Annotated in this window: 56 protein-coding genes and 2 rRNA genes (1 of these 58 running past the window's edge); 16 read left to right on the top strand and 42 right to left on the bottom strand. The window is 55.5% G+C overall.

Annotated elements, in window-relative coordinates; genetic code table 11:
• A protein-coding gene (locus L350_RS21765; RefSeq protein ID WP_023306706.1) for a MurR/RpiR family transcriptional regulator crosses the window boundary here: on the top strand, window positions 1-69 show its 3' end. 702 nt of this gene lie to the left of the window's left edge; 69 of the gene's 771 nt are visible here — the last part of the coding sequence; the start codon falls outside the window, past its left edge; its stop codon occupies window positions 67-69.
• A 17-nt stretch (window positions 70-86) separates the two neighbouring features.
• On the opposite strand, the gene sseB is transcribed toward L350_RS21765, so the two are convergent.
• The 11 genes from sseB to trmJ all read right to left on the bottom strand — a co-directional run bounded on the left by sseB (window position 87) and on the right by trmJ (window position 8,931).
• On the bottom strand, window positions 87-863 hold the full coding sequence (sseB, locus tag L350_RS21770; protein WP_032623766.1) for an enhanced serine sensitivity protein SseB: 777 nt from the start codon (window positions 861-863) through the stop codon (window positions 87-89).
• A 96-nt stretch (window positions 864-959) separates the two neighbouring features.
• Entirely contained in the window at window positions 960-2,246 is a 1,287-nt protein-coding gene (pepB, locus tag L350_RS21775) for an aminopeptidase PepB (RefSeq protein WP_022649015.1), read from the bottom strand.
• Between the two features lie 53 nt (window positions 2,247-2,299).
• On the bottom strand, window positions 2,300-2,500 hold the full coding sequence (iscX, locus tag L350_RS21780; RefSeq protein WP_003860650.1) for a Fe-S cluster assembly protein IscX: 201 nt from the start codon (window positions 2,498-2,500) through the stop codon (window positions 2,300-2,302).
• Between the two features lies 1 nt (window position 2,501).
• Entirely contained in the window at window positions 2,502-2,837 is a 336-nt protein-coding gene (gene fdx / locus L350_RS21785) for an ISC system 2Fe-2S type ferredoxin (protein ID WP_003860652.1), read from the bottom strand.
• A gap of 1 nt (window position 2,838) precedes the next feature.
• A complete protein-coding gene (hscA, locus tag L350_RS21790) occupies window positions 2,839-4,689 on the bottom strand; it encodes a Fe-S protein assembly chaperone HscA (protein WP_032623764.1) in 1,851 nt (616 codons plus the stop codon).
• Window positions 4,690-4,703: 14 nt separating this feature from the next.
• Window positions 4,704-5,219, bottom strand: coding sequence for a co-chaperone HscB (gene hscB, locus L350_RS21795; RefSeq protein WP_022649017.1), 516 nt, complete (start codon window positions 5,217-5,219; stop codon window positions 4,704-4,706).
• A 198-nt stretch (window positions 5,220-5,417) separates the two neighbouring features.
• Window positions 5,418-5,741, bottom strand: coding sequence for an iron-sulfur cluster assembly protein IscA (gene iscA / locus L350_RS21800; RefSeq protein ID WP_003860659.1), 324 nt, complete (start codon window positions 5,739-5,741; stop codon window positions 5,418-5,420).
• A gap of 13 nt (window positions 5,742-5,754) precedes the next feature.
• Window positions 5,755-6,141, bottom strand: a complete 387-nt coding sequence (gene iscU, locus L350_RS21805) for a Fe-S cluster assembly scaffold IscU (protein WP_003860661.1) — start codon at window positions 6,139-6,141, stop codon at window positions 5,755-5,757.
• 24 nt (window positions 6,142-6,165) lie between these two features.
• Window positions 6,166-7,380, bottom strand: coding sequence for a cysteine desulfurase (gene iscS / locus L350_RS21810; protein ID WP_032623763.1), 1,215 nt, complete (start codon window positions 7,378-7,380; stop codon window positions 6,166-6,168).
• Between the two features lie 117 nt (window positions 7,381-7,497).
• On the bottom strand, window positions 7,498-7,989 hold the full coding sequence (iscR, locus tag L350_RS21815; protein ID WP_003860665.1) for a Fe-S cluster assembly transcriptional regulator IscR: 492 nt from the start codon (window positions 7,987-7,989) through the stop codon (window positions 7,498-7,500).
• Between the two features lie 216 nt (window positions 7,990-8,205).
• The gene (gene trmJ / locus L350_RS21820) at window positions 8,206-8,931 is read right to left on the bottom strand and encodes a tRNA (cytosine(32)/uridine(32)-2'-O)-methyltransferase TrmJ (protein WP_032623761.1); all 726 of its coding nucleotides are present in this window, start codon (window positions 8,929-8,931) and stop codon (window positions 8,206-8,208) included.
• A gap of 132 nt (window positions 8,932-9,063) precedes the next feature.
• Here trmJ and suhB point away from each other — a divergent pair, with 132 nt between their 5' ends.
• On the top strand, window positions 9,064-9,867 hold the full coding sequence (suhB, locus tag L350_RS21825; protein ID WP_022649020.1) for an inositol-1-monophosphatase: 804 nt from the start codon (window positions 9,064-9,066) through the stop codon (window positions 9,865-9,867).
• A 60-nt stretch (window positions 9,868-9,927) separates the two neighbouring features.
• Here the strand turns inward: suhB and L350_RS21830 are convergent, their stop codons facing one another.
• On the bottom strand, window positions 9,928-10,908 hold the full coding sequence (locus L350_RS21830) for a nickel/cobalt transporter (RefSeq protein WP_032623760.1): 981 nt from the start codon (window positions 10,906-10,908) through the stop codon (window positions 9,928-9,930).
• Complete coding sequence (locus L350_RS21835) at window positions 10,899-11,537, bottom strand: DUF1007 family protein (RefSeq protein WP_032623758.1); 639 nt, start codon at window positions 11,535-11,537, stop codon at window positions 10,899-10,901. The genes L350_RS21830 and L350_RS21835 overlap by 10 nt, the downstream gene beginning before the upstream one ends.
• Before the next feature lie 125 nt (window positions 11,538-11,662).
• On the opposite strand from L350_RS21835, the gene csiE reads away from it, so the two are divergent.
• On the top strand, window positions 11,663-12,940 hold the full coding sequence (csiE, locus tag L350_RS21840; protein WP_032623757.1) for a stationary phase inducible protein CsiE: 1,278 nt from the start codon (window positions 11,663-11,665) through the stop codon (window positions 12,938-12,940).
• Here the strand turns inward: csiE and L350_RS21845 are convergent, their stop codons facing one another.
• A complete protein-coding gene (locus L350_RS21845; protein WP_022649024.1) occupies window positions 12,941-14,080 on the bottom strand; it encodes a 3-phenylpropionate MFS transporter in 1,140 nt (379 codons plus the stop codon). It abuts the gene before it with no gap.
• 172 nt (window positions 14,081-14,252) lie between these two features.
• On the opposite strand from L350_RS21845, the gene L350_RS21850 reads away from it, so the two are divergent.
• A complete protein-coding gene (locus L350_RS21850) occupies window positions 14,253-14,675 on the top strand; it encodes a DoxX family protein (protein ID WP_022649025.1) in 423 nt (140 codons plus the stop codon).
• A gap of 53 nt (window positions 14,676-14,728) precedes the next feature.
• On the opposite strand, the gene glyA is transcribed toward L350_RS21850, so the two are convergent.
• The gene (glyA, locus tag L350_RS21855) at window positions 14,729-15,982 is read right to left on the bottom strand and encodes a serine hydroxymethyltransferase (RefSeq protein ID WP_003860678.1); all 1,254 of its coding nucleotides are present in this window, start codon (window positions 15,980-15,982) and stop codon (window positions 14,729-14,731) included.
• A 304-nt stretch (window positions 15,983-16,286) separates the two neighbouring features.
• Between glyA and hmpA the strand changes: the two genes are divergently transcribed.
• On the top strand, window positions 16,287-17,477 hold the full coding sequence (gene hmpA, locus L350_RS21860) for an NO-inducible flavohemoprotein (protein WP_032623756.1): 1,191 nt from the start codon (window positions 16,287-16,289) through the stop codon (window positions 17,475-17,477).
• Window positions 17,478-17,557: 80 nt separating this feature from the next.
• Here the strand turns inward: hmpA and glnB are convergent, their stop codons facing one another.
• The 5 genes from glnB to purL form a co-directional block, all read right to left on the bottom strand.
• Window positions 17,558-17,896 carry a nitrogen regulatory protein P-II gene (gene glnB / locus L350_RS21865; protein WP_003860685.1) on the bottom strand — a complete coding sequence of 113 codons (339 nt, stop codon included), beginning with the start codon at window positions 17,894-17,896 and terminating at the stop codon, window positions 17,558-17,560.
• 80 nt (window positions 17,897-17,976) lie between these two features.
• A complete protein-coding gene (gene glrR, locus L350_RS21870) occupies window positions 17,977-19,314 on the bottom strand; it encodes a two-component system response regulator GlrR (protein ID WP_015572150.1) in 1,338 nt (445 codons plus the stop codon).
• On the bottom strand, window positions 19,311-20,063 hold the full coding sequence (qseG, locus tag L350_RS21875) for a two-component system QseEF-associated lipoprotein QseG (protein WP_032623754.1): 753 nt from the start codon (window positions 20,061-20,063) through the stop codon (window positions 19,311-19,313). The genes glrR and qseG overlap by 4 nt, the downstream gene beginning before the upstream one ends.
• The gene (gene qseE / locus L350_RS21880) at window positions 20,060-21,493 is read right to left on the bottom strand and encodes a two component system sensor histidine kinase QseE/GlrK (RefSeq protein WP_032622390.1); all 1,434 of its coding nucleotides are present in this window, start codon (window positions 21,491-21,493) and stop codon (window positions 20,060-20,062) included. The genes qseG and qseE overlap by 4 nt, the downstream gene beginning before the upstream one ends.
• Before the next feature lie 531 nt (window positions 21,494-22,024).
• The gene (gene purL / locus L350_RS21885) at window positions 22,025-25,912 is read right to left on the bottom strand and encodes a phosphoribosylformylglycinamidine synthase (RefSeq protein ID WP_032623753.1); all 3,888 of its coding nucleotides are present in this window, start codon (window positions 25,910-25,912) and stop codon (window positions 22,025-22,027) included.
• A gap of 267 nt (window positions 25,913-26,179) precedes the next feature.
• On the opposite strand from purL, the gene mltF reads away from it, so the two are divergent.
• Complete coding sequence (mltF, locus tag L350_RS21890) at window positions 26,180-27,730, top strand: membrane-bound lytic murein transglycosylase MltF (RefSeq protein WP_032623752.1); 1,551 nt, start codon at window positions 26,180-26,182, stop codon at window positions 27,728-27,730.
• On the opposite strand, the gene tadA is transcribed toward mltF, so the two are convergent.
• From tadA to murQ, 4 genes are read right to left on the bottom strand one after another with little or no spacing between them, the layout of a single operon-like run.
• Window positions 27,618-28,157: a tRNA adenosine(34) deaminase TadA gene (tadA, locus tag L350_RS21895; RefSeq protein ID WP_023300729.1), complete on the bottom strand. Its 540-nt coding sequence runs from the start codon at window positions 28,155-28,157 to the stop codon at window positions 27,618-27,620. The genes mltF and tadA overlap by 113 nt on opposite strands.
• Window positions 28,158-28,181: 24 nt before the next feature.
• Window positions 28,182-28,817 (bottom strand): phosphatidylglycerophosphatase C, encoded by a 636-nt coding sequence (gene yfhb, locus L350_RS21900; protein ID WP_022649033.1) that lies wholly within the window; start codon window positions 28,815-28,817, stop codon window positions 28,182-28,184.
• Between the two features lie 3 nt (window positions 28,818-28,820).
• Window positions 28,821-30,185 (bottom strand): PTS transporter subunit EIIC, encoded by a 1,365-nt coding sequence (locus tag L350_RS21905; protein WP_023306720.1) that lies wholly within the window; start codon window positions 30,183-30,185, stop codon window positions 28,821-28,823.
• A 9-nt stretch (window positions 30,186-30,194) separates the two neighbouring features.
• A complete protein-coding gene (gene murQ, locus L350_RS21910) occupies window positions 30,195-31,091 on the bottom strand; it encodes an N-acetylmuramic acid 6-phosphate etherase (protein ID WP_032623750.1) in 897 nt (298 codons plus the stop codon).
• A gap of 118 nt (window positions 31,092-31,209) precedes the next feature.
• Here murQ and L350_RS21915 point away from each other — a divergent pair, with 118 nt between their 5' ends.
• Both L350_RS21915 and L350_RS21920 read left to right on the top strand, forming a co-directional pair.
• On the top strand, window positions 31,210-32,058 hold the full coding sequence (locus tag L350_RS21915) for a MurR/RpiR family transcriptional regulator (RefSeq protein ID WP_023300733.1): 849 nt from the start codon (window positions 31,210-31,212) through the stop codon (window positions 32,056-32,058).
• A gap of 56 nt (window positions 32,059-32,114) precedes the next feature.
• Window positions 32,115-32,375, top strand: a complete 261-nt coding sequence (locus L350_RS21920; RefSeq protein WP_023300734.1) for a YfhL family 4Fe-4S dicluster ferredoxin — start codon at window positions 32,115-32,117, stop codon at window positions 32,373-32,375.
• On the opposite strand, the gene acpS is transcribed toward L350_RS21920, so the two are convergent.
• From acpS to rpoE, 11 genes are all read right to left on the bottom strand, one after another.
• A complete protein-coding gene (acpS, locus tag L350_RS21925) occupies window positions 32,372-32,752 on the bottom strand; it encodes a holo-ACP synthase (protein WP_015572144.1) in 381 nt (126 codons plus the stop codon). The genes L350_RS21920 and acpS overlap by 4 nt on opposite strands.
• Entirely contained in the window at window positions 32,752-33,483 is a 732-nt protein-coding gene (gene pdxJ / locus L350_RS21930; RefSeq protein ID WP_015572143.1) for a pyridoxine 5'-phosphate synthase, read from the bottom strand. Before pdxJ ends, acpS begins: the two co-directional genes overlap by 1 nt.
• A gap of 75 nt (window positions 33,484-33,558) precedes the next feature.
• Window positions 33,559-34,266, bottom strand: a complete 708-nt coding sequence (gene recO / locus L350_RS21935; protein WP_015572142.1) for a DNA repair protein RecO — start codon at window positions 34,264-34,266, stop codon at window positions 33,559-33,561.
• A 17-nt stretch (window positions 34,267-34,283) separates the two neighbouring features.
• A complete protein-coding gene (gene era / locus L350_RS21940; protein WP_022649038.1) occupies window positions 34,284-35,189 on the bottom strand; it encodes a GTPase Era in 906 nt (301 codons plus the stop codon).
• A complete protein-coding gene (rnc, locus tag L350_RS21945; protein ID WP_023300736.1) occupies window positions 35,186-35,866 on the bottom strand; it encodes a ribonuclease III in 681 nt (226 codons plus the stop codon). Before rnc ends, era begins: the two co-directional genes overlap by 4 nt.
• A gap of 223 nt (window positions 35,867-36,089) precedes the next feature.
• Window positions 36,090-37,064: a signal peptidase I gene (gene lepB, locus L350_RS21950; RefSeq protein WP_022649040.1), complete on the bottom strand. Its 975-nt coding sequence runs from the start codon at window positions 37,062-37,064 to the stop codon at window positions 36,090-36,092.
• A gap of 15 nt (window positions 37,065-37,079) precedes the next feature.
• The gene (lepA, locus tag L350_RS21955) at window positions 37,080-38,885 is read right to left on the bottom strand and encodes a translation elongation factor 4 (protein ID WP_022649041.1); all 1,806 of its coding nucleotides are present in this window, start codon (window positions 38,883-38,885) and stop codon (window positions 37,080-37,082) included.
• Window positions 38,886-39,070: 185 nt separating this feature from the next.
• Window positions 39,071-39,547 (bottom strand): SoxR-reducing system protein RseC, encoded by a 477-nt coding sequence (gene rseC, locus L350_RS21960; protein ID WP_022649042.1) that lies wholly within the window; start codon window positions 39,545-39,547, stop codon window positions 39,071-39,073.
• Window positions 39,544-40,497 carry a sigma-E factor regulatory protein RseB gene (gene rseB / locus L350_RS21965; protein ID WP_022649043.1) on the bottom strand — a complete coding sequence of 318 codons (954 nt, stop codon included), beginning with the start codon at window positions 40,495-40,497 and terminating at the stop codon, window positions 39,544-39,546. Before rseB ends, rseC begins: the two co-directional genes overlap by 4 nt.
• A complete protein-coding gene (gene rseA / locus L350_RS21970; RefSeq protein ID WP_022649044.1) occupies window positions 40,497-41,147 on the bottom strand; it encodes an anti-sigma-E factor RseA in 651 nt (216 codons plus the stop codon). Before rseA ends, rseB begins: the two co-directional genes overlap by 1 nt.
• Window positions 41,148-41,178: 31 nt before the next feature.
• Window positions 41,179-41,754, bottom strand: coding sequence for an RNA polymerase sigma factor RpoE (rpoE, locus tag L350_RS21975; protein WP_006176728.1), 576 nt, complete (start codon window positions 41,752-41,754; stop codon window positions 41,179-41,181).
• A 425-nt stretch (window positions 41,755-42,179) separates the two neighbouring features.
• On the opposite strand from rpoE, the gene nadB reads away from it, so the two are divergent.
• Window positions 42,180-43,799: an L-aspartate oxidase gene (nadB, locus tag L350_RS21980; RefSeq protein WP_032623749.1), complete on the top strand. Its 1,620-nt coding sequence runs from the start codon at window positions 42,180-42,182 to the stop codon at window positions 43,797-43,799.
• Here nadB and trmN read toward each other — a convergent pair.
• A complete protein-coding gene (gene trmN / locus L350_RS21985) occupies window positions 43,784-44,521 on the bottom strand; it encodes a tRNA(1)(Val) (adenine(37)-N(6))-methyltransferase TrmN (protein ID WP_023306727.1) in 738 nt (245 codons plus the stop codon). The genes nadB and trmN overlap by 16 nt on opposite strands.
• A gap of 132 nt (window positions 44,522-44,653) precedes the next feature.
• Between trmN and srmB the strand changes: the two genes are divergently transcribed.
• The gene (gene srmB, locus L350_RS21990) at window positions 44,654-45,982 is read left to right on the top strand and encodes an ATP-dependent RNA helicase SrmB (RefSeq protein WP_022649047.1); all 1,329 of its coding nucleotides are present in this window, start codon (window positions 44,654-44,656) and stop codon (window positions 45,980-45,982) included.
• 52 nt (window positions 45,983-46,034) lie between these two features.
• Here the strand turns inward: srmB and grcA are convergent, their stop codons facing one another.
• A complete protein-coding gene (gene grcA / locus L350_RS21995; RefSeq protein WP_032623745.1) occupies window positions 46,035-46,418 on the bottom strand; it encodes an autonomous glycyl radical cofactor GrcA in 384 nt (127 codons plus the stop codon).
• A gap of 314 nt (window positions 46,419-46,732) precedes the next feature.
• Between grcA and ung the strand changes: the two genes are divergently transcribed.
• Complete coding sequence (ung, locus tag L350_RS22000; protein ID WP_003860729.1) at window positions 46,733-47,422, top strand: uracil-DNA glycosylase; 690 nt, start codon at window positions 46,733-46,735, stop codon at window positions 47,420-47,422.
• 40 nt (window positions 47,423-47,462) lie between these two features.
• Here the strand turns inward: ung and L350_RS22005 are convergent, their stop codons facing one another.
• A complete protein-coding gene (locus tag L350_RS22005) occupies window positions 47,463-48,548 on the bottom strand; it encodes a tRNA/rRNA methyltransferase (protein WP_023300740.1) in 1,086 nt (361 codons plus the stop codon).
• A gap of 204 nt (window positions 48,549-48,752) precedes the next feature.
• Between L350_RS22005 and trxC the strand changes: the two genes are divergently transcribed.
• The 5 genes from trxC (at window position 48,753) to L350_RS22030 (ending at window position 54,475) form a co-directional block, all read left to right on the top strand.
• Complete coding sequence (trxC, locus tag L350_RS22010) at window positions 48,753-49,172, top strand: thioredoxin TrxC (RefSeq protein ID WP_003860733.1); 420 nt, start codon at window positions 48,753-48,755, stop codon at window positions 49,170-49,172.
• 70 nt (window positions 49,173-49,242) lie between these two features.
• A complete protein-coding gene (gene tapT, locus L350_RS22015) occupies window positions 49,243-49,941 on the top strand; it encodes a tRNA-uridine aminocarboxypropyltransferase (protein ID WP_032623743.1) in 699 nt (232 codons plus the stop codon).
• Between the two features lie 35 nt (window positions 49,942-49,976).
• Entirely contained in the window at window positions 49,977-52,640 is a 2,664-nt protein-coding gene (locus L350_RS22020) for a bifunctional acetate--CoA ligase family protein/GNAT family N-acetyltransferase (RefSeq protein ID WP_032623742.1), read from the top strand.
• A 109-nt stretch (window positions 52,641-52,749) separates the two neighbouring features.
• Window positions 52,750-54,105 (top strand): CDP-diacylglycerol--serine O-phosphatidyltransferase, encoded by a 1,356-nt coding sequence (pssA, locus tag L350_RS22025; RefSeq protein WP_032623741.1) that lies wholly within the window; start codon window positions 52,750-52,752, stop codon window positions 54,103-54,105.
• Between the two features lie 46 nt (window positions 54,106-54,151).
• A complete protein-coding gene (locus L350_RS22030) occupies window positions 54,152-54,475 on the top strand; it encodes a YfiM family lipoprotein (RefSeq protein WP_032623739.1) in 324 nt (107 codons plus the stop codon).
• Here the strand turns inward: L350_RS22030 and L350_RS22035 are convergent.
• From L350_RS22035 to L350_RS0122045, 4 genes are all read right to left on the bottom strand, one after another.
• Complete coding sequence (locus L350_RS22035; RefSeq protein WP_032623738.1) at window positions 54,472-55,779, bottom strand: MFS transporter; 1,308 nt, start codon at window positions 55,777-55,779, stop codon at window positions 54,472-54,474. The genes L350_RS22030 and L350_RS22035 overlap by 4 nt on opposite strands.
• A gap of 151 nt (window positions 55,780-55,930) precedes the next feature.
• Window positions 55,931-56,383 (bottom strand): DUF4385 domain-containing protein, encoded by a 453-nt coding sequence (locus tag L350_RS0122050; protein WP_032622345.1) that lies wholly within the window; start codon window positions 56,381-56,383, stop codon window positions 55,931-55,933.
• A gap of 129 nt (window positions 56,384-56,512) precedes the next feature.
• Window positions 56,513-56,628, bottom strand: a 5S ribosomal RNA gene (gene rrf / locus L350_RS22040).
• 69 nt (window positions 56,629-56,697) lie between these two features.
• Window positions 56,698-56,774: ribosomal RNA gene (locus L350_RS0122045) — 23S ribosomal RNA — on the bottom strand; the annotation flags it as partial.

The following is a 56,774-nucleotide window of genomic DNA, read 5'->3' as shown; positions in this document are numbered from 1 at the left end:
GGGGTGACGTCGTTTGAGTCGAATCTGGTGCTGCTGATGGATTTACTGTTGCTGGAAGCAACGGGGTGAAGGTCACCCCGCCGTAATCAGATAATGCGGTTGGTCTTGAGATCGCGCAGGAAGCCGCCCCAGCGACGCTCGTAGAACGGGGTGATGTGCTCGGTAATAAAGTGGCTGATGCCCTGCTCACCTTTCTTCACCTGACAGATATCAATCGGCTCATCGCCCGGGAGCGTGTCGGTCGCTACGCTTCCCGCCGCCTGGATGATCTCGTCGATATCGCCATCGGCCTCAATTCCAATCAGCAGAACAGGCTTTTCGTCAGCGCTCTCTTTGATGGAGCAGAGGAACGCGCGTTTTACCGGCTTGATGGTTTTAAACAGCGTGGTCAGGGAGTCAATCATCTGCGCGGGCGGCTCGGCCACTTCAGACAGTAGCAGCGTTTCGCCCCCTTCCAGCACCTCCTGGGTGCTGAGCGGGTTGCCCTCGTCACCAATCAGATGGCTGATTTCACGCGGAGTGAACTCTTTCCCTGTCGGCAGTTTGGCGTTGAGGAACAGCGTCTGCCCCAGGGTCATTTCGAACAGCGTGCGCACCGGCATCACCACGAACGCCTGTTCGTCTTCTACCGCTTCCTGCAAGGCCTCGAGCGAGGTAAAAAACGGGATCACCGACGTGCCGTCGTCTTTCTCCCAGTGCAGCAGATCCAGGGCGCTGTCTTCGACAACCTGCTCCCCTTCTGCTGCGGTGCCCGGCACCCAGACGGTGGATTCCAGCAGCGTGCGGAAAAAGGCCGGACGGTGGGCGGGCTCGGTCGCCGCCTGCTCCAGCAGGGTTTCTAATTCGTTTTTGGTTTCTGACATAGTTTGGCTACTTCACAATTGCCCGGCGGCGCTACGCTTGCACGGGCCTACGGGTTTTGTAGGCCGGGTAAGCGTAGCGCCACCCGGCAAAAAAGATCACTCAGCCGTCAGCAGGTTCGCCACGGTACGCACACCCAGACCGGTTGCGCCTGCGGACCACTGCTCAACCGCCGCTTTACGGTAGGTTGCGGAGCAGTCAATGTGCAGCCAGCCTTCATGGTAGTTCTCAACGAAGTGAGACAGGAAGCCTGCTGCGGTGCTTGCCCCCGCCGGGTACGCTGCGCTCGCGGTGTTGTTCAGCTCGGCGAAGTTAGACGGCAACTGGCTGCGGTGGAACTCGGCCAGCGGCAGACGCCAGAACGGTTCGTTTTCCGCCGCCGCGCTGGCCAGCAGGCGAGCGGCCAGCTTGTCGTCGAAGCTGAACAGGGCGTGATAGTCGTTACCCAGGGCAGTTTTCGCCGCGCCGGTCAGGGTCGCCATGTCGATAATCAGCTCCGGCTTCTGCGCAGAGGCGTCGATCAGGCCATCGGCCAGCACCAGACGGCCTTCGGCATCGGTGTTCATCACCTCAACATTTTTACCGTTGCGGTAGCGAATGATGTCGCCCAGCTTGAAGGCGTTGCCACTCACCATGTTATCCGCGCAGCACAGGTAGAGCTTCACGCGCTTGTTCAGACCACGGGTGATGGCGAACGCCAGCGCGCCGGTAATGGTCGCCGCGCCGCCCATGTCGGACTTCATGGAATCCATGAACGCGCTCTGCTTCAGGCTGTAACCGCCGGTATCGAAGGTGATACCTTTCCCGACCAGACAGGCAAAGACCGGCGCTTCTTTATCGCCGGTTGGGTTGTAATCCAGCGCCAGCAGGACCGGAGGACGCTCGGAGCCACGACCCACGGTGTGGATACCCATGTAATTTTGTTCGCGCAGGTCTTCACCTTTGGTGATGCGGTAGGACATCTTGTCGTCCGCCACGCCGCACAGCAGGTCAACCGCGCGCTGCGCCAGCTGCTCAGGCCCCAACTCTTCCGCCGGGGCGTTGATGGTGTCGCGCACCCAGTCGATAATTTTCAGGCGGCTTTCCAGCTCTTTCTGACCGGCTTCATCGAGGTTCGCCCACTCAATTTTACGGGTGCCTTTCGGGCCTTTGTAACCCGCCCAGAAAGCCCAGCTGCGGTCTGTGTCCCAGCCTTCGCCAGCCAGAGTGACATGCTTAATGCCCAGGCCGTCAATTTTACGCGCGGCGCGCTGGATCAGGCCCAAATCATCGTTACCCGTCAGGTGCAGGGTAATACCGTCGTTATTGATGCTCCAGGTGGCTTTCTCGCCCCAGCGTGCGTCGGCTGGCTGCGTGGAGAGCGTAATCTTCATCGCTTCGGTCATTTTATTTGTCCTTATTAGCAAACGGGCCGCCTGAAGGCAGCCCGTTAAGTGATTTACTCTGCTTCATCTAACCAGACTAACAGAATCGCCTCCAGAATTTTTTCATTGGATGCGTTTGGATCGTCGTCAAAATCCTCTAAATCGCAGATCCACTGATGCATGTCGGTGAATCGTACGGTCTTCGGATCGAGATCCGGGTTCGCGTCGTAGAGCGCTTCGCCGATTTCACGGCTGTCAGTCCACTTCAGTCCCATATTAATGCTCGCGTGCGTGGTTGATGGTGTAGCGTGGGAATTCCACGACCAGATCTTCATCGGTCACCGCGGCCTGGCAGCTTAAGCGGCTGTCTGGCTCCAGACCCCATGCTTTGTCCAGCATGTCGTCTTCGTCTTCGGTGCTCTCGGCGAGAGAATCAAAACCTTCACGCACGATGCAGTGGCAGGTGGTGCAGGCACAGGATTTTTCACAGGCGTGTTCCACTTCGATACCTGCACGCAGGGCTACATCGAGAATGGTTTCACCGGTCTTCGCTTCCAGAACAGCGCCATCCGGACAGAGGTCCGCATGAGGCAAAATAACAATCTTTGGCATATTAAACCTCGTCCACGGACTGGCCTTTCAGCGCGACGCGGACAGATTTGTCCATGCGGCGAGCAGCGAAGTCCTGGGTTTGTTTATCAACGTTTTTAATGGCTTCTTCTATTGCGTCAGCGTCATTGCCTTCGGCCACGGCGCTTAAGCGCGCAGCAGCCTCGTCAATCACCTGGCGCTCAGCGGCGCTTAACAGCGCGGCATCGGCAGCAAGCGCGCCGTTCAGGCTCTCCAGCACGCGTGCGGCTTCCACTTTTTGTTCCGCCAGCATACGCGCCTTCACATCCTGCTCGGCGTAGCTCATTGAGTCCTGAATCATGGAGGCGATTTCGCCATCGGTCAGGCCGTAGGACGGCTTCACCTGAATGGACGATTCGACGCCGGTGGATTTTTCCATCGCCGTCACGCTCAGCAGACCGTCCGCATCTACCTGGAAGGTGACGCGAATATGCGCCCCGCCCGCCGGCAGCGCCGGAATTCCTCGCAGCGCAAAGCGCGCCAGAGAGCGGCAGTCCTGCACCAGCTCGCGCTCGCCCTGCATCACGTGGATGGACATCGCGGTCTGGCCGTCTTTGAAGGTCGTAAACTCCTGCGCGCGCGCCACCGGAATGGTGGTGTTACGGGGAATGACTTTCTCCACCAGGCCGCCCATGGTTTCTAAACCCAGAGACAGCGGGATGACGTCCAGCAGCAGCATTTCGCTGTCCGGCTTGTTGCCGACCAGGATATCGGCCTGGATAGCGGCACCCACGGCAACCACTTTGTCCGGGTCGATAGAGGTCAGCGGCGTGCGGCCAAAGAATTCCCCTACGCGCTCACGTACCAGCGGCACGCGGGTTGAGCCGCCAACCATGACCACTTCCAGCACCTCGCTGGCGTCAACGCCCGCATCTTTCAATGCGCGACGGCAGGCCAGCAGGGTACGCTTAACCAGAGGCGCAATCAGTTCGCTGAACTGGTCGCGGGTGATCTCACCCTGCCAGCCTGCGACGTTCACGCTGACGGACTGCGCATCGCTCAGGGCGATTTTGGCGTCGATGGCCGCATCCAGCAGTTCACGCTGGACGCGCGCATCGCTGCGATCGCTGATGCCCGCCTGCTCGCGGATGTAGTCCGCCAGCAGATGGTCGAAGTCATCGCCGCCGAGCGCGGAATCCCCGCCGGTGGCCAGCACTTCGAACACACCGCGGCTTAAGCGCAGGATAGAGATATCAAACGTCCCGCCGCCGAGATCGTAAACCGCAATCACCCCTTCCTGACCGGAATCGAGGCCGTAGGCAATGGCTGCCGCTGTCGGTTCGTTCAGCAGACGCAGCACGTGCAGGCCCGCCAGACGCGCGGCGTCTTTGGTGCCCTGACGCTGTGCATCGTCGAAGTAGGCCGGAACGGTGATTACCACGCCGTCCAGATCGCCACCGAGCGTCGCCGTCGCGCGCGCCGCCAGCGCTTTGAGGATGTCAGCGGAAACACGAATCGGGTTCAGCAGACCGGCAGATGTCGCAATCATCGGCAGGCCGTTTTCGCTGGCCTGTAACTGGTACGGCAGATGCGGATAACGGGTCTGGATATCCGCCAGCGAGCGGCCCATCATGCGCTTAACCGAGCTGATGGTGTTAACCGGATCGCGCGCGGCATTGGCGCGGGCATCAAAGCCGACAGCGTGACCCTGCTGCTGGTAGTGGACCACGGAAGGCAGCAGATGGCGGCCCTGCTCGTCAGCCAGCGTTTCCGCCTGGCCGCTACGCACGGTCGCCACGAGAGAATTGGTGGTGCCCAGGTCAATACCGACCGCCAGACGACGCTGGTGCGGTGCGGCGCTTAAGCCTGGCTCACTAATTTGTAATAAGGCCATAATTGCTTCCGAAATTAAAAATCGAGCAGCTTTTCTTCGAGTTGTTCAGCACTGCTTCGCAGTTTATCGAGAAAACGGAGTTTGCGCACAGTGTCTGCCGCCACGTCCCAGGTCTCGTTGTTCAGTTGCTCAACCATCTGCTGATGGCGGGTATCGAACATGCCCTTTACGCGCTGGAGAAAACGTTCCAGACGCGCTTCGTCTTTAGCCTGTTCAATTTCATCCAGCTCTTCGCGAAGCTCCAGCTGCTCCATCAGAAACGCGGTGTCGCGCACGGTATGCTGTTCGCTCGCCAGATCAAAACCGTGGAGCGAGAGCAGATATTCTGCACGCGCCAGCGGATGACGCAGCGTTTGCCAGGCCTGGTTGATGGTTGCGGAGTGTGATACCGCAGCCAGCTGCTCTGCCTGCGTCCCGCTGGCGAATTTATCCGGATGGTACTGACGCTGGAGATCCTGAAAACGGATCGTCAGCGCCTGGAGATCAATCGGGTATTGAGCGGGTAGTCCGAAGAGAGTGAAGTAATCCATAACAATCTCAGGGGTAGCCTGTTAGAACAAACCCCACGCGCAGCAAAGCCACGGTGGGGTTATACCTTCTTACTTCGCGCTGCAGATGCGTTGTCTGCGCTCGTTCACCCCAGTCACTTACTTAAGTAAGCTCCCGGGGATTCACTCGCTTGCCGCCTTTCTGCAACACGAATTAATCGGTATAACAGCGGAACGCGGTTAAACGTGGAAGCTTTCGCCGCAACCACACTCGTCTTTGACGTTCGGGTTCGTAAATTTGAACCCTTCGTTCAGGCCTTCTTTTACAAAGTCCAGCTGAGTGCCGTTGAGAAATTGCAGGCTTTTGCCATCGACCACCACCTTCACGCCCTTGTCTTCAAACACGGTGTCATCAGACGCCGGTTCGTCAACAAACTCCAGTACGTAAGCCATACCAGAACAGCCGGAGGTACGTACGCCCAGTCGCAGGCCAAAGCCTTTACCACGGTTCGCCAGAAAAGAGCTTACTCGCGCGGCAGCGCTGTCGCTAAGGGTAATCGACATACTCAAACCTCAATTATTTTGCTTCACGTTTGCTTTTGTAATCCGCAATGGCGGCTTTGATCGCGTCTTCTGCCAGAATTGAACAGTGAATTTTCACCGGCGGCAGTTCGAGTTCTTCAGCAATGTCCGTGTTTTTGATTGCCTGTGCTTCGTCCAGAGACTTGCCCTTCACCCACTCGGTGACCAGGGAGCTGGAGGCGATAGCAGAACCGCAGCCGTAGGTCTTGAAGCGCGCGTCTTCAATGATACCTTCATTGTTGACTTTAATCTGCAACTTCATCACGTCGCCACACGCTGGCGCGCCAACCATACCGCTACCGACAGATTCGTCGCTGTTGTCAAAAGAGCCAACGTTGCGCGGGTTCTCGTAATGATCGATAACTTTTTCGCTGTATGCCATGATTGAATTCTCCTTATGTACCGATTAGTGATGTGACCATTCAATGCTGTTCAGATCCACGCCCTGCTTGAACATTTCCCACAGTGGAGAAAGGTCGCGCAGACGGCCGATGGAGTTACGAACCAGTTTGATGGTGTAGTCAATCTCTTCTTCGGTAGTGAAACGACCTAAAGAGAAACGGATAGAGCTGTGCGCCAGCTCGTCAGTCATGCCCAGCGCACGCAGCACGTAGGATGGCTCCAGGCTTGCAGACGTACAGGCAGAACCGGAAGAAACGGCCAGGTCTTTCAGCGCCATGATCAGCGACTCGCCTTCAACATAGTTGAAGCTGACGTTGAGGATGTTCGGCGCGCCCTGCTCGAGATCGCCGTTCAGATAGACTTCTTCCATATCCTTCACGCCGTCCCAAAGACGGTTACGCAGCGTACGCAGGCGTGCCATCTCGCTTTCCATCTCTTCTTTCGCGATGCGATACGCTTCGCCCATCCCCACGATCTGGTGAACAGGCAAAGTACCGGAACGCATGCCGCGCTCGTGACCGCCGCCGTGCATCTGTGCTTCGATGCGGATACGTGGCTTGCGACGAACGTACAGCGCGCCGATGCCTTTCGGGCCATAGAGTTTGTGACCGGAGAAGGACATCAGGTCCACTTTCAGCTGGCTCAGGTCGATAGGCAGTTTGCCCACGCTCTGGGTCGCATCCACGTGGTAGATGATGCCGCGCGCACGGCACATTTCGCCGATGGTGGCGATGTCCTGCACAACACCGATTTCGTTGTTAACGTGCATGATGGAAACCAGAATGGTGTCATCACGCATCGCCGCTTCGAGCTCTTTCAGGTCGATGATCCCGTTGCTTTGCGGCGCCAGGTAAGTCACTTCGAACCCTTCACGCTCCAGCTGACGGCAGGTGTCCAGCACGGCTTTGTGTTCGGTTTTGCTGGTGATGATGTGCTTGCCTTTTTTCTGATAAAAGTTGGCTGCACCTTTGATCGCCAGGTTGTCGGATTCGGTCGCACCGGAGGTGAAAACAATTTCACGCGGGTCGGCACCGACCAGGTCAGCAATCTGATTACGGGCGATATCAACCGCCTCTTCAGCATGCCAGCCAAAACGGTGTGAACGGGAAGCTGGGTTACCAAAGTTTCCGTCCAGGGTCAGACACTGCATCATTTTCTCGGCAACACGCGGGTCCACCGGCGTGGTTGCGGAGTAGTCGAGATAAATCGGTAATTTCATTGCTCTATAAACTCCGTACATCGCTTCAATGCAAGGAATCAGGCAACCGGCTGGATGTACGACCGAGTACGCGGGGTGTGACCACCCCGGCCTGATTCTGAATACTTATCTTTTTAATTACGCGCGCAGTTTAACGTCGATGGCGTCCTGCGTGCGGGTGCTGCGTTGTGAATCCTGACTGTGCTGACGACCAGAAACATCCAGAACTTCCTGGTTATTAACCAGCTCACCCAGGGTGATGTTATTCAGGAAGCCGGTCAGACGGTCGCTCAGATCGCGCCACAGCGCGTGGGTCAGGCATTTATCGCCGCCCTGGCAGCCGCCTTTGCCCTGGCAACGGGTCGCATCAACGGATTCGTCAACTGCGCTAATCACTTCGCCAACCGCAATACTGCCCGCGTCTTTACCCAGCAGATAACCGCCGCCCGGGCCACGAACGCTGGACACCAGTCCATTTTTACGCAGTCTGGAGAACAGCTGTTCCAGATAAGAGAGGGAGATCCCCTGTCGTTCAGAAATATCAGCCAACGGAACCGGGCCCGCTTCGGAGTTGAGCGCAACGTCCAGCATCGCGGTCACGGCATAACGCCCTTTAGATGTCAGTCTCATGTCTTACTTAACCTCAAACTCGCCCCTGCCCGGGGTTTTTTATTGTAAAATGGGGGTATTGCATAGCAGGGCCAAGTCTGACATTCCTGACTAAATTGGTCAACTATTTACTTGACTGTTTTAGTCAGGTATTTAACCTTCTGTGCCTTCATAACAAAGGTGCGGACTGATGCCCTCACCCCGGCCCTCTCCCACAGGGAGAGGGGGAAATCAACACTACTCTTTATTCTTCTGCTCAATCGACGCCAGGATCCCGCGCAGGATGTTCAGCTCCTGGCTTTCCGGACGCGCGCGGGTGAACATACGGCGCAGCTTGTTCATCACCTGTCCCGGGTGACCTTCGCGGATAAAGCCAGTAGAGAGCAGCGTCTGCTCCAGGTGGCCGTAGAAGCGCTCAAGATCGTCCACCAGCGGGTAGGCCGTCTCTTCTTTAGGTTCGACCGGTTTTTCCTGCGTCGCCAGCCATGCCATGCGCACTTCGTAGGCAATCACCTGCACCGCCATCGCCAGGTTCAGCGAGCTGTATTCCGGGTTTGCGGCAATCGCCACGTGGTAGTGACACTTCTGTAGTTCCTCGTTGGTCAGGCCAACGCGTTCACGACCAAACACCAGCGCAACCGGCGCCTGTTCCGCTTCTGAGATACTTTTCAGGCCGCATTCGCGCGGGTCCAGCATCGGCCAGGGCAGCGTACGGGAGCGCGCGCTGGTCCCCACCACCAGACTGCAACCGGCCAGGGCTTCGTCCAGGGTGTCCACAATCTGTGCATTCCCGATCACGTCGCTGGCGCCGGCCGCCAGCGCAATAGCCTGAGAGTCTGGTTTCACCAGCGGATTAACCAGCCACAGGTTCTTTAAGCCCATGGTTTTCATAGCGCGGGCCACAGAGCCCATGTTGCCGGTGTGCGATGTTTCGACCAGCACGATTCGAATGTTTTGCAGCATAATTTTTAGATGTCTAGATTCAGTGTCTGAAGAATATTCGGGCATATTATCATAAACGAGAGACATAATCCGATCCCGCTGCTATACTCTGCGCCGATTTTCCTGTTCTTTAACATCCAGTGAGAGAGACCGATGCATCCGATGCTGACCATCGCCGTGCGCGCAGCGCGCAAGGCGGGTAATGTAATTGCCAAACACTACGAAACCCCAGACTCCGTAGAAACCAGCCAGAAAGGCAGCAATGATTTCGTGACTAACGTCGATAAAGCCGCCGAAGCGATTATTATCGAAACGATCCGCAAATCTTACCCGCAGCACACCATCATCACCGAAGAAAGCGGTGAACATGAAGGTACCGATCAGGATGTTCAATGGGTTATCGATCCACTGGATGGCACCACCAACTTCGTTAAGCGCCTGCCACACTTCTCTGTGTCTATCGCAGTACGCATCAAAGGCCGTACTGAAGTCGCCGTTGTTTACGATCCAATGCGTAACGAACTGTTCACCGCGACCCGCGGTCAGGGCGCGCAGCTGAACGGCTACCGTCTGCGCTGCAGCAATGCACGCGATCTGGACGGCACGATTCTGGCGACCGGCTTCCCGTTCAAGGCGAAGCAGCACGCAACCACTTATATGAATATCCTCGGCAAACTGTTCACCGAATGCGCGGACTTCCGTCGCACCGGCTCTGCTGCACTGGATCTGGCCTACGTGGCGACCGGCCGCGTTGACGGTTACTTTGAGCTGTCACTGAAGCCGTGGGACTTCGCGGCGGGCGAGCTGATCGCACGTGAAGCTGGCGCGATTGTTTGTGACTTCACCGGCGGCCATAACTATATGTCTACCGGCAACATCGTTGCAGGTAACCCGCGCGTTGTTAAAGCCATGCTGGCAAACATGCGTGAAGAACTGAGCGATGCGCTGAAGCGTTAATCCAGTCTGTTAAGCCCGGTGGCGCTACGCTTACCGGGCCTACAAACCCCACAGGTATGGCTAAAAAGGCCGCAACCCCCTTCCCACCGGCACCGCACTTATCCACATCGTGACCGCAGCCACCAGCAGAATCACCCCGCCCGCCAGCGCAAGCGTCGTCCAGCCAACCTGTCGCCACAATACCGGCGTTTTATTGCCGCTGAGTTTTACCGCCAGCTGACGGAAGCTGTGCACCAGCAAGGCTAACGAAGAGATAGTCAGAGATGTTCCCGCCGCCATCGCCAGCGCCGAGATCATGCCCCAGCCAAATACACCTATCACTTTGCTGAACAACAGCACCATGATTGCGCCCGAGCACGGACGCATCCCCATTGAGAGAACAATCATCAGGCGCGCACGCCAGTCGTCACCATTCTGTAATTGTTCCTGCGTCGGCAGATGCTGATGCCCGCACCCGCAGTTTTTATGGTGAACGTGATGCGGCGTAAAGATTTTGAATTTTGGTTTTTGCAGCAACGCGCGCAATTTTTTCAGCGCCCGCCAGCAGAGAATCAGCCCCAGTAAGCCTACCAGCGCGTAACTTCCCTTCTCCAGCCAGAAGCTGCTCATATGCAGCTGGCGGGCCGGGAGCTGTAGCAGCGAAAGGACGACCACGACCAGCGCAATTGCCACACCGCCCTGAAGTAACGAGGAAGCCAGCGTCAGGCCGATACTCGATTTCAGCTTCGACGGATGGGTGGCAAGCCAGGTCGTGATGACGATTTTGCCGTGCCCCGGCCCCAGGGCATGCAGCACGCCATAGATAAAGCTGAACGCCAGAAGAGAGCCGCCCGCTTTGGACGGATTTTCCGCCACGGCTTTCAGCAGCCCGCTCATCTGCTGATTAACTTCCCGCTGCCAGAGGATACTTTTCATCATCACCTGCGTCCATGCCTGCCACAGCCAGAGCGCGCCGCCAACCGCTAACAGCAAAAAGAGCGCCAGAGGCCAGAGGTGCAGCCAGCGACGCGGCTTACTGACGGGGGAGGAGATCACTGACATTGCAACGTCACCTCCTGCGCAAACTGTTTTCCTAATTCCATGTCTTCTGGGGGCGCATCTTCTTTATCAAGGGAAACGGCAAAGTTCAGCGTCTCTTCACTGGGCGTCGGCGTGTGCACGGCAATTTTGCAGCTGTTTTGCAATATTTCTGGCAACTGTACGTCGCTGTCCTGGGCGTAATGCATATCGACATAGTAGGTTGGGTCAAACGTGGAAAACCTGTACTTCTGCCCGGCCAGCGGCTGAGGGTGCGCCAGCGGAAGGATAAACGTCAGCACCGCCTGATGGCCGTCGCGGGTCATACCGTACTCCGTGGGACGGTTAAGAAATTTCACCTTTTGTCCGTTGTGCCAGAACTCGGTGAAGTAGTGCTGACCCAGCACGTTGGCCATGACTTCCGCCGCCAGCTTTTTCCAGATCTCGTCGACGGGCTTTGCGTTTCCGGCATCGTACAGCAGGTCGGCGGAGGTGATTTCATCCATCGTCCAGCGCATCTTCAGGCCGCTGAGCTGTGTGCCGTCCGTCACCAGTTCGGTTTTCAGGCTGATAAAGCTGTGAGGATGTGCGCTGGCGGCGGAGGTGATAACCGCCAAAAATAACGCTGTCACGCTTTGTTTAACTGTTTGCATCAATTCCTCACGTCAAAAATTCTGTGATGTTCGCCAGCAATCCTGAATGAAAGGCCTGCCGGCGCGCTTTTCAGCGCCCATCCTTTAGCTATTCTTATCAAACATTCACACTGGATACCCGACAGATGATGACGACGCTTGAAATTCCATCTGTGCTTTCCAGTTCGCAGCGCCGTTGCCAGGTGCTTTTGATGCTTTACCTGCCCGATGCTGCCGTCACCGCACAGAGCATAATCGCTGCCAACGGCGTGGACGACGTCCTGGCACGGCAAGATATAGCCGAGACGCGCGATGAAATCCAGCGCTATCATCGGCTTGATATCGTCACGCACCATGACGGTTGCTACCGTATTGAGGGCTCCGCCCTGAATCAGCGTTTGTGCCTGCTGCACTGGCTGCGCAGGGCGCTTCGGCTGTGTCCACATTTTGTCGCCCAACAGTTTACCCCTGCCTTAAAAACCGCGCTCAAACAGCACGGCATTGCCCGCCCGCTTTATGACGATGCGAACCTTCGGGCGCTTATCAACTTTTGCGCGCGCAAGCTTCAGCGCCAGTTTGAGTCCCGCGACGTACAGTTTTTACAGCTTTATCTGCAATATTGTCTTATTCAGCATCATCTGGGCAATACGCCGGAGTTTTCACCCGTTCAGCGCAGCTGGACGCAATCGAGAGGGGAATACTTTACGGCGCAGGAAATTGTCCGTCACTGGAAACGGCGCGTCCCGCAGGGAACGCACAGTGATGAACAGCTGTTCCTGGCGCTGCTGTTTATGATGCTCCGCACACCCGACCCGGTACTGGATAAACACCAGCAGGATCAGCGCCTGCGTCGGGCCATCGTGCGTATGATTGCCCGTTTCCGGGCGCAAACCGGGATGAACTTCAGCGATGAGCAAGGGCTGACCGATCAGCTGTATATTCATCTGGCTCAGGCGCTGGACCGCTCCTTATTTGACATCGGCATCGACAACAGTCTGCCGGAAGAGATCCACCGTCTATACCCCCGGCTGCTGCGCACCACTAAAGAGGCGCTGTTTGAGCTGGAAGCCGAATTTGGCCTGCGATTCTCCGGTGAAGAGATGGCTCTGGTGGCGGTGATTTTTGGTGCCTGGCTGATGCAGGAAACCGATCTTCATGAAAAACAGGTGGTCCTGTTAACGGGAGAAGATAAAGCCTGCGAGGAGTTAATTGAGCAGCAGCTTCGCGAGCTAACGCTGCTGCCGCTCAATATTCGTTATCTTAGCCTGGAAGCGTTTAAGAAGGAGGGCGCCCCCCGCGAAGCGGCGCTGGTCATTACGCCTTATCCAACCGCCCTGCCACTGTTCTCGCCGCCGCTCATTCATGCCGTTGAGACCCTGAACACGCAGCAGCAGGAACATATTCGCGTTATGCTCGAATCCTAGTTACGTGCGAGCAGCGACTTTAGGGCGGATGACGATGGCCGGTAAAGCGACCAGCGCCATCACCCAGAACACACCGTGGCCCAGGTGCTGATAGAGGAAACCGGCAAATACGGTCATCACCGCAATACTGCCGCCCATCGCCACCGCTGAATAGACTGCCTGAAGACGAATAACGTCCCCACCCTCTCGCGCCGCGATATAGCGCATCGCCGCCAAATGGCAGACGGTGAAGGTTCCGCAGTGCAGAATTTGCGCCACAATCAGCCACGGCAGATCCGTCGTCCAGCCCATGATGCCCCAGCGCGCTACGCCGCAAACGGCGGAAAGCAGCAGCAGGTCACGCGCCCCGAAACGACGGAACAGTTTTTGGCTCAGCGCGAAGATAATGACCTCCGCTACCACGCCGAGCGACCACAGGTAGCCTACCGCAGAAGCCGAGTAGCCCGCCCCCTGCCAGTAGATGGCGCTGAAGCCGTAATAGGCCGCATGCGCCCCCTGAAGCAGACAGACGCAGGCCAGGAAACGCCAGCTTTGCGCCACCAGCGAGCGCCAGGCGGGCCAGCCAGCGCTCTCCTGATGGCGGCTTTCGCCCTGCGGCATCACCGACGGACGCAGCAACATACCGAGCAGCATCGAGGCGATGCCGAGCGTTAACAGCGCCAGAATGGCGCGATAGTCATAGAGGCTGACCAGTTTCCCGACCAGCGCAGAGCCGATCACGAAGGCAATCGATCCCCACAGGCGCACGCGGCCATAGTCCATGGTGATCTGCTTTTGCCAGGTGTTCGCCAGGGCATCCGTCAGCGGCACCAGCGGGGAGAAGAACAGATTAAAGCCAACCATCACCACCATCAGCCAGGCAAACTGGTGGCTGACCCAGAAGCAGGCCGCAAAGACCAGCGTCAGCAGGGCCAGAATTCGCACCGCTTTAATCAGTAAGGAGGGATCGCTGACGCGGGGCGCAATCAGCAGGCTACCCAGGAAACGCGCCACCAGCCCCGCGCCCAGCAGGATGCCGATGGTCTCAGGCGTCAGACCAATTCCCTTGAGCCAGACGCTCCAGAAAGGCAAAAAAATACCGTAACTAAAGAAATAGGTGAAATAGCTGAGCGCCAGCCAGCGCGTGGAATGCAAGACCATGAATCCCTCCCGAAATGGAGGCGATAGTCTGGCGTTAATCCCTGACTTTAGCAAGTCGTTAGCGCGCTATAAATTAACTAAAAATTAACATCATCACCAGCCGTACAGCGTATGGCGAGAGCGGTAAAACTGTATTACGTTTATAAGACATCGCCTGAAGAGGTCGTTTGCCATGAACAGCTTACGTTATTTCGATTTCGGATCCTCTCGTTCTCTCCTGCTTTTAATTGCCCGCATTGCTATCGTAGTCCTGTTTATTATTTTCGGTTATCCCAAGCTGACGGGGTTTAGCGGCACCGTTCAGTACATGACGTCGCTCGGCGCCCCCATGCCCATGCTGGCCGCGATTATTGCGGTGGTAATGGAAATCCCCGCCGCGATTCTGATCGTTCTGGGCTTTTTTACCCGCCCCCTAGCGGTGATCTTTGTCTTCTATACGCTGGGAACGGCGGTGATTGGACACCACTACTGGGAAATGACGGGCGATGCGGTCCTGCCAAATATGATTAACTTCTATAAAAATGTGAGTATCGCTGGCGCCTTTATTTTGCTGGCGATAACCGGGCCGGGGGCCATCTCCCTCGACCGACGTTAGCCCATAAAAAAAGGCCGCATGAGCGGCCTTTTTCAGTTCTGAAACGCAGAGAATTATGCGTACACCGGGAAGCGTGCGCAGATGTCCAGAACTTTACCTTTAACTCGCTCGATAACCGCGTCGTCATTGATGTTGTCCAGAACGTCACACATCCAGCCCGCCAGCTCTTTCACTTCCGCTTCTTTAAAGCCACGGCGAGTTACGGCCGGAGAACCGATACGGATACCGGAAGTCACGAACGGGCTCTTCGGATCGTTTGGCACGCTGTTTTTGTTCACGGTGATGTTGGCGCGGCCGAGGGCTGCGTCAGCTTCTTTACCGGTCAGGTTCTTGTCGACAAGATCCAGCAGGAACAGGTGGTTTTCAGTCCCGCCGGACACCACTTTGTAACCACGGTTCAGGAACACTTCCACCATCGCTTTGGCGTTTTTAGCAACCTGCTGCTGGTAAACCTTGAACTCTGGCTCCATCGCTTCTTTCAGCGCGACGGCTTTCGCGGCGATAACGTGCATCAGCGGGCCGCCCTGGGCGCTTGGGAACACGGCGGAGTTCAGCTTTTTGTACAGCTCTTCGTCACCGCCTTTCGCCAGGATCAGGCCACCGCGTGGACCCGCCAGGGTTTTGTGGGTGGTGGTGGTCACAACGTGCGCATGTGGAACCGGGTTCGGGTAAACGCCAGCGGCAATCAGACCGGCAACGTGCGCCATGTCGACGAACAGGTACGCGCCGATGCTGTCAGCGATTTCACGCATTTTTGCCCAGTCAACGATGCCGGAGTAAGCAGAGAAGCCACCGATGATCATCTTCGGCTTGTGCTCTTTGGCCTGCTTCGCCATGTCTTCGTAGTCAATTTTACCGGACTCATCAATACCGTAAGGGATGATGTTGTACAGTTTGCCAGAGAAGTTAACCGGAGAGCCGTGAGTCAGGTGGCCGCCCTGCGCCAGGTTCATACCCAGAACGGTATCGCCCGGCTGCAACAGCGCGGTGTAAACAGCGAAGTTAGCCTGAGAGCCAGAGTGCGGCTGGACGTTCGCGTAGTCAGCGCCAAAGAGTTCTTTCGCACGGTCAATCGCCAGCTGCTCAACGATATCAACGTATTCGCAACCGCCGTAGTAGCGCTTGCCCGGATAACCTTCAGCATATTTGTTGGTCAGCTGAGAACCCTGCGCCTGCATCACGCGCGGGCTGGTGTAGTTTTCGGAGGCGATCAGTTCGATGTGCTCTTCCTGACGTACTTTTTCCTGCTCCATAGCCTGCCACAGTTCGGCATCATAATCGGCAATGTTCATTTCACGCTTTAACATCCGCATCTCCTGACTCAGCTAACAAGTAAATTTTTGGCCTGAAAAGGCAGTCCTGTTGGACGACGGGCAACAGTATAACTGAATAGTTCTGCGATAACAGGTCTTGACAAACGATTTTACGCAAACGTTTACCTCCACGCCACGCAAGGGTTTGAGCAATAAAGCTCTCGCCATTTTCAACGGATTTCTTTTCAGCTTTGTGATGCATATTTTTCACGATGCAAAGAACCATTTACATTGCAGGGTTATTTTTATAAGATGCATATAAAATACATCATTAAAGTAACATCAGAAGGAAGCTGCTATGCTCGACGCCCAAACCATCGCTACCGTGAAAGCCACAATCCCCCTGCTGGTTGAAACGGGTCCTAAACTGACCGCTCATTTCTACGATCGCATGTTCGCGCATAACCCGGAGCTCAAAGAGATTTTCAACATGAGCAACCAGCGTAACGGCGATCAGCGCGAAGCGCTGTTTAACGCTATTGCCGCCTATGCCAGCAACATCGAAAACCTGCCGGCTCTGCTGCCTGCGGTGGAAAAAATCGCCCAGAAGCACACCAGCTTCCAGATCAAACCTGAGCAGTACAACATCGTGGGCAGTCACCTGCTGGCAACCCTGGACGAAATGTTCAGCCCGGGCCAGGAAGTGCTGGATGCCTGGGGTAAGGCATACGGCGTGCTGGCAAACGTGTTCATCAACCGTGAAGCGCAGATCTACAGCGAAAACGCCAGCAAGAATGGCGGCTGGGAAGGCACGCGTGCTTTCCGCATCGTTGAGAAAACCCCGCGCAGCGCACTGATCACCAGCTTTGAGTTTGAGCCGGTGGACGGCCAGCCAGTTGCCGATTACCAGCCGGGGCAGTATCTGGGCGTCTGGCTGAAGCCTGAAGGCTTCCCGCACCAGGAGATTCGCCAGTACTCCCTGACCCGCAAGCCAGACGGCAAAGGCTATCGCATTGCGGTTAAACGTGAGGAAGGCGGTCAGGTATCCAGCTGGCTGCATAACGTCGCCAGCGTGGGTGATATCGTTCATCTGGCCGCGCCAGCGGGTGATTTCTTTATGGCGGTGGAATCGGGTACCCCGGTGACGCTGATTTCCGCAGGTGTTGGTCAAACGCCAATGCTGGCGATGCTGGATACGCTGGCAAAATCAAACCACAGCGCGCAGGTTAACTGGTTCCACGCGGCCGAAAACGGTGATGTGCACGCCTTTGCAGATGAAGTGAAAGCGCTCGGAGCGGGTCTGCCACACTTTACCGCGCATACCTGGTATCGTTTACCTACTGAAGCTGACCGCGCAGCGGCACGTTTTGACAGTGAAGGCCTGATGAATTTAGGGCAGCACGAAGGGGCGTTTAGCGCACCGGGGATGCAGTTCTACGTGTGTGGACCGGTAGCGTTTATGCAGTATGCCGCGAAGCAGCTGGTAGACCTGGGCGTCAACAAAGACAACATTCATTACGAATGTTTCGGCCCGCATAAAGTGCTGTAATCGCCCGGCGGCGCTGCGCTTGCACGGACCTGCGAAGGATTCTGTAGGCCGGGTAAGCGCAGCGCCACCCGGCAAGAATGTTAAATCGCCGCGTCGTCTTCTTCGCCGGTACGGATACGGATCACGCGCGCCACGTCAAAGACGAAGATTTTCCCGTCGCCAATTTTACCGGTCTGCGCCGTGCGGATGATGGTATCCACACAGGTATCGACGATATCATCGCTCACCACGATCTCGATTTTCACTTTCGGCAGAAAGTCCACCATGTACTCTGCGCCACGGTATAGCTCGGTGTGGCCCTTCTGACGACCAAAACCTTTCACTTCAGTTACGGTCATCCCGGTGATGCCTACTTCTGCCAGCGCTTCACGTACATCATCCAGTTTGAAAGGTTTAATAATCGCATCAATTTTTTTCATGGTGGGTCCTTAAACTCTTGCCAGTAAGCAGCCTCGTAATCGGTTGCTCACAGTATCATATTCAGGCGAATTTTGCGGTATTACTCTTTAAAATCGTTCGCTTCCAGCTCGTGGCGTGAGAGCAATTTATAGAACTCGGTACGGTTACGCCCGGCCATGCGCGCCGCGTGGGTCACGTTGCCTTTGGTGATTTGCAGCAGCTTGCGCAGATAGTTCAGCTCGAACTGATTTCGCGCTTCCGCAAACGTCGGTAAGGCCGTGTTTTCCCCCTCGAGCGCCTGCTCCACCAGCGCATCGCTGATCACCGGCGATGACGTCAGCGCCACGCACTGCTCAATCACGTTCACCAGCTGGCGTACGTTACCCGGCCAGCTTGCGGTCATCAGGCGTTTCATCGCATCGGTGGAGAACGCGCGCACAAACGGTTTGTGGCGGTCAGCGGCCTGGCGCAAAAGGTGATTTGCCAGCAGCGGGATATCTTCCGCACGCTCGGCCAGCGCCGGGATTTTCAGGTTGACGACATTCAGTCGATAGTAGAGATCTTCGCGGAACTCGTTGCGCGCCATCACCTTGGGTAAATCACGGTGGGTGGCGGAAATAATACGCACGTTGATATCGATATCGCGGTTGCTGCCGAGCGGACGTACTTTCCGCTCCTGCAACACGCGCAGCAATTTGACCTGCAGCGGCGCGGGCATATCGCCAATTTCATCAAGAAACAGCGTGCCGCCCTCAGCCGCCTGGAACAGCCCTTCACGGCTGCTCACCGCGCCGGTAAAGGCGCCGCGGGCATGGCCGAAGAGCTCTGATTCGAGCAGCTGTTCCGGCAACGCGCCACAGTTAATGGCAATAAAAGCATTTTTACTGCGCGGGCTGGCGTTGTGGATCGCCTGGGCGAGGATCTCTTTCCCGGTCCCGCTCTGGCCGTTGATCAGCACGCTAACGTCGGATTGCGCCACCATCCGCGCCTGTTCCAGCAGGCGCAGCATCACAGGGCTACGCGTCACGATGGATTCACGCCAGGCGTCGTCTCCGGATGGCGCCGCGTGCTCAAGGGCGCTGTCGATCGCTTTATAGAGGGCGTCTTTATCCACCGGTTTGGTGAGGAAGCTGAATACCCCCTGCTGCGTCGCGGCCACCGCATCAGGAATAGATCCGTGAGCGGTGAGGATAATCACCGGCATCCCGGGCTGCTGCTTCTGGATCTCCGTGAACAGTTGCAGGCCATCCATTTCATCCATGCGCAAATCGCTGATCACCAGATCGATTTTCTCACGGCTGAGCACTTTCAGCCCCTCCTGCCCACTTTCAGCGGTGACCACGCTGTAGCCTTCGCTGACCAGACGCATCCCCAGCAGCTTTAACAACCCGGGATCGTCATCCACCAGTAACAGATGGGCAGGTTTACGGCTTGTCATGGCTTCACATCCTCTTGTTTCGGCGTCTCACTGTCTGGCGTCGTGGCAGAGTTGCCTTTCGACCCATCGGGCAGATAGCTGCCTGCCGGCTTACGCGTCGAGAGCTGTCTTTCGATATCGGTCAGATTTTCGAGCTTGCGGGTGGTGGTTTCCAGCTGCTCGCGCAGCGACTCCTGCTGCTGGCGAAGCGCATCAAGCTCGCTGTCGCTTGACTGCTGCAATTTGCTGTAGCGGAAACGCTCTTCAGACAGCTGTAATTGCAGGGTTTGTCCGTCCCGCCAGAGCTGATAGACCGGGCGCACCTGCGGGGGAATATTGATCACGTAAGTATCCAGCCGCGTCACGTTGGCGCGGCGTTCGACAGGCGTGATTCTTGCATCCGCCATCACGATCCCGCGTTTAAATGCGTCCTGCCAGGTATCGTCCACCAGCATCGCCGCCTGGGCACGGGCCTCGGCGGGCGCCAGCCGCTGGGCGCAGTCTATTCCGCGCAGCCAGAACAGCGGATTGGATTCAACATCACGCCCCGACAGGCTCCAGATATCATCGCAACGTGTCGAAAGGAAATCAGCCAGCTGTTTTTGCGGCCATTTATCTTCCTGTTTGTGGCTAATTGCACTTTTCGGTGCATGGGTTACACAGCCTGCCAGCAGTAAGCAGGGCAGGCTGAGGCGCACATTTTTGCTGGAAAACACCGCGCGCAGTGCGCGGTAAAAGACGTGTGACATACTCACCAGGTTGTTATTCATTTCATTGATTTTTCCGGCTCAAGAGGCAGTTCGATACGAAAACAGACATCGGCGCGTTCATCACTCACGATGTTAAGCTCACCCTGCATGCGTCGTATGCAGTCGCGGGCAATACTCAGCCCCAGACCACTTCCTTTTACCGCACCTTTTCGCTGATGACTCCCCTGGAAGAAGGGTTCAAAGATCATCGTTTTTTCATCATCCGGAATCGGGCTTCCGGTATTCGCTACGTCAATAAATACCCGCGAACCGTTGTTATTGCTTCTGATATAAATGGTACCGGATTCAGTACCATAGTGCACCGCATTGGAATAAAGATTATCCAGTACGCTCATTAACAGCATCGGTTCTGCAAGACAGGCTGGCGCGTTGAGTTCCACCTGGGTATGCATCATTTTAGCTCTTGCTGGCAGGCTATGGGCGGAGATCACCATGTCCACCAGCGGTTCAATCTCAACGCTTTCAAGCACCACTGCACCATCCGCCAGCTTGCGGTTATAGTCCAGCAGCTGTTCAATAAGCTTTTGTAAATTGCGGCTGCTGGCATCCAGAATCGCCACGATCTCTTTTTGCTCAGGGGTTAACGGCCCCGCCACTTCGTCGGCCAGCAGTTCCGTACCTTCACGCATGCTGGCCAGCGGCGTTTTGAGTTCGTGTGAGATATGGCGCAGGAACTGGTGGCGCTGCGATTCCAGCCACGCCAGGCGCTCTGAAAGCCAGATGATGCGTTGACCGACCGAGCGCAGCTCGCGCGGGCCTTTAAAAACGACCGTATCCCCGAGAGATTTACCCTCCCCCAGGCGGTTAATCATCCGCTGGATCCCCTTCACGGGGCCGATGATCATGCGGGTAAAGAGCAGCACCAGCCCCAGGCTGACGAGGAACAGCACCAGCGCCTGCCAGCCGAAGAACTGGCCGCGCTCGGCAATCTCCTGCTGGAGCTGCTGACCACGGGAAAAGATAACCGTACGGGTGGACTGAACCATCTCCGTATTGGCGTTCGCGAAGGCTTCAAGTCGGGCGGCGGCGGCGGCATCAGGACCGCTGTTTTTGCACTGGAGCTGCGCCAGATCGTTCAGATCCTGACGCAGCGCCTGATAGAGTTTGTCATCTGGCAGCACCCCGGCGTGGGCGTCCAGCATTTCGCTGTAGCGTTTACGCTGGTTCTGATAGACCCTCTCCAGCGTGCGATCATCAAGCACGCAGTACTGGCGATAGCTACGCTCCATCTCAAGCGCGGCGTTGGTCATCGCCTCGCTACGGCGAGCATCAATAAGCGTGGTGCGGTTAGTCAGGGCCGCCTGTGCACTTAACGCGTTCAGGCTTTGCCAGGCCTGCCAGGCCAGAACCAGCAAAGGTAGCAGGATCAGCAGGAAGGCCATCATAACGAGCTGTCGCAGGGAGCGAGGGAAAGCGGGCCAGCGTTTCAACACATTACTCTCTTCATCCGGGTTTGAGGAGAGCGTAACTGAGTCTGCCCTTCAGATACAACAAAGCCGGGTAAAAACCCGGCTTTGTCATGGAATAAGGCGGTGCCTAACTCGACGTTTCGCCCTGGCCTGATAAAGCATTGCAATAATCAGTAGTTGGACGGCAGGCACCTTTTTGTGCGTCATTCGAAGTTTATGTAGCACGTCCCGAAGGGGCTGACATAAGAAGGTGAATGAGCCACTGGTTACTATTATGCAACACGCGTGCCAGATTGCAAAAATCAATGCTATCCTTATGATTAGTAATATTTTTATTATCAAAACGTATTGATTGTTACGTGAATGATTTCCAGGCTAAGTGTCGCTATTAAGCAACACCTTAACGGGAACCTGTCCTGCCGCATATAAATCAACAGGTTAAATGTCTCCTTTTGGAGACACTCAGACCAGAGAGTTGTCGCGAATTTGCGACAGAGACAAAAAAGCCCGGTGGCGCTCGCGCTTACCGGGCCTACAGTCAGGCGTTGAAACTTAACCTAGTTGTTTACGTGCGTTGCGGAAAATGCGCATCCACGGGCTGTCCTCGCCCCAGTTTTCCGGGTGCCAGGAGTTGCTCACGGTACGGAAGACACGCTCCGGGTGCGGCATCATAATCGTCACCCGACCGCTTTCGCTGGTGACCGCGGTAATGCCATTTGCCGAACCGTTCGGGTTAGCCGGATAGGTTTCGGTGACCTTGCCAAAGTTATCAACAAAGCGCAGCGCCACCAGTCCTTTGCTTTCAAGCTGAGCCAGGTGCGCCGCATCACGGACTTCAACCTGACCTTCACCGTGCGAAACCGCGATTGGCATCTGCGAACCGACCATCCCCTGCAACAGCAGAGACGGGCTTTGGGTTACTTCTACCAGGCTGAAGCGCGCTTCAAAGCGGTCAGACTGGTTACGCACAAAGCGCGGCCAGGCTTCGCTGCCCGGGATCAGCTCGCGCAGGTTAGACATCATCTGGCAGCCGTTACACACGCCCAGCGCCAGCGTCTGCGGACGGTGGAAGAAGGTTTCAAACTCGTCACGTACGCGGCTGTTGAACAGGATGGACTTCGCCCAGCCTTCGCCCGCACCCAACACGTCACCGTAGGAGAACCCCCCGCAGGCTACCAGTGCCTGGAAATCATCCAGCCCGGTACGCCCTGCCAGCAGGTCGCTCATGTGGACGTCGATGGCGTCAAAGCCCGCCCGGTGGAAGGCCGCTGCCATCTCAACGTGGGAGTTAACGCCCTGTTCGCGCAGCACGGCCACTTTAGGACGCGCACCGGTCGCAATGTACGGCGCGGCAATGTCTTCGTTGATGTCGAAGGTGAGCTTCACGTTCAGGCCAGGATCGTTGTCGTTCGCCTTCGCGTTATGCTCCTGATCGGCACATTCCGGGTTGTCACGCAGGCGCTGCATCTGCCAGGTGGTTTCCGCCCACCACATACGCAGCGTGGTGCGGCTTTCGCTGAACACCGGGTGGCCGTCGGCTTCAATCACGAAACGGTCGCCCTGCACCGCTTTACCGAGATAGTGCACGCAGTCTGCCAGACCGTGCTGCGCCAGAATCGCTTCCACCGCGTCGCGATCTGCGGCGCGTACCTGAATGACCGCGCCAAGCTCTTCGTTAAACAGCGCCGCCAGGCGGTCTTCGCCAAGCGTTGCAATGTTTGCTTCAACGCCGCAGTGGCCGGTGAAGGCCATCTCTGCCAGCGTCACCAGCAGGCCGCCATCGGAACGATCGTGGTAGGCCAGCAGCTTACGCTGCGCCACCAGCGCCTGAATTGCGTCGTAGAAGCCTTTCAACTGTGCGACGTCCCGCACGTCGGCTGGCTTTTCGCCGAGCTGGCGATAAACCTGTGCCAGCGCGGTGGCACCCAGCGCGTTATGGCCTTTGCCGAGGTCAATCAGCAGCAGGGCGTTATCTTCAGTGGAAAGCTGCGGCGTAACGGTATGACGCACGTCTTCCACGCGCGCAAACGCGGTGATCACCAGCGACAGAGGCGAAGTCATCTCGCGCTGCTCGCTGCCTTCCTGCCAGCGGGTTTTCATCGACATGGAGTCTTTACCCACCGGAATGGTCAGGCCGAGCGCAGGACACAGCTCTTCACCCACCGCTTTTACCGCTTCGTACAGGCCCGCGTCTTCGCCAGGGTGACCGGCAGCGGCCATCCAGTTCGCGGAAAGTTTGATGCGTTTGATGTCGCCAATCTGCGTCGCGGCGATATTGGTCAGCGCTTCACCGACCGCCAGACGGGCAGAAGCGGCGAAGTCCAGCAGAGCCACCGGGGTGCGTTCACCCAGCGCCATCGCTTCGCCGTAGTAGCTGTCGAGGCTCGCGGTGGTCACGGCGCAGTTAGCGACCGGGATCTGCCACGGGCCGACCATCTGATCGCGTGACACCATACCGGTCACGGTACGGTCGCCGATGGTGACCAGGAAGGTTTTCTCCGCCACCGCAGGCAGGTGCAGCACGCGGTTAACCGCTTCCGCCACAATAATGCCCTGACGATCCAGCGCTTTACCCGCCGCTTTGCGGGTTGTAACGTCGCGGGTCATCTTCGGCGTTTTGCCGAGAAGCACGTCGAGCGGCAGATCGATCGGCTGGTTGTCGAAATGGGTATCACTGAGAGTCAGGTGCTGCTCTTCGGTAGCTTCACCGATGACGGCATACGGCGCGCGCTCGCGGCGGCACAGCTCGTCAAACAGCGGCAGCTGATCGGCAGCAACCGCCAGCACGTAGCGCTCCTGGGATTCGTTACACCAGATTTCCAGCGGGCTCATGCCTGGCTCATCGCTCAGGATATCGCGCAGGTTGAAGCGCCCGCCGCGACCGCCGTCGCTCACCAGTTCCGGCATGGCGTTAGAGAGCCCACCCGCGCCCACGTCGTGGATGAACAGAATCGGGTTGGCATCGCCGAGCTGCCAGCAGCGGTCGATCACTTCCTGACAGCGGCGCTCCATTTCCGGGTTGTCGCGCTGCACGGACGCGAAGTCGAGATCCGCATCAGACTGGCCGGAAGCCATAGACGAGGCTGCACCACCGCCCAGACCAATGTTCATGGCCGGGCCGCCGAGCACGATCAGCTTCGCGCCCACGACGATCTCACCTTTTTGCACGTGATCGGCGCGAATGTTGCCGATCCCGCCCGCCAGCATAATTGGTTTGTGGTAGCCGCGCAGCTCTTCGCCGTTGTGGCTGTCCACTTTCTCTTCGTAGGTACGGAAGTAACCGTTCAGCGCCGGACGACCAAATTCATTGTTGAACGCCGCGCCGCCCAGCGGGCCTTCGGTCATGATATCCAGCGCGGTCACAATGCGCTCTGGCTTGCCGAAATCTTCTTCCCACGGCTGTTCAAAGCCCGGGATACGCAGGTTGGAAACGGAGAAACCGACCAGACCCGCTTTTGGTTTCGCGCCGCGACCGGTCGCACCTTCGTCACGGATTTCACCGCCGGAGCCGGTCGCCGCACCCGGCCACGGAGAGATGGCCGTCGGGTGGTTGTGGGTTTCCACTTTCATCAGGATATGCGCAGGCTCCTGGTGGAAGTCATAGCGCCCTGCTTCGCGGTCGGCGAAGAAGCGGCCCACCTCGGAACCTTCCATCACCGCGGCGTTGTCTTTATAGGCAGACAGCACGTGGTCAGGGGTTTGCTCCATGGTGTTTTTGATCATTTTGAACAGCGACTTCGGCTGCTGTTCGCCGTCGATAATCCAGTCGGCGTTGAAAATTTTGTGGCGACAGTGCTCGGAGTTGGCCTGCGCGAACATATACAGTTCGATGTCGTTCGGGTTGCGATTCAGCTTAACGAATGCATCCTGAAGGTAGTCGATTTCATCATCTGCGAGTGCCAGACCAAGACGCAGGTTTGCGTCGATCAGCGCCTGACGCCCCTGCCCCAGCAGATCCACGCTCTGTACCGGCGCAGGCTGATGGTGGGAGAACAGTTTCTGCGCATCATCCAGAGAGTCAAACACGCTCTCCATCATGCGGTCGTGCAGCTCCGCTGTGACGGCCTGCCACTGCGCGTCGCTCAGGGTTGACGCTTCCACATAGTACGCCACGCCGCGCTCCAGACGGTTAATCTGGCTCAGGCCGCAGTTGTGCGCGATGTCGGTGGCTTTGGAAGACCAGGGGGAGATGGTGCCAGGACGTGGCGTGGCGAGGATTAATTTGCCGGTCGGCGTATGGCTGCTCAGGCTTGGGCCATATTTAAGCAGACGTTCCAGCTGTACGCGCTCCTCTGCATTCAGGGGGGCATTCAGGTCAGCAAAATGGACATACTCAGCGTAAATATTGCTTACCGGAAGGTCGGCCGCCTGAAAACGTGCCAGCAGTTTATTAATACGGAAGGCAGACAGTGCAGGCGAACCACGCAGAATTTCCATCATAAGTCTCTCGTCTTCGAAGCGCCGGGGCGCTTACAGTGTGCGCAAGGGGGGAAAACGGGCGTCATTATAGAGAATCCTGAGCGCCGACGAAACCGTTTGCGTCTAAATAAAATCATCCTTTTTGTTTAACAATAGATGTGACCTGTCTCTCTAATTGGTTGCCAACTGGCGCTACTTTGCGCAAAATGCCGCTCAATCAATGGCAAACTCTACTCTTAACATGACTACAGCACACTGAGGCAACCGGCGTCGCAGAGAATTAACTAATTGAAAAAATTAAAGATTAATTATCTGCTCATCGGCATTGTTACGTTGCTGCTGGCAGTGGCCCTCTGGCCGTCTATCCCCTGGTTCGGCAAAGCCGAAAACCGTATCGCCGCCATTCAGGAGCGGGGGGAGTTGCGCGTCAGTACCCTCTCCTCTCCGCTTATATACGACGATATCAACGGTAAAACCATTGGTCTTGATTACGAACTGGCACAGCTGTTTGCGGACTATCTGGGCGTGAAGCTGAAAGTCACCGTGCGGCAGAACATCAACCAGCTGTTTGATGATTTAGACCATGACCGTGCCGATATTCTCGCCGCAGGTCTGGTGTACAACAGCGAACGCAGCAAAAATTATCAGCCGGGCCCGACCTATTACTCTGTGTCGCAGCAGGTGGTTTATCGTGTGGGTAGCTTGCGCCCGCGCTCACTGGCCGACATTACCGACCAGCAATTGACCATTGCGCCGGGCCATGTGGTGATTGACGATCTGCGGGCGTTGAAAGAGAAAAAATACCCGAACCTCAGCTGGACGGTCGATCCTAAACTCGGCACTACCGAATTGCTGGAGCAGGTAAAAGATAAAAAGCTGGCCTACACCATTGCTGATTCGGTGGCGATCAGCCTTTTCCAGCGCGTTCATCCTGAAATCGCCGTGGCGCTGGATGTGACCGATGAACAGCCGGTAACCTGGTTTACCCAGTTAGACGACGATCAAACCGTCTCTGCGGCTATGCTCGATTTCTTTAATTCCATCAATGAAGACGGCACCCTGGCGCGTCTGGAAGAGAAATATCTCGGTCACGGTGACGATTTTGATTACGTTGACACCCGCTCCTTCCTGCGCGCGGTGGATAGCGTGCTGCCGGACCTGCAACCGCTGTTCGAGAAGTACGCTCAGGAGATTGACTGGAAGTTACTGGCGGCAATTTCCTACCAAGAATCGCACTGGGATGCTCAGGCCACCTCCCCCACGGGCGTGCGCGGGTTGATGATGCTGACCAAAAATACCGCGCAGAGCCTCGGCATTAGCGATCGAACCGATGCGGAACAGAGCATCAGCGGCGGCGCGCAATATTTACAGGATATGATGGCGAAAGTGCCGGAGACGGTTCCTGAAGGGGAGCGGATCTGGTTTGCGCTGGCCGCCTATAACATGGGTTATGCCCATATGCTCGACGCGCGGACGCTGACGGCAAAAACCAAAGGTAACCCGGACAGCTGGTCAGATGTAAAACAGCGCCTGCCGCTGCTTAGCCAGAAACAGTGGTACCAGAAGCTGACGTACGGCTATGCGCGCGGGCATGAAGCGTATGCCTACGTGGAAAATATTCGTAAGTATCAGATAAGCCTGGTGGGATATCTGCTGGAGAAAGAAAAAGAGGCGGCCGAGGCGCAACAGCTGGCTGAAAGCTATCCGGTGGTCGCACCGGACGAGCTTAATCACCCTGCGGTTTCAATTCTGCCTTTTGTTGCTTTTTCTGCAGCCGACGCATTCGAAAAAAGTCACTTAACAGACCCGAACATTCTGGTGCAAGTACCCCGCCGATAGTTTTCACCTGGTGGTTCATCCCCGGATGCCCAAGCACGTCCATCAGTGAACCAGCAGCGCCCGTTTTTTCATCCCGCGCGCCAAACACCAGCGTACCGATTCGGCTATGCACCATCGCCCCGGAGCACATCACGCACGGTTCAAGGGTGACGTACAGGGTGGTATCAAGCAGACGATAGTTTTGCAGCACCAGCCCGCCCTGACGCAGCGCCATAATTTCAGCATGCGCGGTAGGATCGTGACGGCCAATCGGACGGTTCCACCCTTCACCAATTACCTGATTGTTATGGACCAGCACCGCGCCCACGGGAACTTCGCCCTCTTCCCAGGCGCGCTGAGCCAGCGCCAGCGCGTGGCGCATCCAGTATTCATGATTGTGTTCAGGGTTGGACAAGGGCTGATACTCCAGTCGAAAAGCGGGCGGCATTATACACAGCCGGTACAGATAAGACTATTCGAGTTGCTGAAGTTCGCCCAGAGGCGTGACGCGCCAGCGGTGCTGGCAAAAATAGAGCAGCGGGTTGTCCTGCTTGCTGTCGCTGTAGCCGCTGTACAGACGCAGCGGCGTACCGATGCGTTTCTCCAGCTGCACCACTTTTTCATGTCCGAGGCAACGCAGGGTGAGCACCCAGCCGCCGTAGCCGCGCGCGATCTGCGTGGCGATAAGGTTTACGCGCGGCAGCCAGGGCGTATCATAATAGACCTGCTCCACCAGCGTCTGCGGGGAGCCGGTAATCAGCCAGATATCGGCATCGTTGGCGTCGAGATAGCTGGTCAGGCGCGCCTGGACCACGGGAAACGCGGCGACGTGCCCGCGAAACCAGTGGGCAAAATCCTGTTCAAGCTGCTTAAGACGCGCTTCGCTATGACCAAACGTGCATCCCCAGAGCAGCAGGCTCATCGGCCAGCGCGCTGAACGGCCTTTCACCAGTAGCGCGATGCCAATAACGGGTAAAAGGGGCAATACCAGCAACGCGTTAAGGGGCTGGCGCCGCAGCAGATAGCGCATAAAGGTGCCGAACATATCCTGCTGATGCAGCGTTCCATCCAGATCAAAAAAGACAACGCGACGCTCGTGATTTGCCAAACCTTACTCCTCTGGGTCGTTGAATCCTAATAGCCAAGTAAACAGGAACCCGGCGATCACCGCTACCAGATAGCCTAACAGATAGAGCATCACTTTTCCGGTCACGATGGTTAATGCCAGCGGTAAACCGGAAATCCCGAAGGTGATAACGGTCGCCACTTTCCAGTAGCTAATCAACGCCCCGCCCACCGCGCCACCGAGACAGGCGGCCAGGAACGGCTTGCCCAGCGGCAGCGTAACGCCGAAAATCAGCGGCTCGCCGATACCGAGCAACCCGACCGGCAACGCCCCTTTAATGACCTTTTTCAGACGTGCGTTGCGGGTTTTCATCAGCACCGCGATGGCCGCGCCGACCTGCCCAACGCCCGCCATCGACAGGATCGGCAGCAGGGCGTTATAGCCGTGCGCCTGTACCAGTTCGACGTGGATCGGCACCAGCCCCTGATGCAAACCGGTCAGCACTAACGGCAGGAAGGTTCCGGACAGCACAGCCCCCACCAATAACCCACCGCGATCGATAGCCAGAGACGCGCCGTGGGCGATGGCTTCAGAGATGGCGCCGCCTAACGGTTGCAGCGCCACAATCGCCACGCTCCCGGTAATCAATGTGGTCAGCAGCGGGTTGAGGATCAGCTCAATCGAGCCTGGCAGCACCGCGCGCAGCTTTTTCTCGATCCAGCACATCAGAATGACCACCAGCAGCACGGCAATCACCCCGCCGCGGCCAGGCTGAAGCGCCTCGCCAAACAGCGTAATCTGCGCCAGCTGCGGGCTGGAGAGGATACCCGCCATAACGCCGCCCATCGCCAGCGAGCCGCCAAACACTTTGGCCGTGTTCACCCCCACCAGAATGTTCATGATGGCAAACACCGCGCTGCCGAAAATCGCCAGAATACCCAGCAGGTTCGGATACTGCGTGGCAAAATCCCCGACAATATCCGGACGCTTAAGAATATTGATAATCCCGGTGATCAGCCCCGACGCGATAAACGCCGGGATCAGCGGAATAAAGACGTTTGCCAGCTGGCGCAGCGCATCGCTCATAGGGGCTTTGTATTTGGCTTTCGCCTGCGCTTTGGTGCGTTCCGCATCGTCAAAGGCGGGAGCCGTTTCACCGCCCGTCATCAGGGCGCGCATGGCATCTACCACCTGCGCCGCTTTGCCCGGACCGACAATCAACTGGTGCTGTTGCCCCTGCTTAACGTACCCGCTCACGCCGGGAAGCTGCTTAAGGCGCGTCAAATCAAGCTGTTCGTCGTTATGCACCTCGACGCGAACACGCGTCATACAGTTCTCAAGACGCTGAATATTTTTTTCCCCACCGATCCCGAGCAGGATGTCGCTGGCGAGCGCTGCTGTTTTGTCCATACACGCCTCTTATTGGTGTTCTAATGCCGCCCGTAAAAACCCTTGATGGGCTTCGAGTCTGGCTCTGGCCGCGGCTGCATCCAGCCCGGTTAATATCATCAGAATGGCGGGTTTTACATCGTGATCGGTCTGCTGAAGCACCTTTTCCGCCTCTTCACGACTGGCGCCTGTCGCTTCCATCACCATGCGACACGCTCTGTCCACCAGCTTGATGTTAGTGGCCTGCATATCCACCATCAGGTTTTGGTAGACCTTGCCAAATTTCACCATCGCGCCGGTGGAGATCATATTGAGCACCAGCTTCTGCGCGGTACCCGACTTCAGCCGTGTGGAGCCGGTGAGCGCTTCCGGCCCGACGACCGGAGAGATGGCAATGGCGGCCACCTGCGCAATCGGCGAGCCCGGGTTACAGGAGATGGCCACTGTGGTGCACCCGGTCTGTCTGGCATATTCCAGTCCACCAATGACGTACGGCGTACGACCAGAAGCCGCCAGCCCGACCACCAGATCCTGCGCGGTCAGGTTTAGCGCCCTGAGATCATCTTCCCCAAGCTGTTTATTGTCTTCTGCCCCTTCTACCGCTTTCAGCAGCGCGCCGGGGCCACCGGCAATCAGGCCAACGACCAGCCCGTGCGGAACGCCAAAAGTCGGCGGACATTCTGAGGCATCCAGCACACCGAGGCGCCCACTGGTTCCCGCTCCCATATAAATAATGCGTCCTCCTGCTTTCAGAGCGTCGGCAGCGGCGTCTACGGCTTTTGCTACCTCAGGCAATGTCTCTTTGACTGCCAGCGCGACGAGGGTATCCTGTTGATTAAAGCGGTTTACCAGCTCCAGCGTGGACAGTGCATCAAGATCCATGGTTTGCGGGTTACGCGTTTCAGAAACAAGAGAGCCAAGATTCATGTTATTTACCTCTGGAATTTTTAATTCATAATAAACGCGCTATAATGGAATATAAAATTCATTCAGGCGAGCAAAATTCGTATTTGCGCGGGTAATCACATTTTCGCCAGGAGACCGTATGAACTGTTTAATTCGTATTCGTCAGCGCTACGCAGGGTTTGCCCAGAGTGATAAAAAGCTGGCGGATTTTTTACTTTCTCAGCCCGATCGCGCGCGACACCTCAGCTCCCAGCAGCTGGCAGGCGAAGCCGGGGTGAGCCAGTCGAGCGTGGTGAAATTCGCCCAGAAAATAGGCTATAAGGGCTTTCCGGCGCTAAAGCTGGCGATCAGTGAAGCACTGGTGAGCAACCCGAATCCGCAGTCAATGCCGGTGCATAACCAGATCCGTGGCGACGATCCGATGCGTCTGGTGGGCGAAAAGCTGATCAAGGAGAACGTGGCGGCAATGCATGCCACGCTGGATGTGAACACAGAAGAGAAACTGCTGGAAAGCGTAGCCATGCTTCGCGACGCGCGGCGTATTGTGTTGACCGGGATCGGCGCCTCCGGACTGGTTGCGCGTAACTTTGGCTGGAAGCTGACAAAAATCGGCTATAACGCCATCGTTGAACAGGATATGCACGCGCTGCTGGCGACCGTGCAGGCCATGGATCCTGACGATTTACTGCTGGCCATCTCCTATTCTGGCGAGCGACGTGAAATTAATATGGCCACCGACGAAGCCCTGCGCGTAGGGGGAAAAATTCTGGCGATTACCGGATTTAGCCCGAATGCGCTCCAGCAACGGGCAACCCGCTGCCTGTATACCATTGCCGAGGAACAGGCCACTCGCAGCGCGGCGATTTCGTCGACGAGTGCGCAGATGATGCTGACGGACCTGCTGTTTATGGCGCTGGTTCAGCAGGATCTGGAGCGTGCGCCAGAACGTATTCGGCACAGCGAAGAGCTGGTAAAAAAACTGGTTTGAACAACGAATGAGCGTATAATGCCCGCCCTGTTTGTGATGTTTCTGAGAATTTCCTGATGGCGCTGTTAATCACCAAAAAATGCATCAACTGCGATATGTGCGAACCCGAATGCCCGAACCAGGCGATTTCGATGGGCGACAGCATTTATGAGATTAACAGCGACCGCTGCACCGAATGCATCGGCCACTATGAAACGCCGACCTGCCAGAAGGTGTGCCCAATTCCCAATACGATCTTAAAAGATCCGGCACACGTCGAGAACGAAGAACAGTTGTGGGATAAGTTTGTCCTGATGCACCATGCGGACAAAATTTAACTCTCAATAATCACCGTCGCACAGGCATAGTGGCGTTCATCTGCAAGCGTTACGTGCATGTGCGCCACGCCCAGCTTTTCCGCCAGCTTAAGCGCCTCGCCCCATAAACGCAGACGTGGCTTACCCAGCTCATCGTTAAACACTTCAAACTGGTTAAACGCCAGGCCGTTACGAATGCCCGTGCCGAACGCTTTCGCCGCCGCCTCTTTTACCGCGAAGCGCTTTGCCAGAAAGCGCACCGGCTGTTGATGCGCCTCCCAGATAGCCCATTCGTTATCGCTCAGCACGCGTCTTGCGAGGCGATCGCCGCTGCGGGCGATCACCGCTTCAATGCGGGCTATTTCGACGATGTCGGTGCCTAAGCCCAGAATAGCCATTACTGGCGCGCTTCCAGCATCAGGCGCTTCATCTCGGACACCGCCTCTTTCAGGCCGCTCATCACCGCACGACCAATAATGGCGTGGCCAATGTTCAGCTCATGCATTTCCGGCAGGGCAGCAATGGCTTTTACGTTGTGATAGGTCAGGCCGTGTCCGGCGTTCACCTTCAGTCCCAGGCTCGCGGCGTAGGTTGCCGCTTTGGCGATTCGCTCCAGCTCTTTCGCCTGCGCTGCGTCGTTTTCGGCATCGGCATAGCAGCCGGTGTGAATTTCAATATACGGCGCACCCACGTCGGCAGCGGCTTTAATCTGGGTGAAATCGGCGTCGATAAATAAAGAGACCAGGATACCGGCATCCGCCAGGCGTTTGCAGGCATCGCGCATTTTGTCGAGCTGCCCGGCCACATCGAGACCGCCTTCGGTGGTCACTTCCTGACGCTTTTCCGGCACCAGGCAGCAGAAATGCGGTTTGGTCTCGCAGGCAATCGCCAGCATCTCTTCTGTCACCGCCATCTCCAGGTTCATGCGGGTATCCAGCGTCTGACGCAGGATGCGCACGTCGCGGTCAGTGATGTGGCGACGATCTTCACGCAGGTGGACGGTAATGCCGTCGGCGCCAGCCTGCTCAGCGATAAATGCCGCCTGAACCGGATCGGGATACGCGGTACCGCGTGCATTACGTAACGTGGCGATGTGATCGATATTGACGCCTAACAGTAATTCAGCCATGACAATCCTCGGTATTTTTGGTCATTTACCTTCTCCCTCTCCCTCCGGGAGAGGGCTGGGGTGAGGGGTAAAACATTAGCGTTTCGGCATAAACTGCCTGAATAATTCGCGGCTCTTTAAAGGTTTGCCCCCAAGATACGGCTTGAGCGCGATTCGGGTAAAGCGTTTTGCCGCACGCAGGGTGTCGGCGTCCGGGAACTCGCGTTCATACAGTGCTCTGAGCTGGCGCCCGGTAAAAGTGCTGTTATCGACGACGACACTGGCAATAAAGCCCTTTTCCTCACGATAGCGATAGGTCATGGTGTCTTCTACCTCGTCTCCGCTTCCCGCACAGTGCAGAAAATCAACGCCGTAACCAAGGTGCCCGAGCAGCGCCAGTTCGAAACGACGCAGCACAGGCTCAGGGGTGCCGGTTGCGCCAGCAAGTGCCTGAATACAGTGCAGGTAATCAAAGAAAAGTTCAGAGAAGCGGGTCTCATGTTCAAGAACCCGTGAAATGAGTTCGTTGACATACAAACCGCTGTAGAGCGTGATACCAGAAAGAGGAAGCGCCAGGGAGACGGCTTCAGCACTGCGCAGGGTTTTGACTTCCCCTCGCCCGCCAAAGCGGACCAGCAACGGGGTGAAAGGCTGCAAGGCACCTTTCAGATTAGAACGTCTGGAACGTGCGCCTTTGGCAACAAGGCGCACGCGACCGGACTCTTCCGTGAAGACGTCCAGCATCAGGCTGGTTTCGCTCCAGGGACGACTATGCAGGACAAAGGCGCGCTGCCATCCATCCATATGCTCGTCGTCTTAGGTTACTGATCTTCGCCGTAACCGAGGCTGCGCAGCGCACGCTCATCATCGGCCCAGCCAGATTTCACTTTCACCCACAGTTCCAGGTGAACCGGTGCTTCAAACATGTCCATCATGTCTTTACGGGCTTCGATTCCGATAGTTTTGATCTTGGCACCTTTATTGCCGATCACCATCTTCTTCTGCCCTTCTCGCTCAACGAGGATCAGACCGTTAATATCGTAGCCGCCACGCTCGTTGCTCTGGAAACGCTCGATCTCCACCGTCACAGAGTACGGCAGTTCAGCGCCCAGGAAACGCATCAGCTTCTCACGGATGATTTCAGACGCCATAAAACGCTGAGAGCGATCGGTGATGTAGTCTTCCGGGAAGTGATGAGTCGCTTCCGGCAGATGTTTACGCACGATGCCCGCGATGGTATCGACGTTCAGACCCGTTTCCGCAGACAGCGGGACGATGTCCAGGAAGTTCATCTGGCTGCCCAGCCATTGCAGATGCGGCAGCAGATCGGCTTTTTCCTGCACGTTGTCCACTTTATTGACCGCGAGGATCACCGGCGTTTTGCCGTCACGCAGCTTGTTCAGGACCATTTCGTCGTCCGGCGTCCAGCGGGTGCCTTCCACAACGAAAATCACCAGCTCTACGTCGCCAATGGAGCTGCTCGCCGCCTTGTTCATCAGACGGTTGATGGCACGCTTCTCTTCCATGTGCAGGCCCGGGGTATCGACGTAGATCGCCTGATAAGCGCCTTCAGTATGGATACCGACGATGCGGTGACGCGTGGTCTGCGCCTTACGCGAGGTAATGGAAATCTTCTGTCCAAGCAGATTATTCAACAGGGTGGATTTACCAACGTTCGGACGTCCGACGATGGCAATAAATCCGCAATACGTTTTTTCTTCGCTCATTCCAGCTCCAGCATTTTTAACGCCTGTTCGGCGGCAGCCTGTTCAGCCTTACGACGGCTTGAACCCGTGCCGACCACCGGTTCACTCAGGCCACTGACCTGGCAATGGATGGTAAATTCCTGATCGTGCGCTTCGCCACGTACCTGCACCACCAGATAGGATGGCAGCGGGAGGTGACGACCCTGCAAATATTCTTGCAGACGCGTTTTCGGATCTTTTTGTTTATCGCCCGGACTGATTTCGTCCAGACGGGTCTGATACCAGTTCAGGATCATCTTTTCTACGGTCTGGATATCGCTGTCCAGGAACACGCCACCGATTAAAGCCTCGACCGTATCGGCAAGAATGGATTCACGACGGAACCCACCACTTTTCAGCTCACCCGGCCCCAGACGCAGACACTCACCCAGCTCAAACTCGCGTGCGATTTCAGCGAGGGTGTTGCCGCGCACCAGCGTGGCGCGCATGCGGCTCATATCACCTTCGTCCACACGCGGAAAACGATGATAAAGCGCATTTGCAATCACGAAACTTAAAATAGAGTCGCCTAAAAACTCGAGACGCTCATTATGTTTGCTGCTGGCACTGCGATGGGTTAATGCCTGTTGCAACAACTCCTGATGATGAAAAGTGTAGCCCAGCTTCCGTTGAAGCCGATTAATTACGATGGGGTTCATGCGATACCAATAAATGAATGCGTCAAAAATGCAGCACACGAAACCGACCTGAGAAAACCAACGCGGTTTCGTGTGCCGTGGCACCCTTGCAGGGCCAACCTTAAACTTCGGGGGAATATTCTATACGCAACGACAGGGGATGTCGTTAGTTCAAAGAGATTTATCGCTGAAATAATTCACGTAGCGGTAAATAAAAGCCGCTACGTGTTATTTTTGACGAAAATTAATGAATTCCGCCAATACGATTCAGGCGAACGCCGGTCGGCCACTCGCCTTCCTGCTTCTCGAAACTCATCCAGATAGCGGTTGCTTTACCGACCAGATTCGCTTCCGGCACAAAGCCCCAGTAACGGCTGTCCGCAGAGTTATCGCGGTTGTCACCCATCATGAAGTAGTGTCCCGGCGGCACAATCCAGGTCGCCAGCTGCTGGCCTGGCTGCTGGTAGTACATTGCTAGCTGGTCCTGTGCGATTGGCACGGTCAGAATGCGGTGAGTGACATCGCCCAGCGTCTCTTTGCGTTCAACCAGACGAATACCGTTCTCTTTGGTTTCACCTTTTGGCACCTGGAAGAATCCGCTGGTCGCTTCACCGCCATTACGGCGGGCGAAGGTCTGCACAAAATCACCTGGTTCAACGTTGGAGTAAGTGACTGGCAGCGCATTTTCACATGCAGTTCCAGAGCTACAGCCTGGCTGAATCCTCACTTCCTTCGCTATCGGATCGTAGGTTACTTTATCGCCCGGCAGACCTACCGCGCGTTTAATATAATCCAGCCGTGGATCTTCCGGATATTTAAACACCACGATGTCGCCACGTTTCGGATGACCCGTTTCGATCAGCGTTTTCTGGTAGATCGGATCTTTGATGCCATAGGCAAACTTCTCAACCAGAATGAAATCACCGATCAGCAGCGTTGGCATCATCGATCCTGACGGGATCTGGAACGGTTCATAGATAAATGAACGCACCACCAGCACAATCGCCAGCACCGGGAAGACCGATGCCCCTGTTTCCAGCCAGCCCGGTTTTGGGCCGACTTTTTTCAGGGTTTTCGCGTCCAGCGTATCGCCCGTGGCTGCCTGCGCGGCAGCCTGACGTTCACGGCGTTTTGGGGCGAAGATAAACTTATCCAGGCACCATAACAGACCTGTTACCAGGGTAGCGATGACCAGGATCAGGGCAAACATGTTCGCCATGCCAACTCCTTAAGGTTATTTACCGTTTCCGTCTTTACCAACATGAAGGATGGCAAGGAATGCTTCCTGCGGCAGCTCAACGTTACCGACCTGCTTCATACGCTTCTTACCTTCTTTCTGCTTCTGCAACAGCTTTTTCTTACGGCTGACGTCGCCGCCGTAGCACTTAGCCAGAACGTTTTTACGCAGTTGCTTCACGGTTGAACGGGCAATGATGTGGTTACCAATGGCCGCCTGAATCGCAATGTCAAACTGCTGACGCGGGATCAGCTCTTTCATCTTCTCAACCAGCTCACGACCACGGTACGGTGCGTTATCGTTGTGGGTGATCAGCGCCAGGGCATCAACACGCTCGCCGTTGATCAGCACGTCTACGCGAACCATGTTCGAGGCCTGGAAGCGTTTGAAGTTGTAGTCCAGTGACGCATAGCCACGGGAGGTAGACTTCAGACGGTCGAAGAAGTCGAGCACCACTTCCGCCATCGGAATTTCATAGGTCAGCGCCACCTGGTTACCGTGGTACACCATGTTGGTCTGCACGCCACGCTTCTCAATACACAGGGTGATCACGTTGCCGAGGAACTCCTGCGGCAGCAGCATGTGACACTCTGCGATAGGCTCGCGCAGTTCCTGAATATTATTCAGCGGCGGGAGCTTGGAAGGGCTGTCGACGTAGATGACCTCTTTCGACGTGGTTTCTACTTCGTAGACAACCGTCGGGGCGGTGGTGATCAGATCCAGATCGTATTCACGCTCCAGACGTTCCTGAATGATCTCCATGTGCAGCAGACCGAGGAAGCCACAGCGGAAGCCGAAGCCCAGCGCCGTTGAGCTTTCTGGCTCATAGAACAGGGAAGCATCATTGAGGCTCAGCTTTCCGAGCGCATCGCGGAAGTTTTCGTAATCGTCGGAGCTGACCGGGAACAGACCCGCATAAACCTGCGGTTTCACCTTTTTGAAGCCTGGCAGCGCTTTATCTGCCGGGTTACGTGCGCCGGTCAGGGTATCGCCCACTGGCGCGCCGAGGATGTCTTTAATTGCACAGACCAGCCAACCCACTTCGCCGCATTTCAGTTCGGTACGGTCAACCTGTTTTGGCGTGAAAATGCCAAGGCGGTCAGCGTTGTAGACCTGCCCGGTGCTCATGACCTTGATTTTGTCGCCTTTACGCATGGTACCGTTTTTAATACGCACCAGCGAGACAACACCCAGGTAGTTATCAAACCAGGAGTCGATGATCAGCGCCTGGAGCGGCGCATCCGGGTCACCTTCCGGCGGCGGAATGTCACGCACCAGACGTTCCAGTACATCCGGAACACCTACGCCGGTTTTTGCCGAGCAGCGCACTGCATCGGTCGCATCGATACCGACGATGTCTTCAATTTCTTCCGCTACGCGCTCAGGATCGGCGGCTGGCAGGTCGATTTTATTCAGAACCGGCACCACTTCGAGATCCATTTCCATGGCGGTATAGCAGTTTGCCAGCGTCTGGGCCTCTACGCCCTGCCCGGCATCCACCACCAGCAGCGCGCCTTCGCAGGCCGCCAGCGAGCGTGACACTTCATAAGAGAAGTCAACGTGCCCTGGGGTGTCGATAAAGTTCAGCTGGTAGGTTTCACCATCGGAAGCCTTATAGTCGAGCGTCACGCTCTGGGCTTTAATGGTAATACCGCGTTCGCGTTCCAGGTCCATGGAGTCCAGAACCTGGGCTGCCATTTCACGATCAGACAGGCCACCGCAAATCTGGATAATACGGTCAGACAGCGTCGACTTACCGTGGTCAATGTGAGCAATGATCGAAAAGTTACGTATGTTCTTCATATAGTTAAATAATTATGCCTTACGAATTCCTGGAGGCCGCTGTTCTTAGCCTGACGTTTTTCAGTGCGAAAACGCAGCATTCTACACTACAACCTCGTCTGCTGGAAATGCACTTAGAGTCAGGTATAGCGCGAAGAGACGGCGTTTACTTTATTGCGATGTAAATAATAATAAAGCCCGGCAGATCACCGGGCCTCAGAAGAGAGCGTCTCAACACGAAGTTGGTCGGGTGCCAGTGCAACGCTGAGAATGACGGGCTGCCAGGCTTCCCGGGCGGTAAGCCTTGGGGAAACGCCTTTAGCAAGCCAGAACCCGCCCACACCGCCCAAGGCGGCACCGCACATGGCGGCCAAATCTGTGCCGAACAGCATCTGGAAAACCCCGCCCATCACGAAAAGTCCGGCGAGCGGAGAAAGGTAAACCAGTATGGCGGAAGTGAGCAGGCTGCCTTCAGCGATGCCGAGCTCCACTTTTTGCCCTGCCACCAGCGGCTGATCGCTCGACACAGCAATAGTGTGCGACGTTTGCGGCCCCAGCTTATTCAATACGCGGCTGCCGCAACCGGCTCGCGAAGCGCAGCTGCTGCATGATGCTTTAACGTCACAGCTGACAAGCGCTACGCCATCCTGCCAGGATACGACCGTCGCCCACTCTTTAATCATTGCGCAGCCCTGAATTTAATGCTGTCTGAAATACGTTTTGCTGTTGGCGGCGGTAATTCACCAACAATGGTAATTTCCGCATTATCGCGTACCGTCGTGCTAACCGTCCGGCGACCGGTACGGAGCATCTGTTCGGAACTGTTCGCCGTAGCGCGATTGATATTCACCGAGAAGCTAAATAGCCCATCGGAATAGAGGCGCGATTCAACCGGTGTTTCGATAGTCGGCAGCTGGCGACGGCTGCTGGATACTTCGCTGAATCCTTGCGGGATCCAGGAAGGTACCCAGTTGAAATTGACAGAATCGCCGGCAGGTACGGAAAGCAAAGGCGGTAGGCTGGCTTTGGCCAGATTCTGCATACTGTTGCCAACCTGACCGTTCACGTCGAAGGAGATCACGCGGAACTGCTCCAGCGTTTCACCGTCGCGATCGAGCAGATCAACGCGCATCGGCAGCTTCGTCTCTGCGTCAATCCAGACGATATAGCTGTAACGTGTCCCATCCCGCGCGACTACGCGGATCACTTCGCACAACCTGTCGGCAATACGCGTTCGCCCCACCGAGATAAAATCATAGTAGGGGGCGAGACGTTTAAAATCGGTGTAAATGAGCGATGGCAGGGAATCAACGATGTAGTCACCATTGAGCGTAAACGGCTCAAGGCCTGGCTCGAAATAACTGATTTCGTTCCCACGCTGGACCACTTCCCGACGCGGGCCATCCATCTGTAAAAGCTGGGCGAGCGGCTGATTATCAAGGCGGGCGTGGCGATAGCGTAACGATTCGACACCCTGCTTATTGATGCTAATAAATGCCAACTCGTAATTGAGTGACTGGCTGGCCAGATTCATTTGCTGCAACAACGCCCCGGATGAAACATCAGCCGAGGCGTTAGCAGAGAAGAACAGGCTACCCGCCATCAAAGACATGGCGAACCAAAGTTGCTTCATTACTGCGATTGCGTTCCTAAAGTTTGGTTTCCTGGCACCTGCACAGCAGCCTGCTGGGTTTGGGCCTGCTCAAACTGAAGCTGCTCGGAGTGCAGACGACGCTGCAACTCGTAATCCTGCAACATCGCATTAATGCGACGACGCTGCTCCTGTACCTGCTGTTGCTGTCCGCCGCTTGCGGAGGCATCTGCCGGTACGCCCAGGCTAACCGGACTGGCTTTACCCATCATCGGCAGCGTATTGAACACTGGTGCTTCAGGCTGCTGACTGGCTTCAGACTGGGTATTATAGTGCTGGACCCCAACGATAACTGCAAGCGATACACACGCAGCGACTCCCATCTGGGTGAGCTGGCTGGCCCATGGACGCACCTTGTGCCAGAACGGCATTTTCTGCCATTGGTGAGGTGCAGGCTGCGCTTCAGGAATAAGCGGCGTGGTCTGATGAACAGGTTCGTTCTCAATGGCCGCCATAACGCGTGCTGAGATATCGAAATGGAGAACATCGCTGGTATCACCCCGCAGAGTGTCGCGGATAAGATGATAGTTTTCCCAGGTCTGTTGCATTTCGGGAGAATGAGACAACTCATCGAGCAGCTCACTATCCAGCATTTCACCATCCATTAAAGCGGAAAGTTTTTCTTTCTGCATGCCTAATACCTTTTCCAGTATCCCGCTATCGTCAACGCCTGATAAGCGGTTGAACTTTATTATCAATGGCTTCTCGCGCACGGAAAATTCGTGAACGAACCGTGCCGACCGGACAATCCATGATGGCGGCTATCTCTTCATAGCTTAGGCCATCCAGCTCCCGTAACGTAATTGCCATGCGTAAATCTTCCGGGAGCGACTCGATCGTGCGAAAAACGATTTGTCTCAGTTCTTCTGACAACATTAAGTTCTCAGGGTTCGAAATTTCTTTCAGCGCGCCGCCACTTTCGAAGTTTTCTGCATCGATAGCGTCAACATCACTTGAAGGCGGACGACGCCCCTGAGCAACCAAATAATTCTTAGCCGTATTGACTGCAATACGATACAGCCAGGTATAAAAAGCACTATCCCCCCGGAATGAATCCAGCGCGCGATAGGCCTTAATAAAAGACTCTTGTACCACATCAGGAACATCGCCTGACGGTACATAGCGGGAAACCAGACTCGCTACCTTATGCTGGTAGCGCACCACCAGTAGGTTAAAAGCTTTCTGATCTCCCTTCTGGACCCGTTCAACCAGGACCTGGTCCGTTAACTGCTCGCTCATCCGAGGTAATGTCTCCCCAAACCAAATTCCACGCGTTATCGAAACGCCACTCTAACAACATTGCACTTTGAGCAAGCACCGAATTAGAGCGTCTGTTCTTCAATAAGTTCCGTAACGCCTTTGTTTTTGTTCATCGCGCCGCAGACCGTTCATTTTCTCTCATTATAAGTCTGTTCACGATACGCACCCGCTTTCTGACAAGAATCATTAACTTTATCGTCAGAAGAGTAACGCAACACAGGCTTTATTTCACCACAAAATCTGAAGCTAACGATCTGCTTCGCAAAATAATTCCAGTCATTTAGCGATGATTTAACTTCCGGCCATCCGTTTAGTCATTGCAACACGCTTCAAAAAAAACGTGCGATAACTCGCATCACAATGCTATTCTGCCCAGACCATGTTTAGTAAATTAAACAAACATCATGAATACAACGCCTGAACTGCATTGTGATGTACTGATTATCGGCAGCGGTGCTGCTGGCCTTTCCCTCGCGCTGCGCCTGGCGGAATATCAGAACGTAATCGTGCTGAGTAAAGGGCCGATGAGCGAAGGTTCCACCTTCTATGCACAAGGCGGTATTGCCGCCGTGTTTGATGAAACGGACAGCATTGCCTCACACGTAGAAGACACTCTGATTGCCGGTGCCGGGATCGTGGATGAGCATGCCGCAGAGTTTGTCGCCAGCAATGCCCGCCACTGCGTGCAATGGCTTATCGACCAAGGCGTGCTGTTTGATACGCAGGTTCAGCCTAATGGTGAAGAGAGCTATCATCTGACCCGTGAAGGCGGGCACAGCCATCGCCGTATTCTGCACACTGCTGATGCAACAGGAAAAGCGGTTGAAACCACATTGGTCAGTAAAGCCCTCAGCCATCCCAATATTCGGGTGCTGGAGCGCAGTAACGCCGTCGACCTGATTATTTCCGATAAAATTGGCCTGCCCGGCACGCGCCGTGTTGTCGGCGCATGGGTGTGGAATCGGAATAAAGAGAAGGTGGAAACCTGCCAGGCTAAAGCCGTTGTGCTGGCGACCGGCGGCGCCTCCAAGGTTTACCAGTACACGACTAACCCGGATATCGCCTCCGGAGACGGTATCGCCATGGCCTGGCGCGCAGGCTGCCGCGTAGCGAATATGGAGTTTAATCAGTTCCATCCTACCGCCCTGTTCCACCCGCAGGCACGTAACTTCCTGTTAACTGAAGCGTTGCGCGGCGAAGGCGCGTATCTCAAGCGACCGGACGGTTCCAGGTTTATGCCGGACTTCGATCCCCGAGGTGAACTTGCCCCGCGGGATATCGTGGCCCGCGCCATTGACCACGAGATGAAGCGGCTTGGCGTGGACTGTATGTATCTGGACATTAGCCATAAACCGGCAGACTTTATTCGCCAGCACTTCCCGATGATTTATGAAAAGCTGCGGAGTCTGGGTATCGATTTAACCCGCGATCCGGTGCCGATTGTGCCTGCCGCCCACTATACCTGTGGCGGGGTGATGGTTGACGATCATGGTCGTACCGACGTGGATGGTTTGTATGCGATCGGCGAGGTCAGTTACACCGGCCTGCATGGTGCGAATCGCATGGCATCAAACTCATTGCTGGAGTGTCTTGTGTATGGGTGGTCGGCTGCGGAAGATATAACCAAACGCATGCCCTATGCACGTCCAACAACGCACCTGCCAGCATGGGATGAAAGTCGGGTAGAGAACCCGGACGAACTGGTTGTTATCCAGCATAACTGGCACGAGCTGCGGCTTCTCATGTGGGATTATGTCGGGATTGTACGCACAACGAAGCGTCTGGAACGCGCGTTACGCCGCATCATGATGTTGCAGCAGGAAATTGATGAATATTACGCCAACTTCCGCGTTTCCAATAATCTGCTGGAGCTGCGCAACCTTGTGCAGGTTGCCGAGCTGATTGTACGCTGTGCGATGATGCGCAAAGAGAGTCGTGGCCTGCATTATACGCTGGACTATCCCGTCCCGCTGGAAACGTCCGGCCCGTCGGTGTTGACGCCGCAGGTTCACATAAACAGATAAAAGGCCTGGGTCAGGGCAGTGTAATCTTCGGAATAACGCTGGTCTGGCCCGCGAATAACCATCCTGTCGGTAAAGCACTCCCCCTCTTTCGGCGAGAGCGCCAGCAACACACGGTGCGGTAAGCGACCTTCCGTATCCGAAATATCGGTACGAAGACGCAAACTCCAGCCGATATCCCGAGCGATCTCAATGAAGGTGTTACCCGTGCTTTCGGGCAAGACCACGCAGAAAAATCCCTCTTCCGAGATGAGTTCCGCCGCGCTGGTCAGTAGCGCCTTGTGATCGAGCGAGCCGGTGTAACGTGCCTGCTCGCGTTCCGGCGTTCCACACTCCACACCTGGTGTGAAATACGGCGGATTGCTGACGATCAAATCGTAACGCGCAGTCTGCTCCGGTGCCCAGGTCAGGACATCGGCACATTCCACCCTGATCCGTTCTGCCCACGGAGAATCGGCAGCGTTTTCGCTTGCCTGCTGGGCCGCCTGAGGATCAAGCTCAACGGCGTCGATCGTGACGTGTTCTTCGGTACGCTGCGCCAGCATCAGCGCCTGAAGTCCGCTGCCCGTACCAATATCCAGAATGCGTTTTACACCTGCGACAGGGGCCCATGCACCCAGTAAAATACCGTCTGTACCGACTTTCATTGCGCAACGATCGTGCGCCACAAAAAATTGTTTAAACGTAAAACCATCGCGGCGCAACTGCGCTTTGAGTTGAGACATGTCAGGGCAACCTTCTGTGTGAAACTGGAGTAGCATAGGGGAAAGCGAAGTGGTCGAAAAGCGATATCCATACAAACAGATGAAGATTACAGCCGTAACGTCTATAATCAGCGCCCCACACAGAGGTAGAACATGACTGTAACGACTTTTTCCGAACTTGAACTCGATGAAAGCCTGCTCAATGCTCTTGAGAGTAAAGGCTTTACACGCCCGACCGCCATTCAGGCCGCGGCCATTCCGCCTGCGCTTGAGGGCCGCGATGTGCTCGGTTCTGCGCCAACCGGCACGGGGAAGACAGCAGCCTACTTGCTGCCTGTGTTGCAGCATTTGCTCGATTTTCCGCGTAAAAAATCAGGGCCGCCGCGCATTTTGATCCTGACCCCGACCCGTGAACTGGCGATGCAGGTTGCCGAACACGCGCGTGAGCTGGCGGCGAACACCCATCTGGATATCGCGACCATCACCGGCGGCGTAGCGTATATGAACCACGCCGAAGTGTTCAGCGAAAACCAGGATATCGTTGTCGCGACGACAGGCCGTCTGCTGCAATACATAAAAGAAGAGAACTTCGACTGCCGGGCGGTGGAAACGCTGATTCTCGATGAAGCTGACCGCATGCTGGACATGGGCTTTGCCCAGGATATCGAACACATCGCGGGTGAAACGCGCTGGCGTAACCAGACAATGCTGTTCTCGGCAACCCTTGAAGGGGATGCCATTAAAGATTTCGCCGAACGTCTGCTGGAAGATCCGGTGGAAGTGTCCGCTACGCCATCGACGCGTGAGCGTAAGAAGATCCACCAGTGGTACTACCGCGCAGATAACCTTGAGCATAAGGTTGAGTTGCTGAAACATCTGCTGAAGCAGGAAGAAGCAACCCGTACCATCGTCTTCGTACGTAAACGCGAGCGCGTGCATGAGCTGGCAGAAATGCTGCGCAACGCTGGCATCAACAACTGCTATCTCGAAGGTGAAATGGCACAGGTTAAGCGTACCGAAGGGATTAAGCGCCTGACCGATGGTCGCGTGAATGTGCTGGTTGCAACCGACGTTGCCGCGCGCGGGATCGACATCCCGGACGTGAGCCATGTGATCAACTTTGATATGCCGCGCAGCGGTGATACTTACCTGCACCGTATTGGTCGTACCGGCCGTGCGGGCCGCAAAGGGATTGCTATTTCTCTGGTAGAAGCGCACGACCATCTGCTGCTCCAAAAAATTGGCCGCTACGTTGATGAGCCGCTAAAAGCTCGTGTGATTGACGAACTTCGTCCGACGACACGTGCGCCGAGTGAAAAAATGACGGGTAAACCGTCCAAGAAAGCGCTCGCGAAACGTGCTGAGAGAAAAGAGAAAGAAAAAGAGAAGCCGCGCGTGAAGCAGCGCCACCGCGATACCAAAAATATTGGTAAGCGCCGTAAGCCAAGTTCTGCTGCGCCAGAGACAAAAACTGAAGAGTAAAAAAAAGCCGGGACATTCCCGGCTTTTTTATTCCACCCCCGAAGCTGAAACCTTACAGGCTTTCAGTAAAGGTACGGGCGATAACGTCGCGCTGCTGTTCCGGAGTCAGAGAGTTGAAACGCACCGCATAGCCAGACACACGGATGGTCAGCTGCGGGTATTTTTCTGGGTTCTCAACAGCATCCATCAGCGTTTCACGACGCAGGACGTTAACGTTCAGGTGCTGACCACCTTCCACGCGCACTTCTGGTTGCACTTGCATTGGAATTTCACGGTATTCAATTTCGCCCAGTTTGCTCACCGGAACGATTTCGTCTTCCGCAAAACCTGCTTTCGCTACTACACAGCGCGCTTTGTTTTTCTCGCTGTCCAGCAGCCAGAAAGAGTTCAGCAGATCGTCATTTGCAGCTTTAGTAATCTGGATACCTGTAATCATGTGTTGCCTCCCTTAGGCTACATTAACTGATGCTGGCCTTTTGCGGCCAATTGGTAAAACCATTGTTTGTTGTGTGTATATATAACATTCAGACCCGGGTGATTTATTGATTTAAATCAACAAAATCACTAACCACATAAAGAGTGTGGTCTGAATTTTTTGTTTTAGATCAATTTTAATGATTTACCAATTCAACTTACCCTGCCTGGTTTTCAACATAAATTGAGACACTTAGCCGCTTTTCCGCGGGTAATTTTGCTCACCAGGCATTAGCAGGTAAGCTAGGCAGAGAATGAAATTCCCAGGAGAGCGAGATGACAACACCTTTAACCTGGCATGACGTGCTGGCAGAAGAGAAGCAGCAGCCCTATTTTATTAATACCCTCAGTACCGTTGCGGCTGAACGGCAGGCCGGCCAGACAATTTATCCACCGCAGAAAGATGTATTTAACGCCTTTCGCTACACCGAACTGAGCGACGTGAAGGTGGTTATACTGGGGCAGGATCCGTACCATGGTCCCGGGCAGGCTCACGGACTGGCATTTTCCGTGCGTCCGGGCGTGGCCATTCCCCCTTCTCTGCTGAATATGTATAAAGAGCTGGAAGGAACGATTCCGGGTTTCACCCGCCCTAATCACGGTTATCTGGAAAGCTGGGCGCGCCAGGGCGTGCTGTTGCTGAATACCGTATTAACCGTCCGGGCGGGTCAGGCACACTCCCACGCCAGTCTGGGATGGGAAACCTTTACCGATAAGGTTATCAGCCTAATCAATGAGCATCGTGAAGGCGTCGTGTTTTTACTCTGGGGTTCACATGCCCAAAAGAAAGGGGCGATTATCGATCGTCAGCGTCATCACGTACTGAAGGCACCGCACCCGTCGCCGCTGTCTGCGCATCGCGGTTTCTTTGGCAGTAACCATTTTGTTCTGACGAATGAGTGGCTGGAAAAGCGTGGCGAAAAGCCGATTGACTGGATGCCTGTGTTACCGGCAGAGAGTGAGTAGGGTTTTGAATGTGCCGGGTCAGGCCCGGCACATAAAAGGCTTATGCTTTGTTCTGACGCCACCATTCGGCCAGCAGCACGCCGGTCGCAACGGATACGTTCAGGCTTTCAACGTTGCCAGTGCCGTCGATAGAAACGCTCATGTCAGCGCTGGAGAGTGCCGCATCAGACAGACCATCACGCTCCTGACCTAACACCAGCACCATTTTGCGCGGCAACGTCGCTTTAAACAGCGGCGTAGCGGCACGGCTTGAGGTGGTGACAATGGTGTAGCCCGCGTTACGGAATTGCTCAAGGGCCTCCAGCACGCTGTCGCCGGTGATCGGCTGAACATGCTCAGCACCGCCTTCCGCGGTACGGATTGCCGCACCGGATTCCAGCAGCGCGGCATCCTGCAACAGAACGCCTTTAACGCCAAAGTGCGCGCAGCTACGCATCATAGCGCCCAGGTTATGCGGGTTACCCACATCTTCCAGCGCCAGCACACAGTCATCGGCATCCGCCTGGCTGACCCACTGCTGCACGGTGGTGCCGTTACGTTTTTTGATCAGGAAGCAGACGCCGCCGTGGTGTTCAGTCCCGGACGCTTTTGTCAGCTCGGCATCGTCAACCACGTGGTAGGCTTTACGGTTCGCCGCCATCCAGCGCAGCGCTTCTTTAAAGCGCGGGGTCACGCTCTGGATAAACCATGCGCGAACGATACACTCCGGGCGGCTCTGGAACAGGGCCTGACAGGCGTTCTCGCCATATACACGGGTTTCTTCCGCACGCTGACGACGCAGCACTTCCGGATCGATAAAGCTTTTTCCGCTGATACCGCCGTGATCGGCTTTTTCGGTCGCCTCTTCACCGGGCGCGCGAGAAACGGTACGCCATGGCGATCCACCGTCGCGGACAAAATCATCGCGTTTGCGATCGTCACGCTTACGGTCATCACGTTTGCGGTCATCGCCGCGGTTATTTCTGTCATCGCGGGCGGGGCGACGGCCACCGTCTGCACGAGAAGACGCCGGACGCCCGCCACCTTTTCCGGTACGCGGATTTTGGGTGCGTTTATCAGAGTCATCATCACTGCGGACATACATCACTTTGACCTTGCCGCTTTTGTTTTTCATTTCGTCGTTCATGCTTTTCTCCACCAGCGCTGCGCGAAGCGCGCAGATTACCCGATGTGCAAGCTCATAGCCATAATTTCGTACAAAAGCCTGTGACTATTGTTCCCATTGAATAAAACGCGTTGTCGATTTATACAGGCTCACTGATAATATGTAACATATCAGAAACATTATCGGCGTTCTGCCGTTGTTCCACGGCTCTATCAGAGGTTAGTTATGAATACCGTATGTGCCAACTGTCAGGCTTTAAACCGCATTCCGGACGATCGGATGGATGACGGTGCGAAATGCGGGCGTTGTGGCCACGAATTATTTGATGGCGATGTCATTAACGCGACGGGTGCTACGCTGGACAAACTCCTCAAGGACGATCTGCCGGTTGTGGTCGATTTCTGGGCACCGTGGTGCGGCCCCTGCCGTAATTTTGCGCCCATCTTCGAAGACGTGGCTGAAGAGCGCAGCGGGAAAATGCGTTTTGTTAAAGTGAATACCGAAGCGGAACGTGAACTCAGCGCCCGTTTTCGCATTCGCAGCATTCCAACCATTATGATTTTCAAAAATGGGGAAGTGATCGACATGCTCAATGGTGCAGTACCGAAGGCACCTTTCGACAGCTGGTTAAACGAATCCCTGTAACATTCACGGGGCACATCTTGTGCCCCGTTCTCTCCTCTGCGAAAATGGGTTTTTTCCTGCCTTTTCGCCCATGACTGATAACGCTGTACTTCAATTACGCGCCGAGCGCCTTGCGCGCGCAACCCGCCCTTTTCTGGCCCGAGGCAATCGTATTCGCCGCTGCCAGCGCTGCCTTTTACCGCTGAAAGTGTGTCTGTGCGAAACGCTTGCACCGAGCGAGGCTAAAAGCCGTTTTTGTCTGGTCATGTTCGATACCGAACCGATGAAGCCCAGCAACACGGGGCGTTTGATCGCCGATATTCTGCCCAATACCGCAGCGTTTCAGTGGTCGCGCACTGAGCCACCTCAGGCTCTGCTTGACCTGGTGGCAAACCCGGACTATCAGCCCATGGTCGTTTTCCCGGCATCATATGCAGGCGAACAACGCCAGGTGCTTACGGCGCCATCATCCGGTAAGCCGCCGCTGTTTATTATGCTCGACGGCACCTGGACCGAAGCAAGAAAGATGTTTCGCAAAAGCCCTTATCTTGATGCGCTGCCGGTGATTTCCGTCGATCTGTCGCGTGTTTCTGCCTATCGCTTACGAGAAGCGCATGCCGAGGGTCAATATTGCACCGCTGAAGTCGCCATTGCGCTACTGGATCTGGCGGGCGATACCCAGGCGGCCAGCGCATTAAGCTCCCACTTCTCCTGCTTCCGCGAACGTTATCTGGCAGGAAAAACCGTTCATAAGGGTAGCGTCACAGCAACAGAGACAGAAAGCGTTTAAAATCATCAGGTCGCTTGCATTCACAGGAGGCCTGCATGAGCCAGAGAGGGTTAGAAGCGCTACTCCGTCCGAAATCCATTGCCGTTATTGGCGCCTCGATGAAACCGGACCGCGCAGGGTATCTGATGATGCGTAACCTGCTGGCTGGCGGGTTTAACGGCCCGGTCATGCCCGTTACGCCCGCTTATAAAGCGGTACAGGGGGTGCTGGCATGGCCGGACGTGCAAAGTTTACCGTTTGTTCCCGACCTCGCCGTGCTCTGTACGCATGCGAAACGAAACCTCGAATTGCTTGAGTCGCTCGGTCAGAAAGGCTGTAAAACCTGCATTATTCTTTCCTCGCCTCCTGAACAGCAGCCCGAACTGCTGGCCTGCGCCAGCCGCTACCAGATGCGCATTCTTGGTCCAAATAGCCTCGGTCTGCTTGCGCCCTGGCAAGGGCTGAATGCCAGTTTTTCCCCGGTTCCGATCCGTAAAGGCAAACTGGCCTTTATTTCACAGTCGGCAGCGGTATCCAATACCATCCTCGACTGGGCGCAGCAGCGTGAGATGGGCTTTTCCTATTTCATCGCCCTCGGCGACAGCCTGGACATTGACGTCGATGAGCTGCTGGATTTCCTGGCGCGTGACAGCAAAACCAGCGCTATCCTGCTCTACCTTGAACACCTGAGTGACGCCCGTCGTTTTGTGTCGGCGTCGCGTAGCGCATCGCGTAATAAACCGATTCTGGTCATCAAAAGCGGACGCAGCCCCGCGGCTCAGCGCCTGCTGCAATCCCATTCCGGGATGGATCCCGCATGGGATGCAGCGATCCAGCGCGCCGGTTTACTGCGGGTACAGGATACGCACGAGCTTTTTTCCGCCGTCGAAACGTTGAGCCACATGCGTCCCCTGCGCGGTGAAAAGCTGATGATTGTCAGCAACGGAGCCGCTCCCGCCGCCCTGGCGCTGGACGAGCTCTGGCTACGCAACGGCAAGCTGGCCACGCTGAGTGAAGAGACGCTCCAGCGCCTGCGGGACGCGTTACCGGGAAGCGTTGTTCCCGATAATCCCCTCGATTTGCGCGATGATGCCAGCAGCGATCGTTACATTAAGGCGATCACGATTTTGCTGGATAGCCAGGACTTTGATGCGCTGATGATTATCCATTCGCCCAGCGCGGTTGCGCCAGGCAGCGAAAGTGCACGAACGCTGATTGAGGCTGTCCGAAACCATCCGCGCGGCAAATACGTCACCCTGCTGACCAACTGGTGCGGCGAGTTCTCCTCGCAGGAAGCGCGACGTCTGTTTAGTGAAGCCGGGTTGCCAACCTACCGTACGCCAGAGGGCACCATAACCGCGTTTATGCATATGGTTGAGTACCGCCGCAACCAGAAGCAGCTGCGTGAAACGCCTGCCCTACCGGGCAACCTCACAGCAAATTCGGTGGACGTACACAGTTTATTGCAACAGGCCATCGAAGAGGGCGCCACTTCGCTTGATACGCATGAAGTGCAACCCATTCTTGGCAGCTATGGGATGCAAACACTGCCGACCTGGATTGCCGGTGACAGCGCTGAGGCGGTACATATCGCTGAGCAGATTGGCTATCCGGTCGCGCTGAAGCTGCGCTCCCCCGATATTCCGCACAAATCGGATGTTCAGGGCGTCATGCTGTATCTGCGCACCGCGACAGAAGTACAACAGGCCGCGGATGCCATTATCGATCGCGTTAAAATGACGTGGCCACAGGCCCGGATCCACGGCCTGCTGGTGCAGAGCATGGCTAACCGAGCAGGTGCGCAGGAGCTGCGCGTGGTCGTCGAACACGATCCGGTTTTTGGTCCACTCATTATGCTGGGTGAAGGCGGCGTTGAATGGCGGCCAAAAGAACAAGCGGCTGTCGCGCTTCCACCTCTAAACATGAACCTGGCGCGTTATTTGGTTATTCAGGCCATCAAAAGTAAAAAAATCCGCGGCAGAAGCGCTCTGAGGCCGCTTGATATCGCCGGGTTAAGCCAGTTTCTGGTGAAGGTCTCCAACCTCATTGTTGACTGTGCGGAGATCCAGCGCCTGGACATCCACCCGCTCCTCGCTTCCGGAAATGAATTCACTGCCCTCGACGTGACGCTGGAAATTGCGCCATTTGTCGGTGACCGGGAAAGCCGTCTCGCCATTCGTCCTTATCCTCTCCATCTGGAAGAGTGGGTGGAGATGAAAAATGGAGAGCGGGCACTGTTTCGCCCTATCCTGCCGGAAGACGAGCCGCTGCTGCGAACGTTCATCTCGCAGGTGACGAAAGAAGATTTGTACTATCGCTATTTCAGCGAAATTAATGAATTTACCCACGACGATTTAGCCAATATGACCCAGATCGACTACGATCGAGAAATGGCGATTGTGGCGGTCCGCCGTTCCGCAGAGGGAGAAGAGATCCTCGGCGTGACGCGTGCCATTTCCGACCCGGATAACGTGGATGCGGAGTTTGCCGTACTGGTGCGTTCCGATCTTAAAGGTTTGGGTTTGGGCAGACGGCTGCTCGAAAAACTCATTGGTTATACGCGCGATCACGGATTGTCACGGCTCAATGGCATTACTATGCCAAATAATCGGGGTATGGTGACCCTGGCGCGGAAGCTCGGTTTTGACGTTGATATCCAGCTGGATGAAGGCATTGTCTCTTTGTCCCTCAGCCTGACTTCGACGGATAAACAAGAGTAAGCTGCTGGAAATGTTACCCACTTTTCCCGGCACTGGGGTATCATTGTCCGCTTATGTTGTTTGCCTGGTACAGACAACCCTTCAATGAACAGAGAAGAAACGCACTGTGATGTTGTCAAAATTTAAGCGTAATAAACATCAACAACACCTTGCTCAACTACCGAAGATTTCTCAGTCAGTTGATGATGTAGAGTTCTTTTATGCTCCCGCTCATTTCCGGGAGACGCTTCTTGAAAAGATTGCCAGCGCTACGCGACGTATTTGCATTGTGGCGCTCTATCTTGAACAAGATGAAGGTGGGCGTGCGATCCTGAACGCGCTCTATGAAGCGAAACGTCAGCGTCCGGAACTGGATGTTCGCGTGCTGGTTGACTGGCACCGTGCTCAGCGTGGCCGTATTGGTGCGGCTGCCTCGAATACCAATGCTGACTGGTATTGCCGCATGGCCCAGGAAAATCCGGGTATTGATATCCCGGTATATGGCGTACCGGTGAATACCCGTGAAGCGCTTGGCGTTCTTCATTTTAAAGGATTTATCATTGATGACAGCGTCCTTTATAGCGGCGCCAGTCTGAATGATGTGTATCTCCATCAGCTCGATAAATACCGTTACGATCGCTACCATCTTATCCGCAATCCGCAGATGACCGACATCATGTTCAACTGGGTTGATAAAAACCTGGTTCATGGCCGGGGTGTGCATCGTCTTGACGATCCTCATCGCCCGAAAAGCCCGGAAATCAAAAACGACGTTCGCTCCTTCCGCCAGGAGCTGCGCGATGCGGTTTATCGTTTCCAGGGTGATGCCAATAATGAAGAACTGTCCGTTACGCCTCTGGTAGGCCTGGGTAAATCCAGCCTCCTGAACAAGACTATCTTCCATTTGATGCCGTGCGCGGAGCATAAGCTCACCATCTGCACCCCGTACTTCAACCTTCCCGCCGTTCTGGTGCGTAATATCATTCAGTTGCTGCGTGATGGTAAAAAGGTGGAAATCATTGTCGGGGATAAAACGGCAAACGACTTTTTCATTCCGGAAGATCAGCCTTTCAAGATCATCGGCGCACTGCCTTATCTCTATGAGATTAACCTGCGCCGCTTTCTGAGCCGTTTACAGTACTATGTGAACACGGACCAGCTCGTCGTGCGCCTCTGGAAAGATGAAGATAACAGTTATCATCTCAAAGGAATGTGGGTTGATGACGAGTGGATGCTGCTTACCGGTAATAACCTGAACCCACGCGCCTGGCGTCTGGATTTGGAAAACGCCATTCTTATTCACGATCCTCAGCATGCGTTAGCCGCGAAACGCGATCGTGAGCTGGAGCTTATACGCACGCATACCACACTGGTTCGTCATTATCGCGATCTGCAAAGCATCGCTGATTACCCGGTGAAAGTTCGCAAGCTGATTCGCCGTCTACGTCGGATCCGTATCGATCGCCTCATCAGCCGCATTCTGTAATACACGAGCCCTGTCATCGACGGGGCTTTTTTTATGGAGCCTGTTAATGCGTACGCCTTGCCTGATAATCCCTCTTTTGCTGTCAGGTTGCAGCCATATGGCTAATGATAACTGGTCGGGTCAGGATAAAGCTCAGCACTTTCTGGCGTCGGCAATGATGTCCGCTGCGGGTAATGAGTATGCGCTGCACCAGGGTTATAGCAGGGATCGAAGTGCCACAATAGGCCTGATGTTCTCCATCAGCCTGGGGGCATCAAAAGAACTTTGGGATAGCCGCCCCTCGGGAAGTGGCTGGAGCTGGAAAGATTTTGCCTGGGACGTAGCCGGGGCAACAACCGGCTACGCCGTCTGGCAGATGGCGCATTATTAAAGGCGGATACCTTTTCCTTTGCGATGCAGCATCAGCGAGACAATAAACGCCAGCGCTCCCATTACGGTGACATACCAGAAGAAGGTCGTTTCACTGCCCCACGACTTAAGCGATAGCGCGACATACTCCGCCGAACCGCCGAACAGGGCATTCGCGACCGCATAAGACAGGCCTACGCCCAGCGCCCTCACCTGTGCGGGAAACATTTCCGCTTTCAAAATGCCACTGATTGCCGTGTAAAAACTGATAATAATGAGCGCCACCATGATTAAAGCGAAAGCGGCATACGGAGAGGTTGTATGCTGTAGCGCCGTCAAAAGCGGAACGGTACCCAGGGTGAGCATGCCGCCAAAGATCAGCATGGAGGTACGGCGACCAATTTTGTCCGACAGCGCGCCGACAATCGGCTGGATGAGCATAAAGACGAGTAACGCCACCGTCATGACGACACTCGCAACGTTTGCATGCATGCCCGTGGTGTTAACCAGATATTTTTGCATGTAGGTGGTGAAGGTATAGAAACTTAGCGAGCCCGCGGCGGTAAAACCTAACACCATCAAAAATGCTTTGCGGTTTCGCCAGAGTCCCTTCATCGAGCCCGCCTCTTTCAGCGCCCTGACCTCCTGTTGAGAGGTTTCATCAAGCTGACGGCGTAGCCATAGGGCGACAACCGCCAGGGCAGCGCCCATAGCAAACGGGATGCGCCAGCCCCAGGCGCGCAAATCTTCATCGCTAAGGATTTGTTGCAGGATCACCACAACCAGTAACGCCAGCAGCTGTCCGCCGATGAGGGTCACATACTGAAATGATGCATAGAAACCTTTTCGGCCTTCAACCGCCACTTCGCTCATGTATGTCGCACTGGTGCCGTATTCGCCACCGACTGACAGCCCCTGGAACAGACGTGCCAGCAGCAACAATGCGGGTGCCCATGTTCCGATAGTGTCATATCCGGGCAGGCAGGCAATCACCAGCGAGCCGACGCACATCATGCATACGGAGATGAGCATGGAGGTCTTGCGCCCTTTTCTGTCTGCGATCCTGCCGAATAGCCATCCACCGATAGGGCGCATCAGGAACCCGGCGGCAAAAACGCCCGCGGTTTGCAAAAGCTGAGTTGTGGTGTTCCCTGACGGGAAAAAGATATGCGCAAAGTAGAGTGAACAAAATGAATAGACGTAAAAGTCAAACCACTCTACAAGGTTTCCTGATGAGGCCCCAACGATTGCCCAAACCCGACGGCGAGTATCCTTACCTGCCAAATTGGTGTTATCCGTATCTGCACTGGCTACGGTTTCTGTCATTTTAATATCCCCTGTCTCACATTGCGGGCCTTTGCCCACAAACAGTAAAACCGGATTTAAAACGAATCGTTAGGTAAATAAAATGTTTCCAATATGTTTCATTGCGTTTTGTGAACTCGATCAGCTATCTAATTATTAGCGGACGCAGTAATTATCCCCAGGACTGCTGGTGGGCCTTTTTTCGCTGCAAGTAATCTTCGTCTGCACGAATTTTATCCCACCACTTTTTGAAGACTGCGGCTGCTTCTGCTTTTACTGGATCGTGATCGAGGGGTTTGACTTGTCGTTCCGCATCATACTTTTTACCGCCCTTATGATTCGCGTATCGCCGGGCGCGGGTATAGCCCATTTGTATGAATTTACGCGCCATATCCATACCTACAAAATCGTTTTTACTGCGGTACTCTTCAAAGAGAGCGTATATCTCTTGTGCCGAACGCGCTGCGACTTCAGAATTTTTAAAACGCCAGTGTGGAAGGATTTCGCTTTTATAAGGCTCGACCATCAATACGCCCTGCTCACCCCGGCCAACCTGATACCGTTCGGGATGTTCGCGAAAATTTATATTTGCAAAATCTTGTTGGTAATCAAAAGGACGAGTCAAAGCGGCACCATTGTTAAAATCGTTTTAACAATTGTAGGCCGGATAAGGGGAAGCCGCCATCCGGCATGTTTTTCCGCGCACAAAGCAAAAAACCCCGCACCTTCCGGTACGGGGTTCTTTCTGTTTGATGCCTGGCAGTTCCCTACTCTCACATGGGGAGACCCCACACTACCATCGGCGCTACGGCGTTTCACTTCTGAGTTCGGCATGGGGTCAGGTGGGACCACCGCGCTAAAGCCGCCAGGCAAATTCTGTTAATCTGTATCAGGCTGAAAATCGTGTCTGTCTCTTCGCCGAAACAGCTTCGGCGTTGTAAGGTTAAGCCTCACGGTTCATTAGTATCGGTTAGCTCAACGCATCGCTGCGCTTACACACCCGACCTATCAACGTC

The sequence above is a fragment of the Enterobacter sp. MGH 4 genome (assembly GCF_000534735.1).
Taxonomy (GTDB): Bacteria; Pseudomonadota; Gammaproteobacteria; order Enterobacterales; family Enterobacteriaceae; genus Enterobacter; species Enterobacter intestinihominis.
The sequence above is the reverse complement of the archived record's forward strand: the minus strand, read 5'-3'. Positions and strand labels throughout refer to the sequence as shown.

Bases quoted from the DNA above. Each gene is read 5' to 3' on its own strand.
- sseB (WP_032623766.1), bottom strand. From the start codon at position 863: ATGTCAGAAACCAAAAACGAATTAGAAACCCTGCTGGAGCAGGCGGCG.
- pepB (WP_022649015.1), bottom strand. From the start codon at position 2,246: ATGACCGAAGCGATGAAGATTACGCTCTCCACGCAGCCAGCCGACGCA.
- iscX (WP_003860650.1), bottom strand. From the start codon at position 2,500: ATGGGACTGAAGTGGACTGACAGCCGTGAAATCGGCGAAGCGCTCTAC.
- fdx (WP_003860652.1), bottom strand. From the start codon at position 2,837: ATGCCAAAGATTGTTATTTTGCCTCATGCGGACCTCTGTCCGGATGGC.
- hscA (WP_032623764.1), bottom strand. From the start codon at position 4,689: ATGGCCTTATTACAAATTAGTGAGCCAGGCTTAAGCGCCGCACCGCAC.
- hscB (WP_022649017.1), bottom strand. From the start codon at position 5,219: ATGGATTACTTCACTCTCTTCGGACTACCCGCTCAATACCCGATTGAT.
- iscA (WP_003860659.1), bottom strand. From the start codon at position 5,741: ATGTCGATTACCCTTAGCGACAGCGCTGCCGCGCGAGTAAGCTCTTTT.
- iscU (WP_003860661.1), bottom strand. From the start codon at position 6,141: ATGGCATACAGCGAAAAAGTTATCGATCATTACGAGAACCCGCGCAAC.
- iscS (WP_032623763.1), bottom strand. From the start codon at position 7,380: ATGAAATTACCGATTTATCTCGACTACTCCGCAACCACGCCGGTGGAC.
- iscR (WP_003860665.1), bottom strand. From the start codon at position 7,989: ATGAGACTGACATCTAAAGGGCGTTATGCCGTGACCGCGATGCTGGAC.
- trmJ (WP_032623761.1), bottom strand. From the start codon at position 8,931: ATGCTGCAAAACATTCGAATCGTGCTGGTCGAAACATCGCACACCGGC.
- suhB (WP_022649020.1), top strand. From the start codon at position 9,064: ATGCATCCGATGCTGACCATCGCCGTGCGCGCAGCGCGCAAGGCGGGT.
- L350_RS21830 (WP_032623760.1), bottom strand. From the start codon at position 10,908: ATGTCAGTGATCTCCTCCCCCGTCAGTAAGCCGCGTCGCTGGCTGCAC.
- L350_RS21835 (WP_032623758.1), bottom strand. From the start codon at position 11,537: ATGCAAACAGTTAAACAAAGCGTGACAGCGTTATTTTTGGCGGTTATC.
- csiE (WP_032623757.1), top strand. From the start codon at position 11,663: ATGATGACGACGCTTGAAATTCCATCTGTGCTTTCCAGTTCGCAGCGC.
- L350_RS21845 (WP_022649024.1), bottom strand. From the start codon at position 14,080: ATGGTCTTGCATTCCACGCGCTGGCTGGCGCTCAGCTATTTCACCTAT.
- L350_RS21850 (WP_022649025.1), top strand. From the start codon at position 14,253: ATGAACAGCTTACGTTATTTCGATTTCGGATCCTCTCGTTCTCTCCTG.
- glyA (WP_003860678.1), bottom strand. From the start codon at position 15,982: ATGTTAAAGCGTGAAATGAACATTGCCGATTATGATGCCGAACTGTGG.
- hmpA (WP_032623756.1), top strand. From the start codon at position 16,287: ATGCTCGACGCCCAAACCATCGCTACCGTGAAAGCCACAATCCCCCTG.
- glnB (WP_003860685.1), bottom strand. From the start codon at position 17,896: ATGAAAAAAATTGATGCGATTATTAAACCTTTCAAACTGGATGATGTA.
- glrR (WP_015572150.1), bottom strand. From the start codon at position 19,314: ATGACAAGCCGTAAACCTGCCCATCTGTTACTGGTGGATGACGATCCC.
- qseG (WP_032623754.1), bottom strand. From the start codon at position 20,063: ATGAATAACAACCTGGTGAGTATGTCACACGTCTTTTACCGCGCACTG.
- purL (WP_032623753.1), bottom strand. From the start codon at position 25,912: ATGATGGAAATTCTGCGTGGTTCGCCTGCACTGTCTGCCTTCCGTATT.
- tadA (WP_023300729.1), bottom strand. From the start codon at position 28,157: ATGCCGCCCGCTTTTCGACTGGAGTATCAGCCCTTGTCCAACCCTGAA.
- L350_RS21905 (WP_023306720.1), bottom strand. From the start codon at position 30,185: ATGGACAAAACAGCAGCGCTCGCCAGCGACATCCTGCTCGGGATCGGT.
- murQ (WP_032623750.1), bottom strand. From the start codon at position 31,091: ATGAATCTTGGCTCTCTTGTTTCTGAAACGCGTAACCCGCAAACCATG.
- L350_RS21915 (WP_023300733.1), top strand. From the start codon at position 31,210: ATGAACTGTTTAATTCGTATTCGTCAGCGCTACGCAGGGTTTGCCCAG.
- L350_RS21920 (WP_023300734.1), top strand. From the start codon at position 32,115: ATGGCGCTGTTAATCACCAAAAAATGCATCAACTGCGATATGTGCGAA.
- acpS (WP_015572144.1), bottom strand. From the start codon at position 32,752: ATGGCTATTCTGGGCTTAGGCACCGACATCGTCGAAATAGCCCGCATT.
- pdxJ (WP_015572143.1), bottom strand. From the start codon at position 33,483: ATGGCTGAATTACTGTTAGGCGTCAATATCGATCACATCGCCACGTTA.
- recO (WP_015572142.1), bottom strand. From the start codon at position 34,266: ATGGATGGATGGCAGCGCGCCTTTGTCCTGCATAGTCGTCCCTGGAGC.
- era (WP_022649038.1), bottom strand. From the start codon at position 35,189: ATGAGCGAAGAAAAAACGTATTGCGGATTTATTGCCATCGTCGGACGT.
- rnc (WP_023300736.1), bottom strand. From the start codon at position 35,866: ATGAACCCCATCGTAATTAATCGGCTTCAACGGAAGCTGGGCTACACT.
- lepB (WP_022649040.1), bottom strand. From the start codon at position 37,064: ATGGCGAACATGTTTGCCCTGATCCTGGTCATCGCTACCCTGGTAACA.
- lepA (WP_022649041.1), bottom strand. From the start codon at position 38,885: ATGAAGAACATACGTAACTTTTCGATCATTGCTCACATTGACCACGGT.
- rseC (WP_022649042.1), bottom strand. From the start codon at position 39,547: ATGATTAAAGAGTGGGCGACGGTCGTATCCTGGCAGGATGGCGTAGCG.
- rseB (WP_022649043.1), bottom strand. From the start codon at position 40,497: ATGAAGCAACTTTGGTTCGCCATGTCTTTGATGGCGGGTAGCCTGTTC.
- rseA (WP_022649044.1), bottom strand. From the start codon at position 41,147: ATGCAGAAAGAAAAACTTTCCGCTTTAATGGATGGTGAAATGCTGGAT.
- rpoE (WP_006176728.1), bottom strand. From the start codon at position 41,754: ATGAGCGAGCAGTTAACGGACCAGGTCCTGGTTGAACGGGTCCAGAAG.
- nadB (WP_032623749.1), top strand. From the start codon at position 42,180: ATGAATACAACGCCTGAACTGCATTGTGATGTACTGATTATCGGCAGC.
- trmN (WP_023306727.1), bottom strand. From the start codon at position 44,521: ATGTCTCAACTCAAAGCGCAGTTGCGCCGCGATGGTTTTACGTTTAAA.
- srmB (WP_022649047.1), top strand. From the start codon at position 44,654: ATGACTGTAACGACTTTTTCCGAACTTGAACTCGATGAAAGCCTGCTC.
- grcA (WP_032623745.1), bottom strand. From the start codon at position 46,418: ATGATTACAGGTATCCAGATTACTAAAGCTGCAAATGACGATCTGCTG.
- ung (WP_003860729.1), top strand. From the start codon at position 46,733: ATGACAACACCTTTAACCTGGCATGACGTGCTGGCAGAAGAGAAGCAG.
- L350_RS22005 (WP_023300740.1), bottom strand. From the start codon at position 48,548: ATGAACGACGAAATGAAAAACAAAAGCGGCAAGGTCAAAGTGATGTAT.
- trxC (WP_003860733.1), top strand. From the start codon at position 48,753: ATGAATACCGTATGTGCCAACTGTCAGGCTTTAAACCGCATTCCGGAC.
- tapT (WP_032623743.1), top strand. From the start codon at position 49,243: ATGACTGATAACGCTGTACTTCAATTACGCGCCGAGCGCCTTGCGCGC.
- L350_RS22020 (WP_032623742.1), top strand. From the start codon at position 49,977: ATGAGCCAGAGAGGGTTAGAAGCGCTACTCCGTCCGAAATCCATTGCC.
- pssA (WP_032623741.1), top strand. From the start codon at position 52,750: ATGTTGTCAAAATTTAAGCGTAATAAACATCAACAACACCTTGCTCAA.
- L350_RS22030 (WP_032623739.1), top strand. From the start codon at position 54,152: ATGCGTACGCCTTGCCTGATAATCCCTCTTTTGCTGTCAGGTTGCAGC.
- L350_RS22035 (WP_032623738.1), bottom strand. From the start codon at position 55,779: ATGACAGAAACCGTAGCCAGTGCAGATACGGATAACACCAATTTGGCA.